The following is a 48,483-nucleotide window of genomic DNA, read 5'->3' as shown; positions in this document are numbered from 1 at the left end:
ACGGGATCCGGCAAAAAACCAAGAAACCCCAATTTACGCCCCCCAAACCAACCCCCGAAACTTCCCAAGAACCCAACCAAAAACCTGAGAAGGAAAAGACCCGCCCATGACTCAAACCGCATCGAACAACTCGCTCGCTGGCAAGACGGCGCTGGTCACCGGCTCGACGAGCGGCATCGGCCTAGGCATCGCCACGGCGCTGGCACAAGCAGGCGCAAACCTCGTGCTCAATGGCTTCGGCGATGTAGAAGGCGCCCTGAAGCAAATCGAAGCCATCGGCGTGAAAGCCGTGCACCACCCCGCCGACATGACCAAGCCCGAAGAAATCGAAGCGATGATCACGTTCGCGACCGAGAAATTCGGCGCCGTCGACATTCTCGTGAACAACGCGGGCATCCAGCATGTCGCGACCATCGACGAATTCCCGGTCGATCGCTGGGACGCGATCATCGCGATCAATCTGAGCTCGGCGTTCCACACGATGCGCGTCGCGCTGCCGCAAATGCGCGCGCGCAACTGGGGCCGCGTCATCAATATCGCATCGGTGCACGGGCTCGTCGGCTCGGCGGGCAAGTCGGCTTACGTCGCCGCGAAGCACGGCATCCTCGGCCTGTCGAAAGTCGCCGCGCTCGAGAACGCTCGCACCGGCGTCACCGTCAACGCAATCTGCCCGGGCTTCGTGCTCACCCCGCTCGTGCAAAAGCAGATCGACGACCTCGCCGCACGCGACTCGCTGACGCCCGATGCGGCGCGCGCGAAACTGCTCGGCGACAAGCAGCCGTCGGCGCAGTTCGTGACGGCGCAGCAGATCGGCGACATGGCAGTGTTCCTCTGTTCCGACGCCGCGAGCGAAATGCGCGGCTCGGCGCTTCAGATCGACGGCGGATGGAGCGCGCAGTAAGCGAAGCGCATGCTATCGGCGACATTCCGCCGCACTTGAGCGTTTTGCTCGGATTCCCCTAAAGAACGTGGGGATAATCGCCGTTATGTCCTTGTAATCAGGCGCGCGCCGGCCTTTCCAAAGGCGGCGCGCGAATCGGAAGAAGCAAGGACATCATGCGCAATAATCAGCCCGTCACCCAGCAAGAGTTCGAATTCCCCGCCTCGGAGATGCTCGTCTCCGCCACCGATCTGTCCGGCAACATCCAGTACTGCAATCCGGCGTTCGTGTCGGTGTCCGGCTTCTCGCGCGGCGAGCTTATCGGCCAGCCGCATAACCTCATTCGTCACCCCGACATGCCGCGCGAAGCCTTCGCCGATCTCTGGGCGACCGTGCGCGCCGGCCGCTCGTGGACCGCGCTCGTCAAGAATCGCCGCAAGAACGGTGATCATTACTGGGTCCGCGCGAACGTCACGCCGGTGATGGAGCACGGCAAGGTCATCGGCTATCTTTCGGTGCGCGTGAAACCGACGCGCGACGAAGTGCGCGACGCGACCGCGCTCTACGCGCAGATAAAGGCAGGCAACGCGTCGCATCGGCTGGTGCGCGGCGCGCTCGTGAAGGACGGCCTCGCGGGCAGGCTCGCGGCGCTCGCGAACATGCCGGTGAGCGCGCGTCTCGCCGTGGCTTTCGCGGCCGTGCCGGTCAGCATGCTGGCCGCGGCGCTCGCGGGCTGGCGCGGCGCGCCGCCGCTGCCCTTCTGGATCGCGTTTGGCGCGAGTGCGGCCGCGAGCTGCGCGGGCTGGCTCGCGCTGTCGCGTCAGGTGGACGCGCCCGTTCGCACGATGTCCGGCTTCGCCGCGCGCATGGCCGCGGGCGACCTGACCGTCGACATGCCCGATGCGCGCCACGACGATCTCGGCGACGTGCAGCGCGCGCTCGGCCAGCTGAAGGCGAATCTCGCGGCGATCGTATTCGACGTGCGCGGCCAGATCGGCGGCATGCTCGACGCCGCGAACGAGATTTCGAGCGGCAACACGGATCTGTCGCGCCGCACGGAAATGCAGGCGGCATCGCTCGAACAGACGGCCGCGACGATGGACCAGCTCACGACCACCGTGCAGGGCAATGCCGACGCCACCGTGCGGGCGCTGGAACTCGTCAAGGAAGCGCAGGCGGCCGCGGACGACGGCGGACGCATCGCGAGCCAGGTCGAGCAGACGATGGCGGGCATCACGGCGGCGTCGCGGCGCATCGCGGACATCACCGATGTCATCGACGGCATCGCGTTCCAGACCAACATCCTCGCGCTGAACGCGGCCGTCGAGGCGGCGCGCGCGGGCGAAGCGGGCCGCTCGTTCGCCGTGGTCGCGACCGAAGTGCGCAATCTCGCGCAGCGCTGCGCGGCATCGGCGAAGGAAATCGAAGGCGTGGTGGCGACGAGCGTCGCGCAGATCGCGGAAGGCACGAGCCTCGTCACGCGTACGACGAGCCAGATGCGCGCGATCGACGAAGCGGTGAACCGCGTGTCGACGATCATCATGGAAGTCGCGAAGGCGAGCGGCGAGCAGGCCGAAGGCATCGCGCAGGTGAATCAGGCCGTCGCCCATCTCGACGATTCGACCCAGCAGAATGCCGCGCTCGTCGAGCAGGCCGCCGCCACGGCGCAGCGCCTCGCGGAACGCGCCGTCGTCCTCGACGAGGCGGTCCGGCTCTTCACGGTCGCGAAGGCTTGAGATCGGGCAGCGTCGAAGGGCGCATCGCTTGGTACTATCGAGGCATTGCCCACGAGGAGTGTCTCCGATGACCGCCGAGAACAATCGCACGGAAGAAGCGCGAGCGATGGAACGTATCGTCAACGCGACGCGTCAGGTTCAGTCCGCCTTCCTGGCGCTGCAGAAGCAGTTCCCGCCCGAAGGCGACGGCCGGCCGTCGCAGATGGCGCTGCAGACCTTCGACGCCGCGCTGCAGGAGCTCGAAGACGCGCAAGCCGCCTTCGACACCATGCTCAACGATCTGTTCGACGGCAACCGGTAACGCGCGCAACACCGTCTCTACACATTGCGCAGTTCGGGCACGTCCTCGCGCGGGCCGCTCAGCGCGGCTTCGCTCCCGGCGTCGCCGAGGCCCGCCCACGGCACGCCGTCGGCGGACTGACGGCGCGCGGCGGCCACGCAAGCCTCCACCAGCTCCTTGAACGACACCGCCGCCGAACTCGTGCGCACGAGCGCTTCGCCTTGCAGCGAACTTTCGGGAAATATCAATCCGACGATCAGCTCCGCGGACGGCGCGCGCTGATGCAGGCGCCGCAGCAGATTGCGCAGATACGGCGGCGACTCGGCTGCGTCGAACGACACGACACAGATGATCGTCACGCCGGCGAGATCGACTTCGCCGAAGCGTCCGCGCGAGAAGCGCTCATAGCCCGCGAGGTCCGCGTAGAGCCCGTGCTTGCGGAAAAGCTGCACGGCGATGGTCGCCGCGAGATCGTCGAGCTCGCTTCTCCCCGCGATACACAGCACCGACGCCGTATGGCCTTCCCGCTGCGCATCGAAGCGCGCGGGCGGCGTTTCGGACGGAAGCCGGGAAGATTCGTCGGGCGACTCGAAACTCGCGGGCAGATCCTCGCGCGGGGCGAGGGCCACCGCCGTATCGTCCGCGTCCTCCAGCCCTTCGATGATGTCGAGCGCGGACTCGTTGATGCGCCGCAACTGGTCCGCGGTGACGACGCCGCGCAGCACGTCGTTGTGCGCGTAGCGCAAGCCTTGCAGCGCGACCTCGTCGTAATACGCGATCAGCGGGCGTTCCTTGAGCAGCGTTTCGGCCTGCACGAGCGCCTCGTCGGGATCGTTCGCGAGCAGGCGCTGATAGAAGTTCTCGGCGGGCGTAAGCGCCGGCCGGTCGCCAAACAGCACATCGAGAAATTCGAGGCGATCGACATGACGGCCGAGAATCACGAGGCACAGCGTGAGCGGCGTCGAAAGAACGAGGCCGATCGGCCCCCAGATCCAGCTCCAGAAAATCGCGGCGACGATCACCGCGAACGGCGAAAGCCCCGTGCTATGCCCGTACAGCAGCGGCTCGACGACCTGCCCCGCGACGATATCGGTCACGCCGAACAGCACGATGGTCCAGACGAGCATCGCCCAGCCGGGACCGACCGCCGCCGCGAACACGACCGCGATGATCGCCGCGATCCACGTCCCGACATACGGCACGAAGCGCAGCAGCGCGGTCATCACGCCGAATAGCAGCGCGCCCGGCACGCCGATGATCGCGAGCCCGATCGAAATGACGATGCCCACGCCCACGTTGATGCCGAGCTGCGCGAGAAAGTAGCGCGACAGACGCCGCGCGGCTTCGTCCATCGCCGTGGTCGCGCGGTGCAGGTCGCGCGAGCCAAACAGCCGTATCAGCCGGTCGCGCAAATCCTCGCGCTGCAACAGGATGAACACCGCGACCACGAGCACGATGCCCGTGGTTTCGAGCGGACTGATCACCGGCGACAGGAAGCGCTGCGCCAACTCCAGCGGCGTCGGAGTGGGCTGATGCACTTCGACGGGCATCGGCTGGTCGATCGGCGAGGCGGCCGGATTGTCCTCGTTCTTCGACTCCTGCTCGCGCGCGGGCGACAGCCGTTTCAACGCACGCGATGCGCGGCCGAGAAATTCATCCGCGCGCCCGACGGTCATCTTCTGCACCGTGTCGATCTTGCGCTCGACCGCGACCTGATACTTCGGCAGATCGCCCGCGAGCTGCGCGACCTGCGCGCCGATCAGCGCGCCGACCGCCGTCAGGACCGACAGCGCGACGACCACCGCGACGATCACCGAAGGCACCTGTCCGAAGCGCAGCCGCCGCAAGAAGTCGACGAACGGCGCCAGCAGAAAGCTGAGCAGAATGGCGAGGATGATCGGGATCATCACCGCGCGTGCAAAGTACAGCGCGCAAATGACGACGACGCCCGTCACGAGCGACGCCAGCGCGCGCACGCCGGGCGCCTCGGGCGGCAGGATCTTCGCGGGTGGCCGGCGCGGCCCGGGTGCTTGCGGCATGGGAACGGCTCGCTTTAAGTGTGAACTCCGGCGGCGACGGCGTGCCGTTGCGCGGCCAGCTCGTGTACGTGAGCAAGGGACGACCAAGCAAGGCACGTGCCGTCGGATCGCGGCCGCCGCGCTTGAGGTGAGTCTATTCGGGAGCCGAATTCTACTGCAACCCTTCTGCGGTGAGGAAATACGGGAAGAAGAATCGCCGGAGAACAAACGCTGGACTGGTCGACGGAAGGGGGATGACCGATCACATCCCAAGTGCGGATTACACTGAATCGTGCCTTGCAGGAGTCAATCATGAAAGCGTCTCATGCCGCATTCGTTTTCGCTTCGGCGTTTGCCGCGACGTCGGCCTTCGCGCAGCTTCATCCTAGCGTCGAAACCGATATGTACGCGCCGCAGAACAGCACGAAACTCATGCCGAATGCGCCGCTCGGCAGTCAGTATCCGACCCACGGCAACGCGCAGGCCGGCGAGCTCAATCTCAATCCGAGCGATCCGCGCGCGCAACTGGTCAATGGCCTGCCGAACAACGCCGGCAGCGGCGGTTACGGCTCGCCGCTCGCGGGCAACAAGGCGAATGTGCCTCGCGGCGAATAGTCGAGCGTGAGGCGAGCGGCGGTCTCGCCCTCACCATTCTCGTTTCCAGAATAGTGATTTGAAAATCAGCGCCATTCTCCTTCTCACGGCAAGAACCGATACTTGATTCACAGGACGGGACCTCTCCCGGCCAATAACCGAATCAGGGAACTTGCCATGAAGGTCTATTACCACCCGCTGTCCGGGCATGCGCACCGAGCACGTCTCTTTTTGAGTCTGCTGGGAGTCGACCATGAAGAAGCGTTCGTGGATCTCGCGGCCGCCGCGCACAAGACGCCCGAGTACCTGAAGCTGAACCGGTTCGGCCAGATTCCGGTTCTCGTCGATGGAGACACCGTCATCGCCGATTCGAACGCGATTCTCGTCTATCTCGCGAAAAAAGCCGGCGATACGAAGTGGCTGCCCGAAACGCCCGCCGAAGCCGCCGCCGTGCAGCGCTGGCTTTCGGTCGCGGCCGGGCAGATCGCATTCGGCCCCGCGGCCGCGCGTCTCATCACCGTGTTCGGCGCGAAGTTCGATGCGGACGAAGTCATCGCGCGCGCGCACAACGTCCTCGAAGTGATCGATTCGGAGCTGGCGCATCGCGCATGGATCGCCGATACCGGCGCCGCGCATCCGACCATCGCGGATGTCGCGCTCTACAGCTACATCGCGAGCGCGCCCGAAGGCAATGTCGATCTCGCCGCGTACGCGAACGTGAACGCGTGGCTGAAACGCGTCGAGGCGTTGAAGGGCTTCCTCCCGTTTCAAAAGACGGCCGCGGGTCTCGCGGCGTAAAGTGAGCGCGGCGGCCGCGTTTCGCCTGACTTGCGCCGTGCCGCCCGCGCCCGAACCGAAGAGGCATACGATCATGTCCGCTTCCGCGCTTTCCGATACTGCAACCGTCGCCACGCCGTCGCCGTGGCATCGCGGCGAAATCGCCATCCAGAAGGCCTTCGGCGCGTTCGAGCGCATGGACGGCGTCGGGCGGCGCATCGTGCGCGATTACATGCCGGATCAGCATCGCCAGTTCTTCGCGCAGTTGCCGTTCGTCGTGGCGGGCGCGGTCGACGAGCACGGCGATCCGTGGGCGACGCTGCTCGCCGGACATCCCGGCTTCATGCGCACGCCCGACGCGAAGACTTTGTCGATGAGCCGCGCGCGCGATCCGCTCGATCCCGCCGATGCCGGCATGAACGACGGCGCGTCGATCGGCCTGCTCGGCATCGAGATGAACACGCGCCGCCGCAATCGCATGAACGGCGTGATTCGTCGCGACGGCGCGAAGCTTTCGTTCGACGTGGCCGTCGAGCAGAGCTTCGGCAATTGCCCGCAATACATCCAGCTACGCGATTTCGCGTTCGTGCGCGATCCGGCCGTGCCCTCGCCCGTGCAGCCGATCATGCTCGACGCGCTTTCCCCGCACGCGAAAGCGATGATCGCCGGCGCGGACACGTTCTTCGTCGCGTCGTACTTCGATCGGGAGGACGGGCATCGGCAAGTGGACGTGTCGCATCGCGGCGGCAAGCCGGGCTTCGTGCGCCTGTCGGACGACGGTGCGCTCACGATTCCCGATTTCACCGGCAATCTCTTCTTCAACACGCTCGGCAACATTCTCGTGAACGGCCGCGCCGGGCTCGTGTTCGCGGATTTCGAAACCGGCGACGTGCTGCAACTCGTCGGCGATGCCGAAGTGCTGCTCGATTCGCCCGAGATCGCCGCGTTTCAGGGCGCGGAGCGGCTGTGGCGCTTCACGCCGCGCCGCATCGTCTACCGCGCGGACGCGTTGCCCTTGCGATGGAAAGCGCGCAGCGACGGCGCATCGCCCAATTCGCTGATGACGGGCGACTGGAAACAAGTGGCCGAACGCCTTCAGGCAGCGGCGCTCGCGAACGCATGGCGCACATTCCGCGTGAGCCGGATCGTCGATGAAAGCGATGCGATCCGCTCGTTCCATCTCGAACCGGCGGACGGCGCGGGCATCGTGCCGCACAAGGCGGGGCAGCATCTGCCGATTCGCGTGACGCTGCCCGGCGACGCGAGGCCGCAGATTCGCACGTACACGCTGTCGGTCGCGCCTTCGGACGGCGTCTATCGCATCAGCGTGAAGCGCGAAGGACGCGTGTCGGCGTATCTGCACGACACGCTGAAAGCGGGCGGCATCATCGAGGCGCGCGCGCCCGCGGGCGACTTCACGATCGATCCGTTCCAACATCGTCCCGCCGTGCTGATGGCGGCGGGCGTCGGCATCACGCCGATGCTCGCGATGCTGAGGCACATCGTCTACGAAGGCCTGAGGAAGCGCCGCGTGCGTCCGGTGTGGATGATCGTGTCGGCGCATTCGCTCGCGAGCCGCGCGTTCGCGCAGGAAGTCGACGCGCTCGCACGGAGCGCGGGCGGCGCGGTGAACGTGATCCGCGTCCTGAGCGACACGAACGGCGCGCAGCTCGAACGCGATTACGACGTGTCGGGGCGCATCGACATCGATCTGCTGACGAGCCGTCTGCCGTGCAACGACTACGACTTCTATCTGTGCGGCCCGGGCGCGTTCATGCAGTCGATCTACGACGGCCTGCGTGCGCTCAACGTTGCCGATGCGCGCGTTCATGCGGAAGCGTTCGGTCCTTCGGCGCTGAAGCGCACGGCGGATCGCGGCGCGGACGTGAAGCCACTGCGTCCTGCCGCGACCGGGCCGGTGAAGATCGAGTTCCTGAAATCGGGCGCGAGCGCGCAATGGAAGCCGGGCAGCGGCTCCTTGCTCGAACTCGCGGAAGCGAGCGGCCTGTCGCCCGAGTTCAATTGCCGGGACGGCACGTGCGGCACATGCCGGACGCGTATCGCGCGGGGCGCGGTGTCGTATGAAAGCGAGCCGGCGTTTCATGTCGGCGATGACGAAGCGCTGATCTGCTGCGCGATGCCGGCCGAGGACGGCGGCACGCTGGAACTGGAGCTTTGAAGCGCATCGAAGCGGTCGTGGATTGTGCCTCGCGCACATATCCCCGAGAATGCACGGCATCCTTCAAGCCTTCATGCCTCGTGCTTTCTCATGGACCGTTTACAGGCAATGACGACGTTCGTCACGGTGGTCGAGACCGGCGGCTTCGCATCGGCGGCGCGCAAGCTCGACGTGTCGCCGTCGGTCGTGAGCCGCGTCGTGACGGAGCTCGAAGAGCATCTCGGCGTGCGCCTGCTCACGCGCACGACGCGCGTCGTGCGTCTCACCGACGCGGGCAGCGGCTATTTCGAGGACTGCCGCCGCATCCTCGGCGAGATCGATAACGCCGAGCTCTCCGCGACCGGCACGCATTCGTCGCCGCGCGGCCTGCTCTCGATCACCGCGCCGGTGATGTTCGGCCGGCTGCACGTCACGCCGATCGTCCTCGACTATCTCGGCCGTTACCCCGAAGCCGATGCGAGTTGCTGGTTCGTCGACCGCGTCGTGAATCTCGTCGACGAAGGCATCGACGTGGCGGTGCGCATCGCGCAACTGCCGGACTCGTCGTTGCAGGCGATCAATGTCGGGCGCGTGCGGCGCGTGCTGTGCGCATCGCCCGCTTATCTCGCGAAGCACGGTGCGCCGCTTCATCCGGACGATCTCGCCGGACATGTCATCATTGCGTCGACGGGCTCGTCGTCGCCGCCGGAATGGCGTCTCCACGACGGCGAGCGGCAGTTCCTCGTGCGCTCGCATGCGCGCTTCACGACGACCACCAACGATTCGGCCATCGCCGCCGCGCTCGCGGATTTCGGCATCGCGCGGCTGATGTCGTATCAGGTCGCGCAACACGTGAGCGAGGGTCGTCTCGCGATCGTGCTGCCGCGCTTCGAGCCGCCGCCATTGCCGATTCATCTCGTGCATCGTGAAGGACGCCACGTCACGCAGAAGGTGCGCGCATTTCTCGATCTCGCCGTGACGACGCTGCGCGCAAACGAATCGTTGCGCTGAGCGCGCTAAACAAACAAATGCCGTCGGTGACATTTCGTCCATCGACCGGCGAATCGAACGCCCGTTAGCACGACTGCCGTGCAAAATGCCGGCAAAACATGCAACATAGCTGTCTCGAACGATCGCACCGATCGCCGCGCTTTCGGCTTTCCTGAACCTTTACCGGCTCACGCACCATGACGAATTCAACTGCTCCCTCGAACGAACGCCCGCTCGACATGATCATCTTCGGCGGCGGCGGAGACCTGGCGGCGCGCAAGCTGCTGCCGGCGCTCTACATGGCGCATACGCACTGCAACCTGCCCGCCGACACGCGCATTCTCGCCATCGGCCGCAAGGACTGGGCACGCGAGGATTACCTCAGGAACTTCATGGAAGAGCAGGCGCGCCCTTTCATCGATGCCAAGGTTTTCGATGCGCAGTCGTGGGACAAATTCCTCGCGCTCTTCGACTACGTGCGCGTCGACGTCGAAAATCCGGGCGACTTCCAGCGTCTCGCACAGGCCGTGCGCCCCGGCTCGCAACGCGTGCTTTATCTGTCGACGTCGCCCGAACTGTTCGTGACCATCTGCGACAACCTCGATAGCGCCGGCATTCTCGACCAGCACGCGCGCGTCGTGCTGGAAAAGCCGCTCGGACACGATCTCGCCTCCGCGCGCGCGATCAACGACGCGGTCGGCAAGCACTTCAAGGAAGAGCAGATCTACCGCATCGACCATTATCTCGGCAAGGAAACCGTGCAGAACCTGATGGTGCTGCGCTTCGGCAATGCGATCTTCGGCCCGCTGTGGCAGTCGCCGTACATCAAGAGCGTGCAGATCACGGTGTCGGAGACGGTCGGCGTCGGCAGCCGCGCGGGCTTCTACGATCACACCGGCGCATTGCGCGACATGGTGCAGAACCACTTGCTGCAACTGCTGTGCATCGTCGCGATGGAGCCGCCGGTGTCGCTCGACCCGGACGCCGTGCGCGACGAGAAGCTGAAAGTGCTGAAGTCGCTGCGGCCGATGACCGTCGCCGATATCGCGCGCGATACCGTGCGCGGCCAGTACACCGCGGGCGCGGTGGGCGGCGAGGCGGTGAAGGGTTATCTCGAAGAGCAGAACGTGCCGGCCGACAGCCGCGCGGAGACGTTCGTGGCACTGCGCGCGCATATCAACAACTGGCGCTGGGCCAATGTGCCGTTCTTCCTGCGTACCGGCAAGCGCATGCAGAATCGCCGCTCGGAGATCGTCATCGACTTCGCGGATCTGCCGTTCTCGATCATTCCCGACGGTCCGCGTCACTACGGCAACCGCCTGACGATCACGCTGCAGCCGGAAGAGTCGATCCAGCTTCAGATGCTGGCGAAGGAGCCGGGCAGCGGCATGCACATGCAGCCGGTCACGCTCAATCTCGATCTGCAGCAGGCCATGACGCAACGGCGCGCGGAAGCCTACGAGCGCTTGCTCATCGACGTGATTCGCGGCCGGCTCACGCACTTCATGCGGCGCGACGAGCTCGAAGCGGCATGGACGTGGGTCGAGCCGATTCTCAATGGCTGGAAGGAACTGGGCGATCGGCCGCGCGGCTACACGGCCGGAACGTTCGGCCCCGCGGCTTCGAGCGCATTGATGGCGCGGGAAAATCTGGCCTGGGCCGAAGAAGCCTGATCGTCCGAAACGAAGGGTGCGATGCGCGTGGCGCAACGTCACCGCATCGCCGTGGGCGGCGCTCGTCGCGCCGCCCACGCTGCGCCCGCGGCCATCACCGCCGACAACACCACGATCCCCGCCAGAATCCCTTCGAGCCGCAACAGCGCCGGCATCGGGTCCGATGACCAATGGTGATCCTGCACGAACACCATGATGAACGCGATATTGAACTGCCGCCCGACATAGCTCGCGCCCTGCGTTCCCGTCTGGACGTGACAGCCGATCCACACGCCCGCGCACAGCGCCAGCATGCAGGCGAGCGGGTTGTCGCCCAATAACGGCAGCAACGCGAGACTCACGGCGCCCGCGAGCAGGCAGCCGATGAAACGCTGAATCATGCGCTCCGCGACAGGCCTGTTCGTCGGCTTGCCGAGCGCCGATGCGGGCAGGATCAGCACGGCGATCGCCGTCACCATCGCCTGCGCGAAGCCGGGCAGATTCCACGCGTACGCGAGCGACGCCAGGATCATCACCGACCACGCGCCTTGCCACGCGAGGCGCTTGCGCATCGCGAGCGCCGTGTGCTCGGCGCGCGCGACGTGGGTCGCGTCGAGCGCCTGTACGGCCTGGGCGGCATCGGAAGGCAGCACGGTGACGGTCTGCGCGTTGACGCCATCGACGCGATCCACCGTGGAGGCCGCCTGCGCACGCGGCACCGGCCGCGCCCCGCGCGAGTTCCGATACTGCTGCACGCCCGCATGAAAAAGCGCCGACACGGCCACGCACGCCACCGTCCCGACGATCACTTCGGCCACGCGCAGGAGCGCGAACGACGCCGTCGCCGCCGCGGACCCGAGCCGATGCGCCTCGAAGGTCACCATCAGCGACGTCACGCCGCCCAGCACCCACGCGTAGCCCGCATCCGAGACGAGCGCGCGATACACGGACATGCCGACGATCGCCCCGAGCAGCGGCACGAAGAGCCACGGCACGTCGCCGATCACGGATCCCGCCACTGCGCCGATCAGCGCGCCCGCGATCGTGCCGACCACGCGATGCACGCCGCGCTGCGCGCACGCCGAGAATTTCGACTGCATGACCGCGAAACCGCTGATCGCGGCCCACCAGATGTTACTCAGATGGAATGCATAGGCGAGCGCCACGGCGAGCCCGACGGAAAGCATCGCCTGCGTGCCGAACAGCGCACGCGCGGGCGTCGGCCGGATCGCGATGAGTTCGCGCCCGAGCGCGGCGAACGCGTCACCGACGATGCGCGCAAAATCGGCCACGATTGCGGTGCTTTCGCGCGGAACCGGGCGCGCGCTTGAGGAAGAATCGTCGGTCGGCATCGTTCTGGCGATTGATCGGGCGTCTGCTTGAGCGTAGCCGCCGATGCTCCGGATGAAAAGCCGAACCGCACACGGTGCGGCAAATCCGCTACACGCGCGAGCTCAGCAGCCGGATGCCCGCCGCGCCGAACACGAGCGCGAGACACGCATCGAGGCCGCGCTGGATGCGTTGTAGACGCGCCGCGCGGACGCCATTGAAAAGAGCGCGGCGTAACCGCCGAACACGCATACGCCGATGCACAGGCATCCCGCGACGACGACGAGCATATGTCCCGGCCCTTCGCCCGCCGACGAACCGAGCGCCGCCACCGACATCCACACGAGAATCGCCTTCGGATTGGTCAGATGCAGCAGCGCGCCGCGCGCGTAAAGCCTGCGGCCGCTTTGCCCCCGCGCATCCGCCGAGGATGTGCGCACCGGCGGCTTCAACGCCGCGCGTCCCGACTTGAACGCGAGCCACAGCAGATACAGCCCGCCGCAGATCTTCACGGCGATGAGAAAGCCCGAGTACGCAGTCAGCGCGGCGGAGAGACCGAGCGCGGCGAGCATCGCCCAGAAGAACGAACCGGACATCACGCCCGCCGCGAACGCGAAGGCCGCGCGCCGGCCGGACGCGCTCGCAATCGACATGATCGCGAGATTGCTCGGCCCGGGGCTCGCCGTGCCGACGAAATACGCCGACCAGGCGAGAAGCAGATTCGCGCTAAGCAAGGCGTGACCGTTCATGGCGGTTGCGTCTCCGGTTTGGGTTTCGGCAGTGTCGTCGACGAAAGGCGCGTGCGTCCATGAACGCTTCGGATGGGCGCGGGCAGGCCAGTTCCTTGCGAATGTGCTGCGCGGTGCTATCTTTGAAGGCGCGCAAGGAACCGCGCATCTCCATCCGATGCACCCTCCACACAAGGACACATCATGGCGAAAGTACTGGTTCTCTACTATTCGATGTACGGCCACGTCGAAACGATGGCGCAGGCGATTGCAGAAGGCGCGCGCAGCGTCGCGGGCGCGGAAGTCACGCTCAAACGCGTGCCCGAAACGATTCCCGCCGATCAGGCCGCGAAGATCGGCGTGAAGCTCGACCAGCAGGCGCCGGTCGCCACCATCGACGAACTCGCCGATTACGACGCGATCATCTTCGGCACGCCGACGCGCTTCGGCAACATGGCGGGTCAGATGCGCACCTTCCTCGACCAGACGGGCGGACTGTGGGTGAAGGGCGCGCTCGTCGGCAAGATCGGCAGCGTATTCTCGTCGACGGCTTCGCAGCACGGCGGGCAGGAAACCACGATCACGTCGTTCCATAACACGCTGCTGCATCACGGAATGGTGATCGTCGGCGTGCCGTATGCGTGCGCCGGACTCACGAACATGAGCGAGATTTCCGGCGGCACGCCCTATGGCGCGACGACGCTCGCCTCCCCCGACGGCAGCCGCCAGCCCTCGCAAAACGAACTCGATATCGCGCGCTATCAGGGCAAGCATGTCGCCGAACTGGCGAACAAGCTCGCCGGATAGATGCGTTACCGCGCGTAGTTTTCGAGACCTTCGGCCAGTGCGTCGAAGGTCGCGCGGCAACGAAGACTCGCGCGCAGGTCCTCGTGCATCGTCACCCAGGCTTCGATGCTCAGGCTTCGACGTCGAGCTTCACTTCGTAGAGCGACTTGCCGTTCAGGTCGTGCAGCGAGACCGTCAGCGCACGGCTCACCGGATCGATTTTCGCGCGGCCATAGTACTGCTGCAGCGACGCCGGCGAACGATTCTGCGGATTGTCCTTCGGCACGCTCACGTAGCGCAGTTCCGGACCGAATGTCATGTCGAGATCGTTCGGGCCGAACGTGCCCGCGTTGATCGGCCCGCCGACGAATTCCCAGAATGGCTTGAACTCGGTGAACTTCGCGCGCGACGGATCGTAGTGCGTCGCCTGCGCATAGTGCACGTCCGCCGTGATCCACACGACGTTCCTGATGTCTTCCCGCTTGATGAAGCGCAGGATTTCGGCAAGCTCCAGTTCGCGGCCGGACGGCGTGCCGTTGTCCGCGTTAGCCCATGCCTCGAAGGTGCCCTTCGGCACGTCGGGGTTCAGATCGGGCACGACGAGCGAGATCGGCATGTCGCTCGCAATCACCTTCCATGTCGCGCGCGACGCCTTCAGCGAAGCCTTCAGCCACGCGGTCTGCTGCGAGCCGAGGAACGCCGAGTCCGCATCGAGACGCGTCTGTCTGTTCGGCGAGTTCGCGCCACGATACGAACGCTCGTCGAGCATGAACACATCGAGCAGCGGACCGAACTGAAAGCCGCGATACACCTGTTCCGGATCGAGCTGGTTGATGCGATACGGGTTGTATTCGAACATCGCCTGCTTCGCGCGCGCTTCGAGCAGATCGATCGCGCGCGTCTGATAGCGCTTCTCCGCTTCGCCGATGACCTGTCCCGGATACCAGTTGTTGCGCACTTCGTGATCGTCCCATTGCACGAGGAACGGCACTTCGGCTGCGAAGCGGCGCTTGTTCCTGTCGAGCTGGTTGTATGCGAAGGCCGCGCGATAATCGGCGAGCGTCTGCGCGACATGCGACTTGCCTTCGGTGACGACGTTGGTCCACATCGTGCCGTCGGGCAGTTTCACTTCCGGTTCGATCACGCCGTCCGCGTAGATCTGATCGCCCTGATGGATGAAGAAGTCCGGCGATTCGCGGCGCATCGCTTCATAGATGCGATAGCCGCCGAAGCGCTCGTTGATGCCCCAGCCCTGCCCGGCTTCATCGCCGGAGAAGACGAAGCAGATAGGCTTGTCCGCATCGAGCGACGCGGTGCGCAGGCGTCCCGTCACCGGCTCGCTGTACGCCTTGCCATCGACGAGATCCTGAAAGCGCACGCGATAGAACACGTCGGCGCCGGGCGGCAGGCCGGTCAGATCGACGCGCGCCGTGAAGTCGCTCGAGTCGAGCGCGGCCGGTCCGATGCGCCGTTGAAACGTCCTGAAGCTCTCGCTCGTCGAGTACTCGACGATCATGCGCGACGGCCGGTCCGCGGGGCTCCACACGATGCCGCTCGTCGCGGTGACATCGCCGCTCATCACGCCGCCGGGTAGTTGCGGGCGCAACTTGTCGGCGGTGACGACGGCGGGCGCGACGCCTTGCGCGAGCGCATCGGCGAGACCCGCGCCCGTGAGCGCGAGCCCCGTGCCGGAAACGAGACCCTTCAGCAAGGCGCGTCGGGACGGTTTGACGATGCGATCCGGCATGGCGAGCTTCCTCTGGAACTGTACGTTGGAGTCGTGACGCGCTGCGTCGAATCGACGATGTTAAAACGTAACGGTGTCGCTTTTGTTTCAACGGGCGCTTCATTGCCCGCACGGTTCGACGCGATGAGCACGCGACGATTGCTGTGACGGCTCACTGCATCGGCCACGCGCTCTTCCCAGAAGCGCCAGTGCGTGGCTTGGGTGCGGCCGATCACGATGAGATCCGCATCGAACTCGCGCGCCGCCTGCGCGATCACGCGCGCGAGCGTCGTGCCGCCCGGCAGGTCCATCGTCACGCATACGCCGTTGATGCTCGATGCGCGTATCGCCTGCAGCGTGCGCTTCTCGACTTCGCGCGCGAGTTCGTCGATCTGCGCGAACGCCGCGCCGAAGTCGTACTGCGTGGACGATATCGCCCAGAACGGCGCGCGATCCACCACGTGAAGCGCCGTGAGGCGCGCATTGAATTCGCGGGCCCGTGCGATGCCGAGCGCGAGCGCGGCATGGCTGTATCCCGGTCCCACTGCCACGAGAATGTGCTGTTGCATGATGTCGTCTCCGATCGATGGTTCGCGCGATTCAATGCATGCGCCAGGCGCGCTTCACCGCATCGATCACGGCGGCTTCGGTGCAAGTCATGAAACCGTCCGCGACCACCGCCGATTCGCAGAGCATCAGCACGTCGCGTCGTCTGTCCTCGTCGCATACTTCTTTCGCGAGCTGCTCCACGACATGCGGATCGACGCGACAGACGTCGTCCCATGTGAGATACGAACATTGCGTGAGGTCCTCGCAGACTTCGCGCACGACTTCATGCAACTCTCCCGCATGAAGCCCGAGCCGCGCATAGAATCCGCGCCGTTCGAGCTCCTCGATTTCCGCACTGCCGATATGCCCGTCCGCGATCAGCGACATCACGACAATGCGCGCCGCCGCGCGGGGACTGTCCGATGGATAGTGGCGCATGGCTTTTCTCCTCGATGAAACGTCGTCAACGAAAGGCAGTGCGATGGTTTCGATCAGTAGCGCGCCGCCCGGTTGACTTGCATCGTAGGCGCGGACAATGAGCGTCGAATGAGCAGGCCATGTCTGCGCGGACCGAACAAGCGCGCTGAAAATCGTTGGCCGGCGCACGACAGTCCGCTTTCCTTCGCACGTTTTTCCATCGCCTTGAAAGGCCTGTCGCACAAGGCTTGCACGCCGCTCGTACGTCGCCTGGCATAGCCGATGCATAAAGCCTTGCCGTCGCGTCATGACTGCCTGCCACTGCTTGACGCGACCGGGCCGGCCGCCTCGCGTGCCGGCCCGTTTCTTCCGGCGCCGCGGGTTTCGCATCGCGAGTTTCCGGCGGCACGCGCAGGCGCCCAGGAGATCACCATGAACAACTTCGATGACGCCTTCGAAGCGCTGATCGGCAGCGAAGGCGGCTACTCATTCCATCCGGCGGACCCCGGCGGCGAAACGATGTGGGGCGTAACGGCGCGCGTCGCGCGCGGATACGGCTACGCGGGCGCGATGAAGGACCTGCCCCTCGACCTCGCGAAGCGCATTGCCAAGCAGAAGTACTGGGATCCGCTGCATCTGGACGAATTCGATCCGCGCGTCGCGTTCCAGATCTTCGATGCGAACTACAACGGCGGCCTCGTCGTGCTGTGGATGCAAAAGGCATCGGGCGCGAAGGAAGACGGCAAGTTCGGCCCCGATACCGTCGATGCCGTGAAGGCCGCCGATCCGATGCGCTTCGTCTTGCGCTTCGTCGCGTATCGATTGCGTTATCTGAAGGGCCTGCATGCATGGCCGACGTTCAGCCGCGGCTGGACCGAGCGCATGGCGACGAATCTTCTACTGGGAGCAGCATGATGGACTGGTCGAAAGTGGCAGCAACGATCGGCGCGAAGGCGCCTCTTCTGGCAGGTCTCATCGGCGGGCCGGTCGGGCTCGGCGTGAGCACGGCGGCCGCGATCATCTCGCATGCGCTCGGCACGCCGAGCGATCCGGATGTCGTCGAGACCGCGCTCAACGATCCCGCGGCGCTCGACAAGATCAGTCAGGCCGAAAGCGCGAACTCGCTGCAGTTGCAGCAGCTCGTGGTGGCGGCCGCGCAGGCGCGCCTTTCATTCGAAGCGGACATGGCGCGCATCGCGGCGGGCGATCGCGCCGATGCGCGCGCGATGGGCATCGCGAACAAGGACTGGGTGCCCAAGGTGCTCGCGATGTGCGTGACCGGCGGCTTCTTCGGCATTCTGCTGTTGATGGCGTTGCGCGCGTTGCCCGAGGCGAATCGCGATCTCGTGAACGTCGTGGTCGGCGCGCTCGGGACCGCGTGGATCAGCATCATCGGGTATTACTTCGGGACGTCGGCAGGCTCGATGCGCAAGACCGAACTGCTTGCGCAGCCGAGCGTGCCGATCACGCCCGAGACCGCTGTCACGTTGCGCGATCCGGCGCCGGCATCGGCGTCCCGCGATCAGTCCGGCGCGAGCGTCGACCATGCGCCGCGCGCTTTCAGCCCGGGTGGACAAGGGCCGATCTTCACGGGTGCGTCCTGAGCGTCGTCGCGTCGGAGTCCGGTCCTCGGATCGTAGGGACGCGCCGGATGGTGCGCGATGTTCTCGAATTGCGGCCGCATCGCATCGCTGAAGGTCTTCTTCTGCTGATCGGTGAGGCCGCTGTAGAACCCGAGCCACGCCTTCGCCGATTGTCCGGATAACGGCGCGTCCTGTTGTTCCGCGTTCTCGTGCATCGCGTGGAGCAGGGTCAGGCTGGTCTCGTCGTCGACTTCGAACAGAACGCCGATAACTCCCGAAAAGCCTCACCTTTAGCTCGATCGGCACGCGCGCCGGGCCCTTTGATAAGGGGCTTTCACGCCCGAGCGTGCGCCCGCTCCCGAATACCCTCACCTTTGCGGTCAGATCACGTTCAACATCGACAACGCCGTCTCCTGCAACGGCTGCAACACGCGGGCGAGCGCCGCCTCGCCCGTCTCCTTGCCGATGGGCATGTTCGCCGACAATGCCGCCACCACCTCACCATGCCGGTTCTTCATCGGCACCGCGACACCGCGCACGCCCATCTGCAACTGCTGCTCGATCGCGACGTAGCCATCCACGCGCGCCTGCCGGATCTTCTCGTAGAGCTTTTCCTTGTTGGTGATCGTGAGCGGCGTAAAGGGCTTGAACTCGGTCGCGTCGAGCCAGCCGCGCACCGAGGTCTCGTCCATGTATGCGAGCATCGCGATACCGCCCGACATCAACGCGGCGGGCACGCGCGCGCCGAGCACGAAGCCCGTCGTCATCACGCGCGTCGAGCCGTTACGCGCGATGATCACGAGATCCCAGTCGTCGAGGACGCTCACGTACACCGATTCGTGAATCAGCGCGCTCAACTGCTGCAGATAAGGCTGCACGATGCGCGGCAGCCGCGCCGATTCGAAATAGGACCATCCCATGCGCAGCACGCGCGGCGTGAGATTGAAGAGCTTGCCGTCGGTCTGCACGTAGCCGAGATGGGCGAGCGTCAGCAGATAGCGCCGCGCGGCCGTGCGCGTGAGGCCCGTGCGCGTCGCGGCCTGCGTCGGCGTCATGCGCGCGTGCTGATCGTCGAAGGCTTCGAGGATCGCCAGCCCCTTTTCCAGACCGGCTATCCAGTCGCGCTTATCGAGTTCCGGTTTAGTCATGCTCGCATGCTTGTTTAGTTATGGATCACGTGATGTTTCGGCGCTCCACCAAAGCCATTTGCTAGTGCTAACCCCCAAAGTGATCGATTATCGGACACTCGCGTTCGATAATCGCGCAAAACTTATCACAGAATGTTGATCGAAAGGGGTTGCGCTTTTATTCTCCAATCACTTTCAGAGCGACGCGCAATTCCGGTTCGAATGCCCCGCCGCTCGGCCAGGTTCCCAGGCTCAACTCCATAAACCCATTGTTCGGAGACATCTCTATGGCTAGCCCTAAGGAAGACGCGCACAGCGGCCGCCAGGCGAAAAAAGCGACCGCGAGCGGCTGGATCGGCTCGGCGCTGGAGTATTACGACTTCTTCATTTACGCCCAGGCCGCCGCACTCATTTTCCCGCAGTTGTTCTTCCCGTCGGGCAATCCGAAGGTGGCGATCATCGCGTCGCTCGCGACGTACGGCGTGGGTTACGTCGCGCGTCCGATCGGCGCGTTCGTGCTCGGCCATCTGGGCGATACGCACGGCCGCAAGAACGTGCTGCTCATCTGCATGTTCCTGATGGGTTTCTCGACGATGGCCGTCGGTCTGCTGCCGACGTATCACCAGATCGGCATGGCGGCGCCCGCGCTGCTCGTCGTGTTGCGCCTGATCCAGGGCTTCGCGGTGGCCGGCGAAATCTCCGGCGCCAGTTCGATGATTCTGGAGCACGCGCCGTTCGGACGTCGCGGCTACTACGCGAGCTTCACGCTGCAGGGCGTGCAGGCCGGCCAGATTCTCGCCGCTGCCGTGTTCCTGCCGCTCGCCACGTTCATGCCGGAAGACATGTTCAACTCGTGGGGCTGGCGTGTGCCGTTCCTGCTGTCGGCCTTCGTGCTGGTCGCGGGCTACATCATCCGTAAGGAAGTGCACGAGACGCCGGCGTTCACGTCCGAAGAATCGCACGGCGATCTGCCGAAGTCGCCGATCAAGGAAGCGTTCGCCAACAGCACGCCCGACATGATCCGCGTCGTCTGCATGGCGCTGATGAACGTGATTCCCGTCGTCGCGACGATCTTCGGTGCGGCGTATGCGGTGCAGTCTTCGTATGGCATCGGCTTCCACAAGAGCGTGTATCTGTGGATTCCGGTGGTCGGCAACATCGTCGCGGTGCTGGTGATTCCGTTCGTCGGCAATCTGTCGGACAAGATCGGCCGTCGTCCGATGATGATCGGCGGTTCGCTGATCTCGGGTGTGCTGGCGTTCGCTTATCTCTACGCGATCAGCATCCACAGCGTGCCGCTCGCGTTCCTGATGTCGCTTCTGATGTGGGGTGTCGTGTACCAGGGCTATAACGCGATCTTCCCGAGCTTCTATCCGGAACTGTTCCCGACCCGCTCGCGTGTCTCGGCGATGGCGATTGCACAGAACATCGGCACGACCATCACCGCGCTGCTGCCGGCACTCTTCGCCGCGGTTGCGCCCCCGGGATCGAACAACATCCCGCTGACGGTCGGCTCGATTGCCCTGGGCGTGACGATCATCGCGGCGATCGCGGCTTACTCGGCGCGTGAGACGTATCGCATCCGCCTGAACGATCTGGGCAAGAAGGACGCCGTGCCGATGAGCGAGCAAGAGTATGAGCGTCTGCGTGCCGACTCGATCTCCGTGGATAAGGTCGCCAAGGCTCGCCACGCATAAAGTTGACCGTGTTGGAGTGATTTGCCGGGCCCTTCGGGGCCCGTTTTTTTTGCGCCCGCTTTTCGAGCGTCACACGCGCCGCGCCGCGATATCATGAATGCCGTTCGATCCATGACGCGGAGGCATGTATGGCGGGCTTCAACGAACGCATTCTCAACGGCATCAGCGTGTTCGCGGCGATCGTCGATGCGGGCACGTTCGCTGCTGCCGCCGATCGTCTCGGCATGTCGCAGCCCGGCGTGAGCCGTGCGATCGCGCGTCTCGAAGCGCGTCTGAAGATTCGTCTTTTCGATCGCACGACACGCAGCGTGTCGCTGACCGACGACGGCCGGCGTTTCTTCGAACACGTGATGCCGCATCTCGCCGGCCTGGAGGAAGCGGCGACGATGGCATCGGAGGGCGCGACGGCCGTGCGCGGGCGACTGCGCGTAAACGTCGATCCGATCTTCTCGCGGCTTCTGCTCGGACCGAAGCTCGATGCGTTCCTCAAGGCGCATCCCGATCTGCAACTCGAACTCATCACGAGCGACCGTCTCGGCGACATGATCGCGGACGGCTTCGATCTCGCCGTGCGCTTCGGCGAGCCGCGCGATTCGAGTCTCGTCGCGCGCAAGCTGCTCGATACGCCGGTGCGCACGGTGGCCGCGCCGTCATATCTCAAGCGGCGCGGCAAGCCCGCGACGCCGCAGGCACTCGCCGAAGAATCCCATACGTGCATCGAGTTTCGCGATCCCGAAACGGGTCGGCCGTTCGCATGGCAGTTTCATCGCGGGAGAAAGCGCATTGCCGTGGACACGCGCGGCCGTCTTACGCTGAACGATCCGGGCACGATGCTGAGCACGCTCCTTTCGGGCCACGGCATCGCGCAGATTCTTCTGCTCGGTCACGAGCACCTGCTCGCGAATGGCAAGCTCGTCGACCTGTTCCCTGACTGGCCCGACGAGCGCTTTCCGCTGTATGCGTTCTATCCGTCGCGACATCATCCGCCGGCGAAGACGCGCGCGTTTCTCGATCTCGTCATCGCGCTGACTGGAACGCGCTGACGAGAGGTGTCAACGCAAGGCTTTCTCGAACCAGTGATCCGCATAGGCCTCGGCGCTGAATGCGGCAACCTCGACATAGCCCGAGCGCCGGTACAGGCTGATCGCCTCCGCGAGCGACTTGTTCGTCTCGAGACGCAGCACCCTCGCGCCGTTCCGCAACGCGAGCTTTTCGGCCTCTTCGAGCAAGCGCCGTCCGACGCCCAGCCCGCGCGCGGCCGCGCTTACCCACATGCGCTTCAACTCGGCCGGAGACGAGCCGTGAAACTTGAGCGCCACGCAACCGATCGCCGCGCCGCGAAGCCTCGCCACGATCAGCGCGCCCTGCGGCGCGGTCAATTCGTGCGCGTCGGCGGACAGGCTGACGGACGGATCGAAGCCCGAATCGAAGCGCGCGTTCAGCTCCGCGAAGTATTGATCGATGCACCATTGCGCATCGGCGCTCGTCGGATCTTCGATCGCAAAGCGAACCAGCGAGGGCTGCAGCAAGCGCTCGACTTCGGCCATCGCTGCGATCAGCCTCTGGCGCTGCGCGTCGTTCAATGGCGCGAGCATGCCGCCGGCGACCGCGTCAGAAAGCCGCTCGAGTTCATCGCGTTCGACGCGGCCCGCTTCGGTGAGCGTGGCGCGGCGCACCCGGCGGTCATCGGGACGAGCCCCGACCGCGACGAGGCCCTGCCGCTCCAGCGCCGCAAGCGTGCGGCTCAGATAGCCCGAATCGAGACCCAGCCGCTCGCGCAGCACGCGAAGATCGACGCCCTCGGCACCGATCTCCCAGACGAGCCGCGACTCGCCCATCGGGCGGCCTCGTCCGAGGAAATGGTCGTTGAGCGCACCGATGCCCTCGGCAACGGTGCGATTGAAGCTGCGAATCTGGCGGATATCGGTCGGGTTCATATCTCTGACTCTAGTCAGAGAATCGGCGGACGTCAATTCGAATCGCTCAAGGCTCTTGCGTCACGGCCTCCGCGCGCCTCTTTTCGCGGCGCCACGTTGCGGGCGGCTTGCCGACGAGTCGCTTGAACGCGCGAATGAACGCCGCCTCGGATGCGTATCCGACGTCCTGCGCGACGACCGCGATCGTCGAGTTCGTGTTGCGCAGCAGCCCGGACGCGACCTGCATGCGCCAGTTGACGAGATATTGCATCGGCGGCAAGCCGATCATGTCGACGAAACGCTCGTGCAATGCCGAACGCGAGAGGCCCACGCGCTCGCCGAGTTCCTCGACGGTCCATTCGTGCGCGGGCGCATCGTGCATGACGGCAAGCGCGCGTCCGACGAAACGATCGCGCAGGCCCGCGAGCCAGCCGCGGCTTTCATCGGGCAGCACGTCGACGTAACGGCGCACGGCATCGACGAACATCATCTCGCTCATGCGTTCGAGCATCGCTTCGCCACCCGGCCGCTTGAAACGGGATTCGACGACGGCCTGCTGCATGAAGTGATTAATCCAGCCCTGCGTGCCGCTCTCCTTCAGATGCAGAAGCCGCGGCAAGGTCGCGATCAGCGGATTGAACGGTCGCAGATCGCAGCCGAGGAAGCCGCACACCAGCATCGTTTCATATGCGTCGTCGGGACAGGGATTGTTGCGCGCTTCAACCGCGTCATAGGTCAGCGTGAAGGGCAACTGATCGATCTTCGCCGACAGCGCGCCGACGTCGATCTCCGCGCGAATGCCGGGCGCGCTCGAGATCACATGCGCGTCGCCGTGCGGAAACACGATGATATCGCCGCTCGCGAGACGCACCGGCGCTTCTCCGACGATCGCGCCCCAGCAGCTTCCGCGCGTCACGACGTGATACTCCATCACGTGCTCGCACTCCGGCATGACGATGCTGGCGATATCGCGCGCGGGCGGCGCTTCGGCCGCCCAGTTGCGATTGCCGCTCACGTGAAAGAAGAGTGCGCCGCGCAGGCGCACCGTGCGCAGCACATCGGAAAGGATGTCGTGGCTCATGTCGGCTCCCGCGGGTACGCAAGCATTGCCATGACGCGGCGCGAAGACGAAGCGGACGAACGGGCAATTCGCAGCGACTCGCGGACAGGCGTCGAAGCGATGGTAACGGGATACTGCACGTGCCCGCCATCAGGGCGATGCTCGACACATCATCCGCACACTGGAGAAGGAACCATGCATGCGTTGAATACATCCACGGTCTGCGACGAGGCGACCCGTCCGCAACCCGATTTCGCCTCGATCAAGGCCCGGCAGCAGGCCACCTGGGCCAGCGGAGACTTTGCGGTCGTCGGCACGACGTTGCAGATCGTCGGCGAGATGCTCGCCGAAGCGATCGATGTGCGCGCGGGCGAGCGCGTGCTCGATATCGCCGCCGGCAATGGCAACGCGACGCTCGCCGCCGCGCGCCGCTTCGCGCACGTGACGTCGACCGACTACGTTCCCGCTCTTCTGGAAAAGGGCCGTGCGCGCGCGCTAGCCGAAGGGCTCGCGGTCGACTTCGAGGTCGCCGACGCGGAAGACCTGCCCTTCGACGACGGCAGCTTCGATGTCGTGCTATCCACGTTCGGCGCGATGTTCACGCCGGATCACAAGCGTCCCGCGAGCGAGATGCTGCGCGTGGCGAAGGGCGGCGGACGCATCGGCATGGCGAACTGGACGCCCGAGGGTTTCATCGGCCAGTTGTTCAAGATCATCGGCGCTTATGTGCCGCCGCCCGCAGGGCTGCAATCGCCCGCGCTGTGGGGGACCGAGCCGCATCTCGTCGCGCTTTTCGGCGCCGAGGCCGCCGACATTCGCTGCGTGCGCAAGCACTTCAACATGCGCTATGAATCGAGCGCGCATTGGCTGCGGGTGTTCCGCGATTATTACGGACCGGTGCACCGCGCGTTCGCGGCGCTCGATTCGGAAAAGCAGGCCGATCTCGAACGCGACATCGACGGCCTGCTCAAACGCTGCAATGTGGCGGGACCGTCATCGCTCGTGGTGCCGAGCGAGTATATGGAGGTCGTGATCGTGAAGCGCCGATAGAAGATTCACGCGCCGTCCGCGGCGCGTGAATCGCTTCGGAATATCAAAGCGTGACGGGCTTCTCGCTGCGCGCGCTTTCGATGATCGCCGCGAGCGTCGCGGCATTGTCGAGGCTCACTTGCGCGTAGTACTCGATCGCGGCGGCATCGCGCGTCGCGACCATGCGCGCGAAACTTTCCGCCGCGAAGAAAAAGCCGCTGCCCGCTTCGGACACGATCGGCTCGAACGGCACGGAATTGGGAATGCCACGACGCACGCGCATCTGGCTCGGCAGATAGCCGTATTGGTCGCCGGCGGTCTCCGCGCTCGTGTGGTTGAGATACTCGGTATCGAGCGTGCCTTGCGTGCCGATGATCGTCGCGTACCGATGATTCGCCGCATCCATCGAGCACGAGACCTGCGCGCGGCGGCCATCGGCATAGATGAGCGTCGTCATGAGACTGATGTCGACGTTGCTGCCCGCCCACGTCGCGACCGCATCGACGCGTTGCGGCGCGCATCCCATCACGAGACGAATGAGGCTCAGCGGATAGCTGCCCGCATCGAGCAACGCGCCGCCGCCGAGCTCCGGCTTCATGCGGATGTTCGCGCCGGGATTGCCCACCGTGAAGCCGAAGCTCGCCTGAATGGCGCGCACCTCGCCGATCGCGCCTTCGCCGATCAGCGCCATCATCGCGGCGGTCTGAGGCTGAAAGTAATACGGGAACGATTCGAGCAGCATCACGCCGTTGCGGTCAGCGGCTTCGAACATGCGTGCGGCTTCGTCGCGATCGAGCGCGAGCGGCTTCTCGCACAGGATGTGCTTGCCGTGGTCCGCCGCCTTGATGGCCCATTCGGCATGCAGGCTGTTCGGCAGCGGAATATAGACGGCGTCGATATCCGGGCTCGCGAGCAGCGCGTCGTAGCTGCCGAACCATTTCTCGATGCCGTTCGCTTCGGCGAAGGCTCTTGCGTTTTCGTCGCTGCGGCTCGCGACCGCGACGACGCGCACCTTCTCGCTCGGTCGGACGTCACGCGTGAATTGCCTGGCGATATTCGCGCCGCCGAGAATGCCGAGGCGCAGTACGGATGAAGCTTGAGTCGAAGACAAGGCTGGCTCCTTGAATTTGTACCAAATGGTTCATCCTCTAAAGGTACCACAACCGCGCACGCTTCAGGGCGCACACTTGTCAGGACGAACCTTCGTGCCGCGCTGCTCGACCGGCACGTGGCAATTGTCCACCCGTTGGTCGTCGCTCGCCTTGTCGCCGAGTCGCTCTTTCAGGGTCTTCGGCTCGGATGCCGCATCCGACGCCGCGACGGGCGCTTGCGCCGCAAGCGCAACGCCGGTCCACACGACACACGCGCATAGCAAGGCGAGCTTCTTCATGATGGGCCGGCATGAAAGGAGGAAACAAGCAAGCTTCGCCGGGCGGCATCCGCGCGACGCCCCGCTTCTTGCGCTTTCATTCACGCATGCATTCCACTGACGATATCCTTCGCGCGCGCCGATGCGACCGCGCGCAAGCCGCGCACCGAAACGACGAGTCCGCTGGCATCGTCACGGTTCATGATTTCGAGCGTCGCGTGATGCCGCTGCGCGACACGCAGTGCGATCGCGAGTCCCAGCCCGCTGCCGTGCCCCGTCGTGCCGATGCATCGATAAAAGCGGTCGCATACCCGCTCTATCTCGCTGTCCGGAATGCCCGGTCCGGAGTCGAGCACGGTCAGCGCGATGCCTTCGGTCTCGCGCCGCAACGTCACATCGACGCGGCCGCCATGCGGCGTGTGGCGGATCGCGTTGTCGAGCAGATTGTTCACGAGCACCGCGAGCGCGTGCGTGTCGCCCATGACGACGAACGCGTCGTGATCGTCCCGCGCGTGTTCGAGTTCGAGACCGAGGTCGATCGATCGTGCTTCCGCCAGCAACGAGAAGTCGCTCACGCGGCTTTCGCAGAGCATGCGCAGACTCATCGGCGCGATGGCCGCTTCGCGCGCGGCATCTTCGCGCGCCATGCTGAGCAGTTGCTGCGCGAGATGGATGAGGCGGTTCAGGCGGCCATCGATTTTCGCGAGCGTCGCGCCGTCGACCTGAAGCGAGCCATCGCCGATCGCGCCCTGGATTTGCAGCTTCAGTGCGGTAAGCGGCGTGCGGAGTTCATGCGCCGCATCCGCGACGAACGCGCGCTGCGCATGCGATGCCTCGCCCAGGCGCACGAGCAGATCGTTCAGCGCATTGACGAGGGGACGCAGCTCGTCGGGCATAGGCTTGTCGAACGCAATGGGTTCGAGCGATTCCGGCGAGCGCGCGGCGAGCGCTTGCGACACCCAGCGCACCGGCGAAAGCCCTCGCGCAACGACGACGAGCACGATCACGACGAGCACGGGAATCAGCAGGGCCAGCGGCCAGATCGTGCGCAGCGCGAGGGACAGCGCGAGATCGTCGCGAATGAAATAAGGCTGGGCCACCTGCACGAAGCGCTCCGGCTGCGCGACGCCGAACGCGCGCCAGAGATAGCCTTCCCGCTCCACTGACTGGAAGCCGACGCCGAAGCGCGGCAGCGCGGGCTCGTGCGGCGAATGGTAAACGAGACGCCCGGTCCGGTCCCAGATGTCGATGACGAGCCGGTCGTCCGCGATGCCGTGCAGTTCGGGATTGCGGCCGAGCGCGACGTCTTCGGCGCCGATGTTCTGCGGCAGCGAGAGCGCGACGGTGCGCAGTTCATAATCGAAAAGCTCGCCTGCCTCCAGGCGCGCGGCGCTGAAAATGCCGATGCCCGCGATCAGGCACGCAACGCCGAGGCCGCAGATGAGCCAGCCGAGCAGCCATCGGCGAATCGAGGTCATCCGATCCTCTTCAGTCGATAACCGACGCCGCGCACCGTCACGATCTCGTCCGCGCCGATCTTGCGCCGCAGGCTGTGCACATGGACTTCGATCGCGTTGCTGCCCACTTCCTCGCCCCAGCCGTAAAGCTTCTCTTCGAGCTCCGGGCGGCGAAACACGCGCGACGGCTCCTCGATCAGCGCCTGCAGCAGCGCGAACTCGCGCGGCACGAGATTGAGCGCGACGCCGCCCTTGGTCGCTTCGTGCGCAGCGGGATCGAGCGTCAGCTCGCCGTGCGAATACACCGGATGCTTGTGCCCCGTGCGGCGTCTGAGCAGCGCGCGCACGCGGGCCGCGAGCTCGTCGAGATCGAACGGCTTCATCAGGTAGTCGTCCGCGCCGGCGTCGAGGCCGCGGATGCGGTCGTCGACGGCATCGCGCGCGGTCAGGATCATCACGGGCGCGTCTCCGCCGTTCTTGCGATAGGTCGCGAGCACGTCGAGGCCGTTGCGCTTGGGCAGGTTCAGGTCCAGCAACACGAGGTCGTACACGCCGTTGCCGAGCGAAAGCTCCGCGGCTCGCCCGTCCTGCGCCCAGTCCACGGTGTAATTCGCGCGGCGCAACGCGGCGAGCACGGTCTCCGCGATCATCTCGTCGTCCTCCACCAATAACAGGCGCATGCGCTTTCTCCAGGCTCGAAAAGGTCGCCGCCGATTCTCCGGCCTGCATGCTTAAGCGCCACTTAAGTTGTGCGCGCAGCCGCACATTATGTCTCCGTTACCGGCTTTGTGCGCCGCCGGCTTAAGCATCGCATAAGGTTCGCCCACGCACTATACCGTCCAGCGCGCCGATTCGCGGCCGTGCGGCCCCGGAGATGCCGATGCGAGCGTCCACTCTCGTTTCCCTGCGTGCGAACACGGTGCTGATTGCATTGTGCATAGCCGCGTCGGATGCGGCGTGGCTCACGGTCTGTGGCTGCACGGGCCATGTGCACGCGCTCGAAACCACAACGGTGCGTCTCGCGACGCTCGCGAGCGCGGCGGGCATCGTGCTCGTCGTGCGGCGCGTCGCGAAACTCGCATTCGATGCGGCCAGGGCGGCAAGGCGCATCGCATGGGCCGCCGACCAGCTCGTGATCGACGGCAACGGTCCAGGCGACTGGCTCGTGCAACTTCATGTGGAACTTCATCCGGCCGGATTACGACCAGGCGCCGCGCACGCGTGCAAATGCGCTGCGGCGTCGTGCAGAGTGCCACGCGGTCGGGCGTGACCTCGGAAACGCGCCCGATCTCCTTCACCCGGCTCCTGAGCCGGGTTTTTTTCGTCCACGACAGGTGCCGGGCGTGAGGATACACATCGCTTTCACGCGTATTTCAATGTGCATTCGTTCGCTTACCTAAGCATATCTTAAGGTTTGGACGGGCAGTCTTCGGGTTCTCGATGCACGTTCGAACCGTTGCGACGTGCAAGGCAACCGTGGGGATCATCATGCCGTCGTCGATTTGCTGCATGCAGCCGAAGCGATCATGACAGCGCATTCGGTTCCGTTGTTCTTGTGGCTCGTCATCGCGCTGTGCTGCGCCGCGGCCTGCCACGCGACGCTCGCGGCGCTCGCCTTTCCAGGGCTGCGCGGGACTGCCGGCACGCCGCGCGTTGGCGACATGCCCGGCCCCGTCAGCGTACTGAAGCCGCTTTGCGGCATCGAGCCGCGTCTCTACTCGAATCTCCAGACCTTCTGCACGCAGTCGCATCCGTCGTATCAACTGTTGTTCGGCGTGGCGAGCGCGGACGATCCCGCGGCCGGCGTCGTCGAGCGGCTCATGCGGGCCTTTCCGAACCACGATATCGAGCTCGTGATCGACGGCACCGCGCATGGCAGCAATCGGAAGGTCGCCAACCTGATCAACCTCGCCGCGCGCGCGAAGCACGATGTGATCGTGATCGCGGACAGCGATATCGCCGTCGAGCCGGACTATCTCGTGCGCGTGACGGAGCCGCTCGCCGATGCGGACGTCGGGGTCGTCACATGCCTGTATCGCGCGCGGCGTGTGGGTGGCTTCTGGTCGCGCATCGGCGCGCTTTTCATCGACGAATGGTTCGCGCCTTCGGTGCATGTGGCGAATGTGCTCGGGCAAAACCGCTTCGGCTTCGGCGCGACGCTCGCGCTCAGGCGCGACACGCTCGCGAAGGTCGGCGGCTTCGTCGCGCTGCGCGACTGTCTCGCGGACGACTACTGGCTCGCGGAGCACGCGCGCGCGCACGGCTTGCGCACGGTGCTGTCCGATGTGGTCGTCGCAACCGATGTGATCGAACGCGACCTCGCCGCGCTCTGGAGCCGCGAAACGCGCTGGCTGCGCACGATCCGCTCGCTCAATCCGCTCGGCTTCGCGTGCCTGTGCCTTACGTTCACCACGCCGTGGCTTCTGACGAGCGCGTTACTCGGGCTCGGATTCGAGCACGGCACCGATCCCGCTCAAACCATCGCGGACACCATCGTCGATCTGAGCACATCGCTCGGTCTCTCCGCGCGGCTCTTGCTGCACGCGCGAAGCGCGCGCTCGTGGCGCGCGTTCTGGCGCGACCTGCCGCTCATTCCGTTGCGCGACCTGCTGATGTGGCTCCAGTGGCTCAGCGCATCGTTCGGATCGAGCGTCGTGTGGCGCGGCGTGCGCATTCCGCTCGACGCCCCCGGCCAACGCTACGACGCCAACGCCTCCGACAGTCAATGACGCATTCACCGGAACTCGCATCATGAAGCACACGCTCTTTCTGCAAGCGCCCTCCTTCGACGGCTTCGATGGCGGCGCCGGTTCGCGCTATCAGGCTAAGCGCGAAATACGTTCGTTCTGGTATCCGACGTGGCTCGCGCAGCCCGCCGCGCTCATCGCCGGCAGCCGCGTGCTCGACGCGCCCGCCGACGGCCTGTCCGTCGACGCCGCGCTCGATATCGCCGCGCAGTACGAGCTCGTCGTCATCCATACGAGCACGCCGTCGTTTCCCACCGACGCGTTGTTCGCCGAGCATCTGAAAGCGCGCGCGCCTTCCGTGCTGATCGGCATGGTGGGCGCGAAGGTGGCCGTCGATCCGCACGGCTCGCTCGCCGCGAGCGAGGCGATCGACTTCGTATGCCGCGAGGAATTCGATTTCACGTGCAAGGAGATCGCCGAAGGCTGCGCGTTCGCCGGGATTAAGGGACTCAGCTATCGGCTGCCCGACGGCTCGATCGAACACAACGAAGCGCGCCCGATCCTCGAGAACATGGACGAGCTGCCGTTCGTCGCGCCGGTCTACAAGCGCGATCTCAAGATCGACAACTATTTCATCGGCTATCTGAAGCATCCGTACGTGTCGATTTATACGGGACGCGGCTGCCGTTCGCGCTGCACGTTCTGCCTGTGGCCGCAGACGGTGGGCGGGCATCGCTATCGCGTACGCTCGGTCGAGAACGTGCTCGCCGAAGTGAAGTGGATTCGCGACAACATGTCCGAGGTAAAGGAGATCATGTTCGACGACGACACATTCACCGACTTCCGGCCGCGCGTCGAGGAAATCGCGCGCGGGCTCGGCGAGCTCGGCGTCACCTGGTCGTGCAATGCGAAGGCGAACGTGCCTTATTCGACGCTCAAGATCATGAAGGACAACGGCCTGCGGCTTCTGCTCGTGGGCTACGAATCCGGCGACGATCAAATCCTTCTGAACATCAAGAAAGGGCTGCGCACGGATATCGCGCGACGCTTCTCCGACGATTGCCGCAAGCTCGGCATCAAGGTGCACGGCACGTTCATCCTCGGCTTGCCGGGCGAAACGAAGGAGACCATCGAGAAGACCATTCGATACGCGAAGGAGATCAATCCGCATACGATCCAGGTGTCGCTCGCCGCGCCCTATCCCGGCACGACGCTGTACAAGCAGGCCGTGGAAAACGGCTGGCTCGCGGAGAACAAGGTCATCAATCTTGTCAGCAAGGAAGGCGTGCAACTCGCCGCGATCGGCTATCCGCATCTGTCGCGCGAAGAGATCTATCACGATCTCGAACGCTTCTATAAGCGCTTTTATTTTCGTCCGTCGAAGATCTGGGAGATCGTGCGCGAGATGCTCACGAGCTGGGACATGATGAAGCGACGCCTGCGCGAAGGCGTCGAATTCTTCCGTTTCCTGCGCGCGCACGAGGCGTGATGTCGTGCGCGGGATCATCGTCACCGCCGACGACTTCGGCCTGCACGAGCGCGTGAACGAAGCGGTGGCGCGCGCGCATCGCGAGGGCGTGCTCACGTGCGCGAGCCTCATGGTGGGCGCACCCGCCGCGCACGACGCGGTGAAGACCGCGCGCGCGTTGCCGGACCTGCGCGTCGGTCTGCATCTGGTGCTGACCGATGGCGCCGCTTCGCTGCCGCATTGGTCGATACCCGAGCTCGTCGATGCGCGCGGCAACTTCGAAGGCTCGATGTTCGCAAACGGCGTGCGCTTCCATCTGCTGCGAAGCGTGCGGCGGCAACTCGCGAATGAGATCTTCGCGCAGTTCAACGCATTCGCCGCGACCGGACTCGCGCTCGATCACGTCAACGTGCACAAGCACTTTCACCTGCATCCGACGGTACTTGAGCTGATCCTCGAGATCGGGCCGCAATTCGGCATGCGCGCGATGCGGCTGCCGCGCGAGATGCATGGTTCGCTCTTGCTCAAGCCATGGGTCGCGCTGATGAAGAAGCGCCTCGATGACGCGGGCGTCGATCATAACGACTGGGTCGCGGGTATCGCGTCGACCGGCCGCATGGATGAAGCCGCGTGGCTCGCGCTGCTCGCGAAGGCGCCTGAAGGCCTGCTCGAAATCTACAGTCATCCCGCGACGGACGGCGCGCCGTTGACGCCCGCGATGCGCGACTATCGTCATGCGGACGAACTGGCGGCCTTGTGCTCGCCGCGCGTGGCCCGCGCAATCGAAGCGACGGGCGCAATGCACGGCGGCTTCGCCGATGTGTTCGGCCACGCGCCCACGCGGGAGCCAGTCACGTGAGGACCTGGCTCAAGCGCGTGGCGTGGCTGCGCTGGCCGGCGGCCGTCGCGTTGCTGGTCGCGCTCGCGTTGCACGAAGGCATTGCGGATGCGTTCACGCTCATCGGGCGCACGGGCCCCGTGCTGGTGTGGCTCGTGCCGCTGCACGCATTGCCGCTGTTGCTCGATGCGCGCGCGTGGCAGCTTCTGCTCGACAAATGCATCGGCCTGCCCGCGCTCTGGTGGATCGCCGTCGTGCGTGAGGCGGTCGGGCGACTGTTGCCGGTGCTCGGCATCGGCGGGGAACTCGCGGGCATCCGGCTCGGTACGCGCTATACGCCGGATGTGAGCCGCATGAGCGCGTCGGTGATCGTCGAAATGCTCGTGACGATCGCGGTGCAATACGCGCTCGCGATCCTCGGCCTCCTGCTGCTGCGCTTTCACGCGAGCGATGCGCGCGGCATCGGCGACATGATCGGCGCGGGGCTGATTGCTTCGCTGCCTGTCTGCATCGCGGCGTTCGTCGTCGCTCACAGGGGCGCGCCGTTCCATCGGCTCGAAGCGATCGCGCGGCGCTGGCTCGATCCCGCTCACGCACTGGCGGCCAGACTCGACGGCAAGCGGCTCGATCGCGACATTCGCGCGTTGCTGCGGCGCACGCCGCTCCTCGCGCGGGCGTTCGCGTGGCAGTTCGCGGGATACGTGCTCGGCGCGGTCGAAGTCTATGCGGCCTTCGCGATGCTCGGTCATCCGGTGTCCGTCGCTGGCGCGATCGCCATCGAATCGCTCACGCAGGCCGTGCGCAACGCGGTATTCATCGCGCCCGCGGGACTCGGCGTTCAGGAAGCGACGATCGTCGCGATTGCATCGGCGTTCGGCGTCGAGCGGGAGGCCGCGCTTTCGTTCGCGTTGCTGCGACGCATGCGCGAGTTCGCGTGGGGCGGCATCGCGATCGTGCTGCTGCGCGCGGTGGAACCGAAGCGCGCACGCGTCCTCACGCGCGAAAGCGGCTAAAGGTGAGAACTTTCGGGAACACGATTTTTCTTGCGAAAGTTGCGGGTCGCAACTAAATTGAACGAATCTGGTTGCGCTTCGCAACCGATGGAGACGTCATGGATTTCATCGACACCCCCGTTCAATCCCGCGAAAAGACCATCCTCGAACTTCGCGAGTTTTCGCGCAAGCTCGTGCGCGAACTGGGCTTCATGCGCAACACGCTGGCGGACAGCGGGCTCGCGCCCTCGGCGGTGCACGCGATCATCGAGATCGGCGCGACGCCCGGTATTCAGGCACGCGACATCGCGCAGATTCTCCGGCTCGACAAATCGAATGCGAGCCGGCAGATCGCGCGCCTCGAAGCGGCCGGACTGATCATGCGGCAGACATCGAGCGACGATGCGCGCTCGTCCGAACTGTATCTCACGACGGCGGGGCAGAAGCTGCGCAGAAAGATCGACAAGTTCGCGACCGATCAGGTATCCGACGCGCTGCGCCGCATGGTGCCCGAAGATCAGCAGACCCTCGTGCGCTCGCTCGCGCTCTATGCCGATGCGCTCGCGCACGGTCACGACCACAAGACGTCGCAGGCCGCGCATACGGAGAGCGCGCGCATCATCGAAGGCTATCGGCCGGGCTGCATCGGCGACGTGGCGAGCCTGCACGCGCGCTTCTATGCGCATCATGCAGGCTTCGGCGTGTTCTTCGAGCGCAAGGTCGCGACCGAGCTGGCCGCGTTCGCCGAAAGTCTGCCGGCGCAAGGCAAGGCGCTGTGGCTCGTGATGGAAGGCGAACGCACGCTCGGCTCGCTTGCGATCGACGGCGATCTCGTCACGCGCGAAGCGCATCTGCGCTGGTTCATCATCGACGATGCCTTGCGCGGCAGCGGCGTCGGCAGGCAATTGATGGCACGCGCGATGACTTTCGTCGACGCACATTATGACGAGACGTATCTGTGGACCTTCAAGAGTCTCGATGCGGCGCGCCACTTGTACGAATCGTTCGGCTTCGCGTTGACCGATGAAGCCGAAGGCACGCAATGGGGCACGTCGGTGACCGAGCAGCGTTTCACGCGCCGCCCGGTCCGATGATTCAACGACGCAACACCCGCGACGTCGGGCCGAGGCGTTGCGCGAAACGGCGCGCACATTCGAGGCCGAACTGCGTCGGACGCGCGCCGCGATCGTGCAGCACATCGAAGCCCATGCGCCACGCCGCGATGCGCTTGCCGTAACAGGTGAGCGTTTCCAGGGACTGCATCACGAAGACGATCTCCGGCAGCGTGTCCGCGTATAGCGATTCGGCGTCGTGCTCGCGGCCTTCGACGAAAGCGTCGTGAATGGCGACTTGACGATCGAACGCGTCAGGCGCGACGATCAGTCCGGCGCAACCTGCGCGCAGGTTGTCCATGAGCTCCTGACCACCGCGCCCGTTGAATACCGCGAGCGTCTGTTCGAGCGCGCGCAGGCGTTCGATGGTCGCGCGGATCGTCAAGGCCGGCCCTTCGCCCTTCAGCAGGCGGAAGTTGGGGCACTCGGCCGCGAGCGCGGCGATCGATTCCGCCGACAGTCCCACGCCAAGATATTCCGGCGCGTTCTGAATGCCCGCGTTCGCGCCGGTTCGTTCGAGCACCGATGCAAAGAAGTCGTAGTAGAACGCCTCGGGCTCGCCGCGCATCGACGGCGGCTGAAGGATGATCCACGATGCGCCGCGTTCGAGCGCATGGCCGGCGAGCGCGACCTGGGCATCGACGCTATCGCCGGTGATGGTGACGGCGAGCGGCACGCGCTTCGCGATATGCGCGGCGCACACGTCGATCATCGTGCGCTTTTCGTCCTCCGACAGGCGATTGACTTCCGTCGCGAGACCGAGCGTGACGATCGCAGGCGCGCCCGCCGCGATGGTCGCGTCGATCTGCCGGCGCGTGGCGTCGCTGTCGAGCCGGTTCAGCGCATCGAAATAGGCGTACAGCACCGGCCACATGCCGGGCGGCGGCGTTTTTAAGTCCGACATCGACACCTCCGCTCAATGTGAATCGCGCGGCACGGACGCGCCGCTCGAACCGACGAGGAAGTCCAGGTCCGCGCCCTGATCCGCCTGCAACACGTGCTCGACATACAAGCGGTAGTAACCGCGCTTCGGCAACTCGGGTGCCTGCCATGCGGCGCGGCGCCTGGCGAGCTCTTCGTCCGACACGTCGAGATGCAGACGGCGCGCTTGTACGTCGAGCTCGATCATGTCGCCCGTCTGCACGAGCGCGAGCGGTCCGCCCGCCGCCGCTTCCGGCGATACGTGCAGCACGACCGCACCGTAGGCCGTGCCGCTCATGCGGCCGTCGGAGATGCGAACCATGTCGGTGATGCCTTTTTGCAGCACCTTTTTCGGCAGCGGCATGTTGCCGACTTCCGCGAAACCGGGATAGCCCTTCGGCCCCGCGCCCTTCAACACCATGATGCAGTGCTCGTCGATATCGAGCGAATCGTCGTCGACTTTCGCGTGAAGCTCTTCGACGTTCTCGAACACGACCGCCCGCCCGCGATGCTTCAGCAACGATTCCGTCGCCGCCGACGGCTTGATGACCGCTCCGTTGGGCGCGAGATTGCCCTTCAGCACCGCGATGCCCGCGTGCGGCTTGAACGGTTTCTCGAAGCGGGTGATGACCTTCTCGTCGTAGTTCGACGCTTCGCTCACGTTGTTCCAGATCGTGCGGCCGTTCACCGTGAGCGCATCGCGATGCAGCAAGCCTTGTTCGCCGAGCTGACGCAACACAGCGGGCAAGCCGCCCGCGTAATAGAAGTCTTCCATCAGGTACTCGCCCGATGGCTGCAGGTTCACGAGACACGGCACGTTGCTGCCCAGCTCCCAGTCTTCGAGCTTAAGCTCCACGCCGATACGCTTCGCCAGTGCGATCAGATGCACGACCGCATTCGTCGATCCGCCGATGGCCGCGTTCGTGCGTATCGCGTTCTCGAAGGCCTCGCGCGTGAGGATCTTGTCCATCGTGAGATCCTCCTTGACCATATCGACGATGCGTCGTCCCGCCATGTGCGCGAGCACCTGACGGCGCGCATCGACGGCGGGAATCGCGGCGTTGTGCGGCAGGCCCATGCCGAGCGATTCGACCATCGAGGCCATCGTGGAGGCCGTGCCCATCGTCATGCAATGGCCTCGCGAGCGGTTCATGCACGACTCGGCCTCGACAAATTCTTCCCGCGTCATCGTGCCCGCGCGCACTTCTTCCGACATCTGCCAGACACCCGTGCCCGAACCGATGGTGCGGCCGCGAAAGCGCCCGTTGAGCATCGGCCCGCCCGATACCGCGAGCGCGGGCAGGTTGCACGATGCCGCGCCCATCAGCAGGGCGGGCGTGGTCTTGTCGCAGCCGACGAGAAGAATCACGCCATCGATAGGATTGCCGCGAATGGACTCTTCGACATCCATCGACGCGAGATTGCGAAACAGCATGGCCGTGGGCCGCAGATTCGATTCGCCGAGCGACATCACCGGAAATTCCAGCGGAAAGCCGCCCGCCTCGCGCACGCCGCGCTTCACGTATTCCGCGAGCTCGCGGAAATGTGCATTGCACGGCGTGAGTTCCGACCATGTATTGCAGATGCCGATGACCGGCCGGCCATCGAACTGATCGTGAGGAATGCCTTGGTTCTTCATCCATGAGCGATGAATGAAGGCGTCTTTGTCGTTACCGCCGAACCAGCTTTGCGAGCGTAGCTTGCGCATGGAAGTCCCCTTTTATCGCGCTCTCTTCATAGTGTGGGATCCAGCAAAAAAAAGGCCGCGCGGGCGGCCTTTCGAAACCCGGACACGTCGAGTTATACACCTCGCTACGCATCCGGCGCGCGTCTCGCGCAAGATTTGACGATCAGTCGAGCGTCTCGTGAGAGCGTTCGCGCATGCATGCCACCGCGATCACCGAGAGCGTGCCGCAGCCGATCACATACCACGCGGGCGCCATCACGCTCTTCGTGATGACGATGAGCGAGGTCACGAAGAATTGCGCGAAGCCGCCGAAGATCGCGACGCCCAGACTGTAGACGATGGCCGCGCCCGTCGCCCGCACCGAGCGCGGAAACAGTTCGCCGAGCATCGCGCCGGTCGGACCGACGTTGAGCGAATGCACGATGGAGAGCGCCGTGACGACCGCGAGCAGCGTGCCGGTCGTCGGCGACTGGTTCAGGAGCGCGAAGGCTGGCCAGATCGCGAGCATCAGCAGGATTCGCGTCGTCTGTGCAAGCTTGTTGCGGCCGATGCGATCCGACAGATAGCCGCCGATCGGCGCGACGACGAAGAGAATCGCGCCCGACACGCAGCCCGAAAGCATCGCCGTCCAGCTCGGCAGGCCGAGTGTCTTCACGCCGTAGATCGACAGATAGAACACGATGATGAAGTGGGCCGACGTGCCGCCGATCGTCAGGCCCAGTCCGTTGAGCACCGCGCGGCCATGTTCGCGCAGCACGGTGACGAGCGGAATCTTCGGCGCTTTCGGAGCGCTCGCGACGCTTTCACGCGGCGCTTCTTCCATCGTGCGACGCAGCCACCAGCCGACCGGCACGATCGCGGTGCCGATGATGAACGGCACGCGCCAACCCCAGCTTTCGAGTTGCGCCGGCGTGAGCGATGCCGTCAGCGCGACGCCCGTCAACGCGCCCGCGAGCGCGGACAGACCCTGGCTCGCGAACTGCCACGATGCATAGAATCCACGACGGTTGGCAGGCGCCTGCTCGAGCAGCAGCGTCGTCGATGCGCCCACTTCGCCGCCCGCCGAAAAGCCCTGAATGAGCCGCGCGATCACGAGGATGACCGGCGCCGCGAGCCCGGCCTGCGCGAACGTCGGCGCGACGGCGATCATCGCGGTGCCGAGCGCCATCAGGCCGAGCGTGAGCAGCATCGCCTTCTTGCGGCCGGCGCGATCGGCGTACATGCCGATCAGCAAGCCGCCCACGGGACGCGTGAAGAATCCGACGCCGAAGCTCGCCACCGCGAGCAGCAACTGGCCGACCGGATCGTGCACCGGAAAGAACAGCTTGCCGATGACGAGCGCGAAGAACGCATAGACCGTGAAGTCGTAGAACTCGAGCGCGTTGCCGACCGCCGCGGCCATCACGAGCCGTGTGCGCGCTGCACGGCTGGTTTGCGTCGATGCGTTCGCCGGCGCGCTGGCGAGAGTAGGTGCGTTCATGATGTGTTCCGAAGAGGTCAGTCGGCGAGCCAGGCTTCTGCCAGGCGCACCCAATAGCTCGCGCCGATCGCAAGGATGTCGTCGTTGAAGTCGTAGCCGGGGTTGTGCACCATGCAGCCGCCCTTCGAGCCGACGCCGTTGCCAATCCACGCATACGTGCCCGGACAGGCTTCGAGCATGAACGAGAAGTCTTCGCTGCCCATCAGCGGCTTCGCGGCCGGATCGACGCGTTGCGCGCCGAGCATTTTCGTCGCGACATCGGTAGCGAAGGCGGTCGGCTCCGCGTGATTCACGAGCACCGGATAGCCGAGTTCGTAGTCGATCGCGGCCGTGCAGCCGAACGCCAGCGCCTGCGCGTTCACGAGCGCGGTAATGCGTTCCTGAAGCTGCTTGCGCACGCCCGCGTCGAGCGCGCGCACGGAGAGCTTCATCAGCGCGGTATCGGGAATCACGTTGCACGCCTCGCCCGCCTGCACGCTGCCGACGGTGACGACCGCGGACTTCTGCGCATCGATTTCGCGCGCGACGATGCTGTTCAGGCCGAGCATGATCGATGCGACCGCGGGCATCGGATCGCAGGCGACGTGCGGCATCGCGCCATGACCGCCGACGCCGCGCACCGTAATGTTCACGCGGTCCGACGACGCCATGCCCGGGCCCGGCGTGAAGAACATGTCGCCCGCGGGCAGGCCGGGCATGTTGTGCAGGCCGAACACGGCGTCGCACGGGAATTTCTCGAAGAGACCGTCCTCGATCATCGCGCGCGCGCCCGCCTCGCCCTCCTCGGCGGGCTGGAAGATCACGATCAGCGTGCCCGAGAACTGGCGGCTCTCGGCGAGATAGCGCGCGGCGCACAGGAGCATCGCGGTGTGGCCGTCGTGGCCGCATGCGTGCATCGTACGGGCGTGCTTGCTCGAATACGGCAGGCCGGTGGCTTCCTCGATCGGCAATGCGTCCATGTCGGCACGCAGGCCGATGCGCTTGCCGCCCTCGCCTTCGCTCAGCACGCCGACGACGCCCGTCTTGCCCAGCCCGCGATGCACTTCGTAGCCCCATTGCGCGAGCAATCCCGCGACGAGATCGCTGGTTTGCGTCTCTTCATACGCAAGCTCCGGATGCGCATGGATGCGCCGGCGAACATCGACGAATTCCGATGCGATGGCGGCAATGCCGGGGATGACGGGCTCGACTGACAGCATGTGACACTCCTTGCTCGATGCGGTTTCAACGTGTCCCAAGCATATAAAGCCGAAAAGCAAACCAAAAGACGGTAAATTTATTGCGTGATTACCATCAGTTGTCGGTGCTAACCCTAGGGTGTCGCTCATGAGCATGAAGTTTCACCAGTTGCGTGCGTTTCTGACAACCGCCGAGCAAGGCAGCATCCGCGCGGCCGCGCGCAGCCTTCATTTGTCGCAGGCGGCGCTGACGAAGGCGATCAAGGAACTGGAGCAGGATCTCGGCGTGCCGCTCGTGTTGCGCACCGCGCGCGGCGTCCAGTTGACCGCGTTCGGGCAGCAGTTGCGCGTGCGGGCGCATTTGATCGTGAGCGAGATGCGCCGCGCCGAAGACGACATCGCGGAGATGAAAGGCGCGGGTGCGGGAAGCGTGAGCGCGGCCGTCACGCCGACCGCCGCGCTATCGATACTGCCGCAGGCGTATCGCGCGTTTCGCAAGCAGATGCCCAACGCGCGCGTGAGTTTCATCGAGGGTTTTCCGGGCGTCGCGATGCCGCGTTTGCGCGACGGCTCGCTCGACTTCGTCGTGGCGGTCGTGGTGCCCGAGCACCTCGCGCCGGAGTTCGATCACATCGAGTTGTACGAAAGCCGCTCGGCGATCGTCGGGCGCGCGGATCATCCGCTGCGGCACTGCACGTCGCTGGCGGAATTGTCGGATGCGGAGTGGTTGCTGAATCCATCGCCGGAAAGCTCGACGCAGGCGCTCCTCGATTCATACGCCGAGCGCGGTTTGATGGTGCCCAAGCGCGTGATCGAGTGCCCAAGCTTCATCATCGCGCATGGCTTGCTGCGCGGCTCGGATGTGCTGGCTTCGATGCCTGCCGCCTTGCTCGAACATCAATGGGTCAGCGAGGGCCTCTCGATCTTCCCGATCGACGATCCGTTGCCCGCGGTGTCGGTCAGAGTCGTGACCCGGCGCGATAGCCCGCTGACGCCCGCCGCTACGTTGTTGCTGGAGTGCCTCCAGCACGCGGCGCGCTCGAGGTGAAGCGCGGTTCGAGTCAATGCCGCCTGTCTGAGCGATCCGGGATCGGAGAGCGTGTGGGACGAGAGGTGAGATTATTCAGGATTACCTAGAATTTCACTTTGAGCATGAAACCGAGCGTGAACGGAAGGTCGCTCGAAGGTATCGGCGGAATCAGGATGATGTTCGCGCCGACGCGCTTGTATTCCAGCATGATGAGCGGCGCGGCAACCGGACCGACCGTATGGTTATGACCGATGCCATAGCTGCCGTAGTCGTAGCCGGAAATGAGACCGGCCATCACGGCGAGCCTGACGTAATGCCAATGAAGGAAGTCCGGTCCCCACACGCCGCCGCCATAGAACGACGGCTTCGACAGCGAGTTGCGAAAGTAGCCGCCGGTGACGGCCCATTGCGGCGCGACCCAGCATTCCACGCCGATGCCGGGATTGAATTGCTCGAAATCCTTGTCCGGATGAACGTGATACGAGGCGATCATCGCGTCGACCCAGAGGCCGTCCCCACACCAGCTCGCGTGCGCGGCGGGCGTCCATGCCGACGTGGCCAAAGCAGCGGCCGTCAACCAGTGCGCGCGGAAAGTGCGGAAACGGGACAACCAGGTGCGCATGTGTTCTCCGCCGTCGCACGTATGCGATGGCGCCTTTTTCGAGATGAAGGTCGAGGCGAACTCTACCTGATCGCGCCATTTTCGTGTGTGCTGACGAAAAGACCGTGACGGCTTGCGCACGCTTTCACGATCTCGGCGAAACTTGCCGAAGTTTCTATTTTTCGGTTTCGAGGTCAGGCACGATGAAAAGTTATAAGCGTCTCGTTCCTTTTGTGGCGGCGCTCGCCTTGATGGCGTGCACGCCGCTGCAGGTCGTTACGCATCATGTGTCGTCGAGCGAATCGAGCGTGCCGCCGGGGCGCTACCAACTCGATCCCCATCACTGGAACGTCAGCTTCGACGTCGATCACTTTCATTACTCACGTTTCGTCATCCGATTCGACAAGACGACGGCGCAGCTCGACTGGAATGCGGACGGAATGTCCGCAAGCTCGGTGCGCGCGCGCATCGATGCGTCGAGCGTCAACACCAACGTGCCGCTGCTCGATCGCATGCTGAAAGGGCCCGACATGTTCGATGTCGCGCGTTATCCGGACATCGTCTTCGTCAGCACGGCTTTCCAGCGCACTGGCGACGACAAGGGCGTATTGACGGGCGATCTGACGATCCGCGGCACGACGAAGCCGGTCACACTGAATGTGACGTTCAACGGGCACGCGGTGAATCCGCTCACGAAACAGGAAACGCTGGGCTTTTCAGCCGACGGACAATTTAGCCGCGCGCAGTTTGGACTGACGACGTGGTATCCGGCCGTCGGCGACGACGTGCACGTCGCCATACAGGCCGAATTTTCGAAGGCGCCGTCGGATAGTGCTCAGTGATGTCCGCCGCTCAAGCCGCGACGGCGGTCCAGTCGAGTACGACCTTGCCGCTGTTGCCGGAGAGCATCGTGTCGAATGCGCGCTGATAGTCGTCGACAGGAAAGGTATGCGTGAGGATCGGTGAAAGATCGAGGCCGCTTTGGAGCATCGCGACCATCTTGTACCAGGTCTCGAACATCTCGCGCCCGTAGATGCCCTTGATTTCGAGTCCCTTGAAGATCACCTGATTCCAGTCGATCGCGGTTTGCGCCGGCGGAATGCCGAGCAGCGCGACCTTGCCGCCGTGGTTCATCGATTCGAGCATCGCCGTGAATGCGCTCGGCACGCCGGACATCTCCAGACCCACGTCGAAGCCTTCGGTCATGCCGAGTTCGCTCATCACGTCGCGCAGGTTTTCGTTCGCCACGTTGACCGCGCGCGTCGCACCCATCTTGCGGGCGAGTTCGAGCCGATAGTCGTTGACGTCGGTGATGACAACATTACGCGCGCCGACATGCCGCGCGATCGCCGCGGCCATCACGCCGATCGGACCCGCGCCGGTGATCAGCACGTCTTCCCCGACGAGGTTGAACGAGAGAGCGGTGTGGGTCGCGTTGCCAAACGGATCGAAAATCGCGGCAAGGTCATCGGAGATATCGGGCGGAATCTTGAAGGCGTTGAACGCCGGAATCACGAGATATTCGGCGAATGCGCCTTCGCGATTCACGCCGACCCCGACGGTGTTGCGGCACAAATGACGACGTCCCGCGCGACAGTTGCGACAGAAGCCGCAGGTGATATGGCCTTCGCCCGACACGCGATCGCCGATGGCAAAGCCGCGCACTTCCTGTCCCATCTCCACGATCTCGCCGACATATTCATGGCCCACATGCATCGGCACCGGAATCGTCTTTTGCGCCCATTCGTCCCATTTCCAGATGTGGATGTCGGTGCCGCAGATCGCTGTCTTGCGGATGCGGATGAGAACGTCGTTGTGGCCGACTTCAGGCCGCTTAACGCGCGTCAACGTGAGGCCGGGGGCGCGTTCGAGTTTGGCGAGGGCTTTCATTGCGATTGATCCTGACGTTTGGTCGTGATGATGCTTCTTCGAGGGTCGAGGGCTTGTGGCCGTCCCTCATAGCTTTATGCGCATAAAGGTCGGCGCCTGCGCTCAGCGAATGATGCCGAGCGATCGGCCGACGCGAGCGAACGCATCGACTGCACGATCGATCTGTTCCGGCGTGTGCGCCGCGCTCATCTGCGTCCGGATTCGTGCGCGTCCCTTGGGCACGACGGGGTAGGAAAAGCCGATCACATAAACGCCTTCATCGAGCAACGCGTCGGCCATCTTCGACGCAAGCTGCGCGTCGCCGAGCATGACCGGAATGATCGGATGTTCTCCGGCAACGAGATCGAAGCCGAGCGCTGACATCGCTTTACGAAAGTGCGCGCCGTTCTCACGGACACGCTGGCGCAAAGTCGCGCCTTCATCGCTGGCGAGTAGTTCGAGCACCTTCAGGGACGCCGCAGCGATACTCGGCGCCAACGTGTTCGAGAACAGATAAGGCCGGCTGCGCTGACGCAGCAGATCGATGACTTCTTTGTGCGCTGCGACATAGCCGCCCGAAGCACCGCCGAGCGCCTTGCCGAGCGTACCCGTGATGATGTCCACGCGATCCAGCACGCCGCAGTGCTCCGGCGTCCCGCGTCCGCCGTCGCCGATAAAGCCGACGGCGTGCGAATCGTCGACCATCACGAGCGCGCCGTAACGGTCGGCGAGATCGCAAATGCCGGCCAGATTGGCAATGATGCCGTCCATCGAAAATACACCGTCAGTCGCGATCAGCTTGAAACGCGCGCCGGCGGCGTCGGCTTCCTGAAGGCGCGCTTCCAGATCCGCTAGGTCATTGTTCTTGTAACGCAGACGTCGCGCCTTCGAGAGCCGCACGCCGTCGATGATGCTGGCGTGATTCAACTCGTCGCTGATGATTGCGTCTTCCTCGGTCAACAACGTCTCGAAGAGGCCGCCGTTCGCATCGAAGCAACTTGAATAGAGAATCGCGTCGTCGGTGCCGAGGAACTGCGCGATCGCCTGTTCAAGCTCCTTGTGGACGGTCTGCGTGCCGCAGATGAAACGCACGGACGCCATGCCGAAGCCATCGGCATCGAGACCGGCCTTCGCGGCTTCGATCAGGCGACGATCGTCAGCAAGGCCAAGATAATTGTTTGCACAGAAGTTCAGCACGCCGCTTCCGTTCGCGAGCCGAATGTCCGATGACTGCGGGCTCGCGATGACGCGCTCCGTTTTGTAGAACCCCGCGGCGCGAATTTCGTCGAGCGTCGAGCGGAGGTGGGAGAGGTATCGGTCTTTCATCGCAATCCTTGTTCGTGGCTGCTCATGCAATCCGCGCGCTTGCTGCCTGCCCGCGCGGTCCTTAGCCCTGTTATAGTGCATTCATCGCATCGGACATGTTCGATATTTCGAACCTATTTCCGATATGCCGAACACTTTAAGGGATTGATGGATTCATGGCAAGCTCGGGTTCAGAAGGAAAGACGGGTGACCTCGCAGGCGCAGGCGCGACACCGCCGCGGGTCGGGGAAATCATTCAGCGGTTGCGCAATGAACGGAAACTGACGCTCGACGATTTATCGCGAGCGGCGGGGGTATCGAAGTCGATGCTGTCGGAAATCGAACGTGACAAGGCCAATCCAACGATCGCGGTCGCCTGGCGACTGACCAACGCGCTCGGCATCAGCCTCGATCAATTGTTCGCGCAGCAGAGGCCCGTCGAAGCAATTCGCGTAGCCGGCCCGCACGAGATACCGACCTTGAGCGGCGACAATGGTGGCTATCAGTTGCGCGTCTGGGGCCCGATTGAACTTGCCGGGAAATTCGAGTGGTACGAGCTCACGCTTCAGTCGGGCGCCGCGCTCACGTCGAATGCGCACGAGCCCGGGACGCGCGAGCATCTGACGGTGCTAAATGGTTCGATCGAAGTGGATGCTTCGGGCGCGACGCGTCGTCTGAAAGCCGGTGAGACTGCGCGGTATGCCGCGGATGAAGCGCATGCAATCCGCAATGTGGGACGGGCAGATGCCAAGGCGCTGCTCGTGGTCATTCACGGCTGACGTGCGGCCCGCTCAGGCACCTTTATGCGCATAAATTCCGGCACTTGGCACGCCGGCTCAAAGAAAAGCGGGACGCACGTCGCGTACGTCCCGCTCCAATCGGCGCCAGCATTTCAGCGCCGTCTTTCACGTCTTACGGATTCTTCTTCACGCTGTCCTTGAGTTCTTCACGAGCATCGCCCACGCCTTTCTGAACCTTGCCCGCAGCCTGCTGCAGATCACCCTTCGCTTCCTGAGCCTTGTCGCCGGTCATTTTGCCGACGCCCTCGTTGATCTTGCCCTTGACCTGCTTGCCAACGCCTTCGACTTGATCCTTATTCATCTCAGTTCTCCCGTGATTTACAGCGCTGTCGGCCGCGCGGTGCCGTCGAACGAACGCAGAAACGCCCCTGCACGTTCCGCTCAGGAGAATTCCCAAGCATGGCTCAACGATGCGCTTCGTTCGTCGACGCGCATAGCGGCGCATGTCTGAATCGCACGTAGGCGGAATCGCACATACACCCGAACCGGCTAGCGCGACGCTATTTTCATTGCAACAAGTACTGTATATTTGTACAGTACAATAAGACCGGTTGGGAAGGGGTGAATCATGGAGTCGAATGGTGAAAATCTAAGCAGAAGGCAGTTTGCCCGTGCTGTACGTGACCTCGAGCGCATCACGCGTCAGATCGCGGGGCGGTATATTGATAAAGGCGTTCCCCTGACCTGGCGGCTGTTGCATGCAATCGAGGCCGAGGCCGTAGCAGACCTCGGATTTGCGGGACGACATGAAGCCGCACTGCGCGAACTGTTCGCGCGTCCCGACGACTTTCATTTTCCCGAAACCGACGACGTAGTCGATGTCGCATCTTCGGACGCGTTGCCCGCTGTTTTTGCCTTCGCTGTGGACGCCTACGAACGCGCCGCACGACAGAGCCGACCGCAAGCGGTTATCGCTGCGCACTGACACGTCGATCCGGCACGCGTCAAGGCCCGCGTGCCCTGGTTCATCTCCTCGCATCGAATTGCTTAACGGCGCAAAGTCCGCTGCCGTGTCTGCGTCGGAACGCGCATCGACCTTGTCGTCCTGGCACGCGGCGCGAGACACCTCAACATCCTTCTCTTACTGATCACGTAGCCGCGAGGAAAAGCGGTTTGTCGTCGTGATTCGTGAGCAACAAAACGAGACAGCGCGTGCCGACGCTACCCGCCACCGCGAAGGCGACCCCATAGACGTAAGCCTTCAAGGATTGCTGGGCCATCGCCCACTCCTCTTGACTCAAGTGTTTGTAGATGGCAGGAAGCCGTATATTCGACGAAGCGCCCGCGCGGAAAGACGGTTATCGACACCTGGACGAACACTCGCGCTTGACGCCACGCGCCCGAGGCCCGACCCTGTGCGCAGTGCAATACAGCGGGCAACGTGCCTTCGAACTCTATGCCGAACACTTCCGATCTCTTCGATCAACAGCGCGCCGACTGGCAGGCGGATCCGCACGCCGCGTTCGATGCATGGCTCGCCCAGCAATCGTTCAGGGCGTCATCGGCCGATGTGTATCGTGCGCAATGGGGAAATTTTCTCGAATGGCTGGCCGCGAAGCGCGCGACCCTGCACACGGTGCAACGTCCGGTCATCGAGCAGTTCGTCGCGCAACTGGATATTCGCCGTCCTCAGCGCATGCGCTACCTGCGGTTGATCGAGCGCGTGCTGGATCACGTGCGGGAAGTGGAATCCGCGGCGACGAATCCGGCGCGATTCATCGCCCAAGACGGTGACGCGGCATGGCGCAAAGCACGCGACAACGAGCCGACCGGCTTTCTCACGCACGACGAGCGCGCGCTACTCGTCGCGCATCTGTTTGCGCCGATCGGCGCGGTGCCGGCCGGACAGCGCTGGCGCGAGCGGCGCGACCGGGCATTGGTCGCTGTTTTTCTCGGCGGCGGTGTGAAAACGGGCGAGGCGGCGCAGTTGACCGTGGATTGCTACGCGGCGGGCGCGCCTTACTTGACCGTCGACGCCGCGAATCCGCTGTTGATCCGGCAAGCGCGACTCGCACCGTTCGCGGTGGACTTGCTCGACGACTGGATTAGCGAGCGCAAGGCAGCAGGTCTCGCAGGCGAACTGCTGTTTCCGGCCGCGCCGTCGGGACGCTCCATGCACAAGGCCACGATGCTGCGGGCGATCGATGCGGTCGTGGCCGCGTCGGGCATCGGCGCGTCTCGCGTGGCACGGGCGAGTCCGCAAACGTTGCGCAATACCTACGCCGCGGAGTTGTTCGAAGACGGAACGGACCCGGACCGCGTCGGACAGTGGCTCGGATTCCAGCAGACGATCTCCGTGCACCGGCTGCATCGCGCATGGCAGGAATGGATGGGTGAGCAAATACGGGAACGTGATATCGCCCGGGCGCGCGCCGATGGGAAGTCTGACCCGGACCTGTCCGGCTCCGTCGGCGATCCCGAAAATTCTCACCTTTGACGATTTCCGTTGGGCAACGCGATCAGGAGGCGCTCACGCGCGCCGATCGCAGGAATCCATCGACGGCAGCGAGCTTCGATATCGCCACGCCCGACGTCCGTTCGCAGTTCGGGCAGGAAAGTTCGTATTCGTCTTCGTGACGCTGCAACTCCGGTTCGCCAGCCTCGCATGCCGGACAGACTGCCGGCGCTACGACGTGCGCATCCACTTGCGTGCCCAG

47 protein-coding genes and 1 pseudogene (1 of these 48 cut by a window edge) are annotated in these 48,483 nt (G+C 64.6%); 25 read left to right on the top strand and 23 right to left on the bottom strand.

Annotated features, from left to right (window positions below; all coding sequences use genetic code 11):
• Positions 1 to 106: 106 nt before the first annotated feature.
• From U4Y90_RS28055 to U4Y90_RS28045, 3 genes are all read left to right on the top strand, one after another.
• Positions 107 to 901: a 3-hydroxybutyrate dehydrogenase gene (locus U4Y90_RS28055; RefSeq protein ID WP_321799520.1), complete on the top strand. Its 795-nt coding sequence runs from the start codon at positions 107 to 109 to the stop codon at positions 899 to 901.
• A gap of 155 nt (positions 902 to 1,056) precedes the next feature.
• On the top strand, positions 1,057 to 2,616 hold the full coding sequence (locus tag U4Y90_RS28050; protein ID WP_321799518.1) for a methyl-accepting chemotaxis protein: 1,560 nt from the start codon (positions 1,057 to 1,059) through the stop codon (positions 2,614 to 2,616).
• A 67-nt stretch (positions 2,617 to 2,683) separates the two neighbouring features.
• A complete protein-coding gene (locus U4Y90_RS28045) occupies positions 2,684 to 2,917 on the top strand; it encodes a hypothetical protein (protein ID WP_008354254.1) in 234 nt (77 codons plus the stop codon).
• Positions 2,918 to 2,934: 17 nt separating this feature from the next.
• On the opposite strand, the gene U4Y90_RS28040 is transcribed toward U4Y90_RS28045, so the two are convergent.
• A complete protein-coding gene (locus U4Y90_RS28040) occupies positions 2,935 to 4,935 on the bottom strand; it encodes an AI-2E family transporter (protein ID WP_321799515.1) in 2,001 nt (666 codons plus the stop codon).
• Between the two features lie 291 nt (positions 4,936 to 5,226).
• Here U4Y90_RS28040 and U4Y90_RS28035 point away from each other — a divergent pair, with 291 nt between their 5' ends.
• The 5 genes from U4Y90_RS28035 to zwf all read left to right on the top strand — a co-directional run bounded on the left by U4Y90_RS28035 (position 5,227) and on the right by zwf (position 11,106).
• A complete protein-coding gene (locus U4Y90_RS28035; RefSeq protein ID WP_321799514.1) occupies positions 5,227 to 5,529 on the top strand; it encodes a hypothetical protein in 303 nt (100 codons plus the stop codon).
• Positions 5,530 to 5,685: 156 nt separating this feature from the next.
• Positions 5,686 to 6,306, top strand: a complete 621-nt coding sequence (locus U4Y90_RS28030) for a glutathione S-transferase (RefSeq protein WP_321799513.1) — start codon at positions 5,686 to 5,688, stop codon at positions 6,304 to 6,306.
• A 73-nt stretch (positions 6,307 to 6,379) separates the two neighbouring features.
• Complete coding sequence (locus U4Y90_RS28025; RefSeq protein ID WP_321799511.1) at positions 6,380 to 8,464, top strand: pyridoxamine 5'-phosphate oxidase family protein; 2,085 nt, start codon at positions 6,380 to 6,382, stop codon at positions 8,462 to 8,464.
• Positions 8,465 to 8,554: 90 nt separating this feature from the next.
• Positions 8,555 to 9,454: a LysR family transcriptional regulator gene (locus tag U4Y90_RS28020; RefSeq protein ID WP_321799510.1), complete on the top strand. Its 900-nt coding sequence runs from the start codon at positions 8,555 to 8,557 to the stop codon at positions 9,452 to 9,454.
• 176 nt (positions 9,455 to 9,630) lie between these two features.
• Entirely contained in the window at positions 9,631 to 11,106 is a 1,476-nt protein-coding gene (gene zwf, locus U4Y90_RS28015; protein WP_321799509.1) for a glucose-6-phosphate dehydrogenase, read from the top strand.
• 38 nt (positions 11,107 to 11,144) lie between these two features.
• Here zwf and U4Y90_RS28010 read toward each other — a convergent pair whose 3' ends face one another.
• Together U4Y90_RS28010 and U4Y90_RS28005 are read right to left on the bottom strand one after the other, a co-directional pair.
• Entirely contained in the window at positions 11,145 to 12,437 is a 1,293-nt protein-coding gene (locus tag U4Y90_RS28010) for an FUSC family protein (protein WP_321799508.1), read from the bottom strand.
• An 88-nt stretch (positions 12,438 to 12,525) separates the two neighbouring features.
• Positions 12,526 to 13,163, bottom strand: a pseudogene (locus U4Y90_RS28005) (LysE family translocator).
• Between the two features lie 183 nt (positions 13,164 to 13,346).
• Between U4Y90_RS28005 and wrbA the strand changes: the two are divergent.
• On the top strand, positions 13,347 to 13,949 hold the full coding sequence (wrbA, locus tag U4Y90_RS28000) for an NAD(P)H:quinone oxidoreductase (RefSeq protein WP_321799506.1): 603 nt from the start codon (positions 13,347 to 13,349) through the stop codon (positions 13,947 to 13,949).
• A 109-nt stretch (positions 13,950 to 14,058) separates the two neighbouring features.
• On the opposite strand, the gene U4Y90_RS27990 is transcribed toward wrbA, so the two are convergent.
• The 3 genes from U4Y90_RS27990 to U4Y90_RS27980 are packed head-to-tail and all read right to left on the bottom strand — an operon-like array spanning position 14,059 to position 16,641.
• Entirely contained in the window at positions 14,059 to 15,675 is a 1,617-nt protein-coding gene (locus U4Y90_RS27990; protein ID WP_321799504.1) for an alkaline phosphatase D family protein, read from the bottom strand.
• Positions 15,633 to 16,223, bottom strand: coding sequence for a universal stress protein (locus U4Y90_RS27985; RefSeq protein ID WP_321799502.1), 591 nt, complete (start codon positions 16,221 to 16,223; stop codon positions 15,633 to 15,635). The genes U4Y90_RS27990 and U4Y90_RS27985 overlap by 43 nt, the downstream gene beginning before the upstream one ends.
• A gap of 31 nt (positions 16,224 to 16,254) precedes the next feature.
• A complete protein-coding gene (locus U4Y90_RS27980) occupies positions 16,255 to 16,641 on the bottom strand; it encodes a TerB family tellurite resistance protein (RefSeq protein WP_321799500.1) in 387 nt (128 codons plus the stop codon).
• A 411-nt stretch (positions 16,642 to 17,052) separates the two neighbouring features.
• Between U4Y90_RS27980 and U4Y90_RS27975 the strand changes: the two genes are divergently transcribed.
• Both U4Y90_RS27975 and U4Y90_RS27970 read left to right on the top strand, forming a co-directional pair.
• Complete coding sequence (locus tag U4Y90_RS27975) at positions 17,053 to 17,535, top strand: glycoside hydrolase family 108 protein (RefSeq protein WP_321799499.1); 483 nt, start codon at positions 17,053 to 17,055, stop codon at positions 17,533 to 17,535.
• Positions 17,535 to 18,224, top strand: a complete 690-nt coding sequence (locus tag U4Y90_RS27970) for a hypothetical protein (RefSeq protein ID WP_321799529.1) — start codon at positions 17,535 to 17,537, stop codon at positions 18,222 to 18,224. Before U4Y90_RS27975 ends, U4Y90_RS27970 begins: the two co-directional genes overlap by 1 nt.
• Positions 18,225 to 18,583: 359 nt before the next feature.
• Here U4Y90_RS27970 and U4Y90_RS27965 read toward each other — a convergent pair whose 3' ends face one another.
• On the bottom strand, positions 18,584 to 19,351 hold the full coding sequence (locus U4Y90_RS27965; protein WP_321799497.1) for an IclR family transcriptional regulator domain-containing protein: 768 nt from the start codon (positions 19,349 to 19,351) through the stop codon (positions 18,584 to 18,586).
• A 266-nt stretch (positions 19,352 to 19,617) separates the two neighbouring features.
• Here U4Y90_RS27965 and U4Y90_RS27960 point away from each other — a divergent pair, with 266 nt between their 5' ends.
• Positions 19,618 to 21,027, top strand: a complete 1,410-nt coding sequence (locus U4Y90_RS27960; RefSeq protein WP_321799496.1) for an MFS transporter — start codon at positions 19,618 to 19,620, stop codon at positions 21,025 to 21,027.
• Positions 21,028 to 21,155: 128 nt separating this feature from the next.
• A complete protein-coding gene (locus U4Y90_RS27955) occupies positions 21,156 to 22,070 on the top strand; it encodes a LysR family transcriptional regulator (RefSeq protein ID WP_321799494.1) in 915 nt (304 codons plus the stop codon).
• A gap of 9 nt (positions 22,071 to 22,079) precedes the next feature.
• On the opposite strand, the gene U4Y90_RS27950 is transcribed toward U4Y90_RS27955, so the two are convergent.
• Both U4Y90_RS27950 and U4Y90_RS27945 read right to left on the bottom strand, forming a co-directional pair.
• Complete coding sequence (locus tag U4Y90_RS27950; protein ID WP_321799492.1) at positions 22,080 to 23,000, bottom strand: helix-turn-helix domain-containing GNAT family N-acetyltransferase; 921 nt, start codon at positions 22,998 to 23,000, stop codon at positions 22,080 to 22,082.
• A gap of 10 nt (positions 23,001 to 23,010) precedes the next feature.
• On the bottom strand, positions 23,011 to 24,024 hold the full coding sequence (locus tag U4Y90_RS27945) for an AraC family transcriptional regulator (RefSeq protein WP_321799490.1): 1,014 nt from the start codon (positions 24,022 to 24,024) through the stop codon (positions 23,011 to 23,013).
• Between the two features lie 174 nt (positions 24,025 to 24,198).
• Between U4Y90_RS27945 and U4Y90_RS27940 the strand changes: the two genes are divergently transcribed.
• The gene (locus tag U4Y90_RS27940; protein WP_321799488.1) at positions 24,199 to 25,053 is read left to right on the top strand and encodes a class I SAM-dependent methyltransferase; all 855 of its coding nucleotides are present in this window, start codon (positions 24,199 to 24,201) and stop codon (positions 25,051 to 25,053) included.
• A gap of 43 nt (positions 25,054 to 25,096) precedes the next feature.
• On the opposite strand, the gene U4Y90_RS27935 is transcribed toward U4Y90_RS27940, so the two are convergent.
• The 4 genes from U4Y90_RS27935 to U4Y90_RS27920 all read right to left on the bottom strand — a co-directional run bounded on the left by U4Y90_RS27935 (position 25,097) and on the right by U4Y90_RS27920 (position 28,538).
• On the bottom strand, positions 25,097 to 26,143 hold the full coding sequence (locus U4Y90_RS27935) for a Gfo/Idh/MocA family oxidoreductase (protein WP_321799487.1): 1,047 nt from the start codon (positions 26,141 to 26,143) through the stop codon (positions 25,097 to 25,099).
• A 63-nt stretch (positions 26,144 to 26,206) separates the two neighbouring features.
• Entirely contained in the window at positions 26,207 to 26,422 is a 216-nt protein-coding gene (locus U4Y90_RS27930) for a hypothetical protein (protein ID WP_321799486.1), read from the bottom strand.
• 80 nt (positions 26,423 to 26,502) lie between these two features.
• The gene (locus tag U4Y90_RS27925) at positions 26,503 to 27,879 is read right to left on the bottom strand and encodes an ATP-binding protein (RefSeq protein WP_321799485.1); all 1,377 of its coding nucleotides are present in this window, start codon (positions 27,877 to 27,879) and stop codon (positions 26,503 to 26,505) included.
• Entirely contained in the window at positions 27,876 to 28,538 is a 663-nt protein-coding gene (locus U4Y90_RS27920; protein ID WP_321799483.1) for a response regulator, read from the bottom strand. The genes U4Y90_RS27925 and U4Y90_RS27920 overlap by 4 nt, the downstream gene beginning before the upstream one ends.
• 200 nt (positions 28,539 to 28,738) lie before the next feature.
• Here U4Y90_RS27920 and U4Y90_RS27915 point away from each other — a divergent pair, with 200 nt between their 5' ends.
• The 6 genes from U4Y90_RS27915 to U4Y90_RS27890 all read left to right on the top strand — a co-directional run bounded on the left by U4Y90_RS27915 (position 28,739) and on the right by U4Y90_RS27890 (position 34,937).
• Positions 28,739 to 29,128 (top strand): hypothetical protein, encoded by a 390-nt coding sequence (locus tag U4Y90_RS27915; RefSeq protein ID WP_321799481.1) that lies wholly within the window; start codon positions 28,739 to 28,741, stop codon positions 29,126 to 29,128.
• Between the two features lie 256 nt (positions 29,129 to 29,384).
• Positions 29,385 to 30,587: a bacteriohopanetetrol glucosamine biosynthesis glycosyltransferase HpnI gene (hpnI, locus tag U4Y90_RS27910; protein WP_321799480.1), complete on the top strand. Its 1,203-nt coding sequence runs from the start codon at positions 29,385 to 29,387 to the stop codon at positions 30,585 to 30,587.
• A 22-nt stretch (positions 30,588 to 30,609) separates the two neighbouring features.
• On the top strand, positions 30,610 to 32,034 hold the full coding sequence (hpnJ, locus tag U4Y90_RS27905; RefSeq protein ID WP_321799478.1) for a hopanoid biosynthesis associated radical SAM protein HpnJ: 1,425 nt from the start codon (positions 30,610 to 30,612) through the stop codon (positions 32,032 to 32,034).
• Between the two features lie 4 nt (positions 32,035 to 32,038).
• Positions 32,039 to 32,872 carry a hopanoid biosynthesis-associated protein HpnK gene (gene hpnK / locus U4Y90_RS27900; protein WP_321799477.1) on the top strand — a complete coding sequence of 278 codons (834 nt, stop codon included), beginning with the start codon at positions 32,039 to 32,041 and terminating at the stop codon, positions 32,870 to 32,872.
• Positions 32,869 to 33,864 carry a lysylphosphatidylglycerol synthase domain-containing protein gene (locus U4Y90_RS27895; protein WP_321799475.1) on the top strand — a complete coding sequence of 332 codons (996 nt, stop codon included), beginning with the start codon at positions 32,869 to 32,871 and terminating at the stop codon, positions 33,862 to 33,864. The genes hpnK and U4Y90_RS27895 overlap by 4 nt, the downstream gene beginning before the upstream one ends.
• 98 nt (positions 33,865 to 33,962) lie before the next feature.
• Positions 33,963 to 34,937 carry a bifunctional helix-turn-helix transcriptional regulator/GNAT family N-acetyltransferase gene (locus U4Y90_RS27890; RefSeq protein ID WP_321799473.1) on the top strand — a complete coding sequence of 325 codons (975 nt, stop codon included), beginning with the start codon at positions 33,963 to 33,965 and terminating at the stop codon, positions 34,935 to 34,937.
• 1 nt (position 34,938) lies between these two features.
• Here the strand turns inward: U4Y90_RS27890 and U4Y90_RS27885 are convergent, their stop codons facing one another.
• From U4Y90_RS27885 to U4Y90_RS27870, 4 genes are all read right to left on the bottom strand, one after another.
• Positions 34,939 to 35,859 (bottom strand): dihydrodipicolinate synthase family protein, encoded by a 921-nt coding sequence (locus U4Y90_RS27885; protein WP_321799472.1) that lies wholly within the window; start codon positions 35,857 to 35,859, stop codon positions 34,939 to 34,941.
• A 12-nt stretch (positions 35,860 to 35,871) separates the two neighbouring features.
• Entirely contained in the window at positions 35,872 to 37,584 is a 1,713-nt protein-coding gene (locus U4Y90_RS27880) for an IlvD/Edd family dehydratase (protein WP_321799470.1), read from the bottom strand.
• Between the two features lie 142 nt (positions 37,585 to 37,726).
• Positions 37,727 to 39,043 carry an MFS transporter gene (locus tag U4Y90_RS27875; RefSeq protein WP_321799468.1) on the bottom strand — a complete coding sequence of 439 codons (1,317 nt, stop codon included), beginning with the start codon at positions 39,041 to 39,043 and terminating at the stop codon, positions 37,727 to 37,729.
• Positions 39,044 to 39,060: 17 nt separating this feature from the next.
• A complete protein-coding gene (locus U4Y90_RS27870; RefSeq protein WP_321799466.1) occupies positions 39,061 to 40,242 on the bottom strand; it encodes a M20 aminoacylase family protein in 1,182 nt (393 codons plus the stop codon).
• A gap of 133 nt (positions 40,243 to 40,375) precedes the next feature.
• On the opposite strand from U4Y90_RS27870, the gene U4Y90_RS27865 reads away from it, so the two are divergent.
• The gene (locus tag U4Y90_RS27865; protein ID WP_321799528.1) at positions 40,376 to 41,269 is read left to right on the top strand and encodes a LysR substrate-binding domain-containing protein; all 894 of its coding nucleotides are present in this window, start codon (positions 40,376 to 40,378) and stop codon (positions 41,267 to 41,269) included.
• Positions 41,270 to 41,354: 85 nt separating this feature from the next.
• Here U4Y90_RS27865 and U4Y90_RS27860 read toward each other — a convergent pair whose 3' ends face one another.
• The gene (locus U4Y90_RS27860) at positions 41,355 to 41,873 is read right to left on the bottom strand and encodes a hypothetical protein (RefSeq protein ID WP_321799464.1); all 519 of its coding nucleotides are present in this window, start codon (positions 41,871 to 41,873) and stop codon (positions 41,355 to 41,357) included.
• A gap of 182 nt (positions 41,874 to 42,055) precedes the next feature.
• On the opposite strand from U4Y90_RS27860, the gene U4Y90_RS27855 reads away from it, so the two are divergent.
• Positions 42,056 to 42,694 (top strand): YceI family protein, encoded by a 639-nt coding sequence (locus U4Y90_RS27855; protein WP_321799462.1) that lies wholly within the window; start codon positions 42,056 to 42,058, stop codon positions 42,692 to 42,694.
• A 10-nt stretch (positions 42,695 to 42,704) separates the two neighbouring features.
• On the opposite strand, the gene tdh is transcribed toward U4Y90_RS27855, so the two are convergent.
• The gene (gene tdh, locus U4Y90_RS27850) at positions 42,705 to 43,742 is read right to left on the bottom strand and encodes an L-threonine 3-dehydrogenase (RefSeq protein WP_321799461.1); all 1,038 of its coding nucleotides are present in this window, start codon (positions 43,740 to 43,742) and stop codon (positions 42,705 to 42,707) included.
• Positions 43,743 to 43,844: 102 nt separating this feature from the next.
• Positions 43,845 to 45,047 carry a glycine C-acetyltransferase gene (locus tag U4Y90_RS27845; protein ID WP_321799460.1) on the bottom strand — a complete coding sequence of 401 codons (1,203 nt, stop codon included), beginning with the start codon at positions 45,045 to 45,047 and terminating at the stop codon, positions 43,845 to 43,847.
• A 155-nt stretch (positions 45,048 to 45,202) separates the two neighbouring features.
• On the opposite strand from U4Y90_RS27845, the gene U4Y90_RS27840 reads away from it, so the two are divergent.
• Positions 45,203 to 45,805, top strand: coding sequence for an XRE family transcriptional regulator (locus U4Y90_RS27840; RefSeq protein ID WP_321799459.1), 603 nt, complete (start codon positions 45,203 to 45,205; stop codon positions 45,803 to 45,805).
• 133 nt (positions 45,806 to 45,938) lie between these two features.
• Here U4Y90_RS27840 and U4Y90_RS27835 read toward each other — a convergent pair whose 3' ends face one another.
• Positions 45,939 to 46,127 (bottom strand): CsbD family protein, encoded by a 189-nt coding sequence (locus U4Y90_RS27835; protein WP_321799457.1) that lies wholly within the window; start codon positions 46,125 to 46,127, stop codon positions 45,939 to 45,941.
• A 267-nt stretch (positions 46,128 to 46,394) separates the two neighbouring features.
• On the opposite strand from U4Y90_RS27835, the gene U4Y90_RS27830 reads away from it, so the two are divergent.
• Positions 46,395 to 46,751, top strand: coding sequence for a DUF2471 family protein (locus tag U4Y90_RS27830; protein ID WP_321799455.1), 357 nt, complete (start codon positions 46,395 to 46,397; stop codon positions 46,749 to 46,751).
• Between the two features lie 163 nt (positions 46,752 to 46,914).
• Here U4Y90_RS27830 and U4Y90_RS27825 read toward each other — a convergent pair whose 3' ends face one another.
• Positions 46,915 to 47,046, bottom strand: a complete 132-nt coding sequence (locus U4Y90_RS27825; protein ID WP_321799453.1) for a hypothetical protein — start codon at positions 47,044 to 47,046, stop codon at positions 46,915 to 46,917.
• A 176-nt stretch (positions 47,047 to 47,222) separates the two neighbouring features.
• Here U4Y90_RS27825 and U4Y90_RS27820 point away from each other — a divergent pair, with 176 nt between their 5' ends.
• Positions 47,223 to 48,263, top strand: a complete 1,041-nt coding sequence (locus U4Y90_RS27820) for a tyrosine-type recombinase/integrase (protein WP_321799451.1) — start codon at positions 47,223 to 47,225, stop codon at positions 48,261 to 48,263.
• Positions 48,264 to 48,285: 22 nt separating this feature from the next.
• Here the strand turns inward: U4Y90_RS27820 and U4Y90_RS27815 are convergent, their stop codons facing one another.
• On the bottom strand, positions 48,286 to 48,483 hold the 3' portion of the coding sequence (locus tag U4Y90_RS27815) for a DNA-binding protein (protein ID WP_321799450.1). It continues 1,002 nt past the right edge of the window; 198 of the gene's 1,200 nt are visible here — the last part of the coding sequence; its start codon lies off the right edge, out of view; its stop codon occupies positions 48,286 to 48,288.

The organism is Caballeronia sp. J97 (assembly GCF_905220305.1).
In the GTDB taxonomy this organism is placed as follows: domain Bacteria; phylum Pseudomonadota; class Gammaproteobacteria; order Burkholderiales; family Burkholderiaceae; genus Caballeronia.
Note: the sequence above shows the minus strand (reverse complement) of the source record. Positions and strands in the feature narration are given on the sequence as shown.

Excerpts from the sequence above, each read along its gene's own strand:
- U4Y90_RS27820 (WP_321799451.1), top strand. The coding sequence starts at position 47,223 with ATGCCGAACACTTCCGATCTCTTCGATCAACAGCGCGCCGACTGGCAG.
- U4Y90_RS27915 (WP_321799481.1), top strand. The coding sequence starts at position 28,739 with ATGCGAGCGTCCACTCTCGTTTCCCTGCGTGCGAACACGGTGCTGATT.
- U4Y90_RS27840 (WP_321799459.1), top strand. The coding sequence starts at position 45,203 with ATGGCAAGCTCGGGTTCAGAAGGAAAGACGGGTGACCTCGCAGGCGCA.
- U4Y90_RS27930 (WP_321799486.1), bottom strand. The coding sequence starts at position 26,422 with ATGAAGAAGCTCGCCTTGCTATGCGCGTGTGTCGTGTGGACCGGCGTT.
- U4Y90_RS27990 (WP_321799504.1), bottom strand. The coding sequence starts at position 15,675 with ATGCCGGATCGCATCGTCAAACCGTCCCGACGCGCCTTGCTGAAGGGT.
- U4Y90_RS28020 (WP_321799510.1), top strand. The coding sequence starts at position 8,555 with ATGGACCGTTTACAGGCAATGACGACGTTCGTCACGGTGGTCGAGACC.
- wrbA (WP_321799506.1), top strand. The coding sequence starts at position 13,347 with ATGGCGAAAGTACTGGTTCTCTACTATTCGATGTACGGCCACGTCGAA.
- U4Y90_RS27980 (WP_321799500.1), bottom strand. The coding sequence starts at position 16,641 with ATGCGCCACTATCCATCGGACAGTCCCCGCGCGGCGGCGCGCATTGTC.
- U4Y90_RS27945 (WP_321799490.1), bottom strand. The coding sequence starts at position 24,024 with ATGAGCCACGACATCCTTTCCGATGTGCTGCGCACGGTGCGCCTGCGC.
- U4Y90_RS28010 (WP_321799508.1), bottom strand. The coding sequence starts at position 12,437 with ATGCCGACCGACGATTCTTCCTCAAGCGCGCGCCCGGTTCCGCGCGAA.
- U4Y90_RS28050 (WP_321799518.1), top strand. The coding sequence starts at position 1,057 with ATGCGCAATAATCAGCCCGTCACCCAGCAAGAGTTCGAATTCCCCGCC.
- U4Y90_RS27825 (WP_321799453.1), bottom strand. The coding sequence starts at position 47,046 with ATGGCCCAGCAATCCTTGAAGGCTTACGTCTATGGGGTCGCCTTCGCG.
- U4Y90_RS28040 (WP_321799515.1), bottom strand. The coding sequence starts at position 4,935 with ATGCCGCAAGCACCCGGGCCGCGCCGGCCACCCGCGAAGATCCTGCCG.
- U4Y90_RS27940 (WP_321799488.1), top strand. The coding sequence starts at position 24,199 with ATGCATGCGTTGAATACATCCACGGTCTGCGACGAGGCGACCCGTCCG.
- U4Y90_RS27965 (WP_321799497.1), bottom strand. The coding sequence starts at position 19,351 with ATGACTAAACCGGAACTCGATAAGCGCGACTGGATAGCCGGTCTGGAA.
- U4Y90_RS27955 (WP_321799494.1), top strand. The coding sequence starts at position 21,156 with ATGGCGGGCTTCAACGAACGCATTCTCAACGGCATCAGCGTGTTCGCG.
- hpnJ (WP_321799478.1), top strand. The coding sequence starts at position 30,610 with ATGAAGCACACGCTCTTTCTGCAAGCGCCCTCCTTCGACGGCTTCGAT.
- tdh (WP_321799461.1), bottom strand. The coding sequence starts at position 43,742 with ATGAAAGCCCTCGCCAAACTCGAACGCGCCCCCGGCCTCACGTTGACG.
- U4Y90_RS27970 (WP_321799529.1), top strand. The coding sequence starts at position 17,535 with ATGGACTGGTCGAAAGTGGCAGCAACGATCGGCGCGAAGGCGCCTCTT.
- U4Y90_RS28030 (WP_321799513.1), top strand. The coding sequence starts at position 5,686 with ATGAAGGTCTATTACCACCCGCTGTCCGGGCATGCGCACCGAGCACGT.
- U4Y90_RS27865 (WP_321799528.1), top strand. The coding sequence starts at position 40,376 with ATGAAGTTTCACCAGTTGCGTGCGTTTCTGACAACCGCCGAGCAAGGC.
- U4Y90_RS27870 (WP_321799466.1), bottom strand. The coding sequence starts at position 40,242 with ATGCTGTCAGTCGAGCCCGTCATCCCCGGCATTGCCGCCATCGCATCG.
- zwf (WP_321799509.1), top strand. The coding sequence starts at position 9,631 with ATGACGAATTCAACTGCTCCCTCGAACGAACGCCCGCTCGACATGATC.
- U4Y90_RS27960 (WP_321799496.1), top strand. The coding sequence starts at position 19,618 with ATGGCTAGCCCTAAGGAAGACGCGCACAGCGGCCGCCAGGCGAAAAAA.
- U4Y90_RS27885 (WP_321799472.1), bottom strand. The coding sequence starts at position 35,859 with ATGTCGGACTTAAAAACGCCGCCGCCCGGCATGTGGCCGGTGCTGTAC.
- U4Y90_RS27830 (WP_321799455.1), top strand. The coding sequence starts at position 46,395 with ATGGAGTCGAATGGTGAAAATCTAAGCAGAAGGCAGTTTGCCCGTGCT.
- U4Y90_RS27855 (WP_321799462.1), top strand. The coding sequence starts at position 42,056 with ATGAAAAGTTATAAGCGTCTCGTTCCTTTTGTGGCGGCGCTCGCCTTG.
- U4Y90_RS27875 (WP_321799468.1), bottom strand. The coding sequence starts at position 39,043 with ATGAACGCACCTACTCTCGCCAGCGCGCCGGCGAACGCATCGACGCAA.
- U4Y90_RS28055 (WP_321799520.1), top strand. The coding sequence starts at position 107 with ATGACTCAAACCGCATCGAACAACTCGCTCGCTGGCAAGACGGCGCTG.
- U4Y90_RS27880 (WP_321799470.1), bottom strand. The coding sequence starts at position 37,584 with ATGCGCAAGCTACGCTCGCAAAGCTGGTTCGGCGGTAACGACAAAGAC.
- hpnI (WP_321799480.1), top strand. The coding sequence starts at position 29,385 with ATGACAGCGCATTCGGTTCCGTTGTTCTTGTGGCTCGTCATCGCGCTG.
- U4Y90_RS27890 (WP_321799473.1), top strand. The coding sequence starts at position 33,963 with ATGGATTTCATCGACACCCCCGTTCAATCCCGCGAAAAGACCATCCTC.
- U4Y90_RS28045 (WP_008354254.1), top strand. The coding sequence starts at position 2,684 with ATGACCGCCGAGAACAATCGCACGGAAGAAGCGCGAGCGATGGAACGT.
- U4Y90_RS27835 (WP_321799457.1), bottom strand. The coding sequence starts at position 46,127 with ATGAATAAGGATCAAGTCGAAGGCGTTGGCAAGCAGGTCAAGGGCAAG.
- U4Y90_RS28025 (WP_321799511.1), top strand. The coding sequence starts at position 6,380 with ATGTCCGCTTCCGCGCTTTCCGATACTGCAACCGTCGCCACGCCGTCG.
- U4Y90_RS28035 (WP_321799514.1), top strand. The coding sequence starts at position 5,227 with ATGAAAGCGTCTCATGCCGCATTCGTTTTCGCTTCGGCGTTTGCCGCG.
- U4Y90_RS27925 (WP_321799485.1), bottom strand. The coding sequence starts at position 27,879 with ATGACCTCGATTCGCCGATGGCTGCTCGGCTGGCTCATCTGCGGCCTC.
- U4Y90_RS27975 (WP_321799499.1), top strand. The coding sequence starts at position 17,053 with ATGAACAACTTCGATGACGCCTTCGAAGCGCTGATCGGCAGCGAAGGC.
- U4Y90_RS27860 (WP_321799464.1), bottom strand. The coding sequence starts at position 41,873 with ATGCGCACCTGGTTGTCCCGTTTCCGCACTTTCCGCGCGCACTGGTTG.
- U4Y90_RS27985 (WP_321799502.1), bottom strand. The coding sequence starts at position 16,223 with ATGCAACAGCACATTCTCGTGGCAGTGGGACCGGGATACAGCCATGCC.
- U4Y90_RS27920 (WP_321799483.1), bottom strand. The coding sequence starts at position 28,538 with ATGCGCCTGTTATTGGTGGAGGACGACGAGATGATCGCGGAGACCGTG.
- U4Y90_RS27845 (WP_321799460.1), bottom strand. The coding sequence starts at position 45,047 with ATGAAAGACCGATACCTCTCCCACCTCCGCTCGACGCTCGACGAAATT.